Source organism: Pseudomonas sp. BIGb0176 (assembly GCF_024810175.1).
Taxonomy (GTDB): Bacteria; Pseudomonadota; Gammaproteobacteria; order Pseudomonadales; family Pseudomonadaceae; genus Aquipseudomonas; species Aquipseudomonas protegens.
Genome location: NZ_JANUEC010000002.1, coordinates 113,355 through 171,025 on the forward strand (window position 1 = coordinate 113,355; position 57,671 = coordinate 171,025).

Genomic DNA, 57,671 nt, shown 5'->3' on the forward strand with positions numbered 1-57,671 from the left:
GCGCAAAAACCCGAACTGCTGAGCCAGCCCTCGCGCTTCCAGCCTGCCGATGAAGCCATGTCCGACGTGGTTGGCCTCGGCCTGCGCCGCCTGGCGCGCCAGGATCCGGACAAGGCCATGGCCCTGCTGGATGGCTATGCCAGCAGCATGCACTTTTCCCGTGACGAAAAAGTGGCCATCGCCCGCGAGATCGGCCTGACCCTGGCACGGCGCTTCGACAGCCGCGCCCTGGACGTGATGACCAAGTACGATCCCGAGCTGCGGGACAACACCGTCTCCGAATGGCGCCTGCGCCTGCTGCTGCGCCTGGCGCGCTGGGAAGACGCCTACCAGCTGACCCGCAAGCTGCCCCAGGACCTGGCCACCACCAACCGCTGGCGCTACTGGCAGGCCCGCAGCCTGGAACTGGCCGAACCGAAGAACCCTCAGGCCCAGGTATTGTTCAAGGGCCTGGCCCGGGAGCGGGATTTCTACGGCTTCCTTGCCGCCGATCACGCCAAGGCGCCCTACCAGCTCAACAACCAGCCGCTGATGCTCAGCCAGGCCGTGATCAACAAGGTACGCAACACCCCGGGTGTACGCCGCGCCCTGGAGCTGCATGCCCGCGGGCAGATCGTCGACGGCCGCCGCGAGTGGTACCACGTCAGCCGGCATTTCAACCGCGACGAAATGGTTGCCCAGGCCAAGCTGGCCTACGACCTGAAATGGTACTTCCCGGCCATTCGCACCATCAGCCAGGCCCAGTACTGGGATGACCTGGACATCCGCTTCCCCATGGCCCACCGCGACACCCTGGTGCGCGAAGCCAAGGTTCGCGGCCTGCATTCCAGCTGGGTGTTCGCCATTACCCGCCAGGAAAGCGCCTTCATGGACGACGCCCGTTCCGGCGTCGGCGCCAGCGGCCTGATGCAACTGATGCCCGGCACCGCCAAGGAAACCGCGCGCAAGTTCAGCATTCCCCTGGCCTCGCCCCAGCAAGTGCTGGACCCGGACAAGAACATCCAGTTGGGCGCCGCCTACCTGAGCCAGGTCCACAGCCAGTTCAACGGCAACCGGGTACTGGCTTCCGCCGCCTACAACGCCGGCCCCGGGCGGGTGCGCCAGTGGCTCAAGGGGGCCGACCACCTGAGTTTCGATGTCTGGGTGGAAAGCATTCCTTTCGACGAAACCCGCCAGTACGTGCAGAACGTACTGTCCTACTCGGTGATCTACGGCCAGAAGCTCAATTCGCCGCAGCCCCTGGTGGACTGGCACGAACGCTACTTCGACGATCAGTAAGCACCGCCCCACAACAAAAAATGCCCGCAGCAATGCGGGCATTTTTGTATCTCCCCCAACACCCCCCAATACCTGTAGCCGCTGCCGAGCCTGCGACCGGGCGCGAAGTGGCCGTAAAGCGCTCGCTATGTTGGCGAGGACTACGTGCTCGTGCGCAGCCTCGCAGGCTCGGCAACGACTACAGGGCTCAGGGGTGCGTGGGCTCAGCCATCGCTGAATTGCAGGGCCGCCAGGCGCGCATACAAGGGGTTGCTGGCAATCAGTTGCTGATGGGTACCCACCGCGACCAGCCTGCCCTGGTCCATGACCGCGATCCGGTCGGCATTCTTCACCGTGGCCAGGCGATGGGCGATCACCAGGGTGGTGCGGTTCTTCATCAGGCTGGGCAAGGCCTGCTGGATCAGGTGCTCGCTTTGCGCGTCCAGGGCGCTGGTGGCTTCGTCCAGTAGCAGGATCGGCGCGTCCACCAGCAAGGCCCTAGCTATCGCCAGGCGCTGGCGCTGGCCGCCCGAAAGGCCAAGCCCGGCATCCCCCAGGTGGGTCTGGTAACCCTCGGGCATCTGTTCGATGAACTCATGGGCATAGGCGATCTTCGCCGCTTCCTGGACCTGGGCCAGGGTCGCCTCGGGATTGCCGTAGCGAATGTTCTCCTCGATGCTGCCGTAGAACAGCGCCGGGCTTTGCGAAACCAGGGCGAAGCAGCGACGCAAGTCCAGCGGGTCGAGCTGGGTCAGGGCCACGCCATCCAGCAGGATCCTTCCCTGCTGCGGGTCGTAGAAGCGCAGCAACAGATCATAAAGGGTGGATTTACCGGCCCCGGAAGGCCCCACCAACGCCAGAGTTTCTCCGGCCCGGATGCTCAGGCTCAAACCATCGATCGCGAAGCGGTCGGGCCGCGACGGATAGGAAAACCGCAGCCCGTCCAGCTCCAGATCACCCCGCACCCGCGCCGGCAGGCTTACCAGCCCGTCGGCGGGCGGCTGGATGATATTGTCCGCCCGCAACAATTCGGCAATCCGCTCCGCCGCGCCGGCCGCGCGCTGCAACTCGCCGATCACTTCGCTCAGGGTGCCGAAGGCACTGCCGACAATCAGGCTGTAGAAGACGAATGCCGCCAGCTCGCCGCCGGAGATGCGCCCGGCAATCACGTCCATGCCACCGACCCAGAGCATCACCCCCACCGCCCCCAGCACCAGGACGATCACCAGGGTGATCAGCCAGGCACGCTGGACAATCCGCTTGCGCGCCGTGTCGAACGCCTGCTCCACGGTCACGGCAAACCGCCGTTCATCCTGGGGTTGGTGGTTGTAAGCCTGGACCGTCTTGATCTGGCCGAGGGTTTCCGAGACATAGCTGCCGACATCGGCAATCCGGTCCTGGCTCAGGCGCGACAGGCTGCGCACCCGCCGACCGAAGATCAGGATTGGCGCCAGCACCAGCGGCAAGGCGATGACCACAATGCTGGTGAGCTTCGGGTTGGTGACAAACAGCAGCACGATCCCCCCCAGCACCATCAGCGCATTGCGCAAAAACAGCGACAGCGAAGACCCGATCACCGATTGCAGCAAGGTGGTGTCCGCGGTCAAGCGCGACTGGATTTCCGAGCTGCGGTTGTTTTCGTAGAACCCGGGATGCAGGTAGATCAGGTGATTGAACACCTGGCGCCGGATATCCGCCACGCAACGCTCGCCAATCCACGACACCAGGTAAAAGCGCACGAAGGTACCCACCGCCAGCGCCAGCACCAGCAGCAGGAACAGGCCGATGGACTGGTTCAACAGATGGGGCGATTGAGTCATGAAGCCCTGGTCCACCAACAGGCGAATGCCCTGCCCCATGGACAGGGTAATGCCGGCGGTAACTATCAGTGCCAGCAAGGCGCCCAGCGCCTGCCAACGGTAGGGAGCGACAAAGCGGCTGGCCAGATGCAGCGCCCGGCGGTGACGAGAAGAAAGCATGCTGTTCATCCATTGACGCACCGGCGAGCCGTTCGTTGCAGCAACGGCAACGAGATGAATTCGCAGGAACTTTGGTAAATCACAATGAGTCAGGTTGATTATGACCGCTGACACTAGAGCCTAGAGATTATCGGTCTAATCCGTGGCTGGCACTCCCCGGGCATTTCTGTTGGAGTGAAGTCGCCGGGCCAGCCCTCGCGGCGGTCTGTAACAGCTTGGTCACCCGGCCATTCTAGAGTAAGCACACAACCTGATGAGGAGACAGGCCATGTCCTTGCAACACAGCAGCAATGACAAGATTCAAGTGATCCGTACCCAGCCGAACCAGTCTCTGGGGTGTGCCATCATCGACGCCCAGGGTCGCGAAGTACCTATTACTGAAGACATGATCCAGAACGCCTGCCGCGAACTGGAAAAGCGACTGGTCAAGCCTGCTCGGCAAGATTGACACACAGCCTCACGTCCTCTTGACCCGGCCTTGCGGCCGGGTTTTTTATGCGCGGTTTCAGGCTTCCCGGGCACCCAAGGCACGGACGATCCGGCTCAAGGCCGCGGACTCGCCCTGGATGCGCACTTCCAGGCCGTCGATCTCGCGACGCTCCGGATAATGCTTGCGCAGACCATCGAAGGCGCTGCGCTGCTGAGCTACATCGTCCGACAGGCTACGGCGAAAATCCGCATCGTCGCGACGCGGGTCATACACGGCACGGCAGATCATCGCCAGGGCCCAGGCCGGGTCCGCATTGGCATTCAGGCTGACCTGAGGCACCCAGGGCGCCGGCAGCAAGGCCGACAGGCTGACCTGCTCGGCCTGCCCGAGGAAACGGCAGTAGGCCTGGTAGATCTGCGCCGTGCCCCGTTGCTTGCCGTCCAGGCTGTAACCGGCGATATGCGGCGTCGCCAGCACGCAGAGGTCCGCCAGGGAAGCATCCACCGTCGGCTCCTCCTCCCAGACATCCAGCACCGCCTGCAAGTCCTCGCGCTGGCGCAGCACCTCAGCCAGGGCCCGGTTATCCACCACCGGGCCACGGGCCGCGTTGATCAGCCAGGTGCCGTGCCTGAGCCGGTTCAGCCGCTGGCGATCCAGCAGGTGCCAGGTGGAGTCTTGCCCGCTCTTGGTCAGGGGTGTGTGCAAGCTGATGACATCGCAACGCTCGAGCAACTGCTCCAGGCTGACATAGTCGCCGCCTTCCGCCGCCTGCCGCTGCGGATCGCAGACCAGCACATTCCAGCCCAGGCCACGCAGCACCTCGATCAGGCGCCCGCCCACTTCACCGGCACCGACCACGCCATAGCAACGCTGCGCCAGGTCCACGCCTTCGATCTCGGCCAGGGTCAGCAGGCTGCCCAGCACATAGTCCACCACGCCCCGGGCGTTGCAGCCCGGGGCGCTGGACCAGGTGATCCCGGCCTGCTGGAAATACTCCAGGTCCAGGTGATCGGTGCCGATGGTGCAGGTGCCGACAAACCGCACCGGGCTGCCTTCCAGCAACTGGCGGTCGACCTGAGTCACCGAGCGCACCAGCAACACATCTGCCTGCTCCACGGTCGCCCGGTCGATGGCGCGCCCGGGGAAACGCCGGATCTCGCCGAAACCGGCAAAGAACTCTTCGATCAGGGGGATATTTTCGTCGGCAACAATCAACATGGCAGGCTCCTCTGGCGGAGCCGCAGTGTAGGCGCAGATGCCAGGCCGGGCTAGCGCGGCATGCGCGCCAACCGGCATTTTCACCACCCCCGGCGCTTACAAATCCACAACACGGGATGTTTTCCTGACTGAGATGTCAACGCGTAGACTGTCGCGTCCTGCGCAATACCACCTATGGACGCTACGCCCCGTGAATTCCGTGACTGACTCCCCTGCCGCCACCGCCACCAGCCGCCCTGCCCGGGTCGGCCGTGAACTGCATGACCTGCTGGTACTGGCCCTGCCCATCATGATTGCCCAGGTGGCCACCACCGCCATGGGCTTTGTCGATGCCGTGATGGCCGGCCGGGTCGGCCCGCGAGATCTGGCAGCCGTCGCCCTGGGCAACTCGATCTGGATTCCGGTGTTCCTGCTGATGACCGGCACCCTGCTGGCCACCACGCCCAAGGTGGCGCAGCGCTTCGGCGCCGGCAACCTGCACGAGATCGGCCCGCTGGTGCGCCAGGCACTGTGGCTCGCCGTGGTGGCCGGGATCTCGGCCCTGCTGATACTGATCAGTGCCGAGCCGGTGCTGCACCTGATGAATGTCGATCCGGAACTGATCAAGCCCTGCATGGGCTACCTGCACGGCATCGCCAGTGGCTTGCCGGCGGTAGCGCTGTACTACGTGCTGCGCTGCCTCAGCGATGGCCTGGGCCGCACGGTGCCGAGCATGGTCATCGGCCTGGGAGGCCTGGCCCTGAACATCCCCATCAACTACATCTTCATCTATGGCCATTTCGGTGTACCGGCCATGGGCGGCGTCGGTTGCGGCTGGGCCACGGCCATCGTGATGTGGGCCATGATGCTGGGCATGGCCGGCTGGATTTTCTGGGCACCGGCCTACCGCAAGATCCAGTTGTTCAGCCGCTTCGACTGGCCGCAAGGGGCGATGATCGGGCGCTTGCTGAGCATCGGCCTGCCCATCGGCATTGCAGTGTTCGCCGAATCGAGCATTTTCGCGGTGATCGCCCTGCTGATCGGCAGCCTGGGGGCCACGGTGGTGGCCGGGCACCAGATCGCCCTCAACGTCAGCGCCCTGATGTTCATGATTCCCTACTCCCTGGCCATGGCGGTGACCGTGCGGGTCGGCCAGGCCCTGGGCCGCCAGCAACCCCGCAATGCGCGCTTCAGCGCCGGCGTCGGCATGGCCACGTCACTGGCCTACGCCTGCCTTTCGGCGAGCCTGATGTTCTTCCTGCGTGAGCCCATCGCCACCATCTACACCACCGACCCGATGGTGATTCAGGTCGCTTCGATGCTGATTGTGTATGCGGCGCTGTTCCAGTTTTCCGATGGCATCCAGGTCACGGCGGCCGGCGCATTGCGCGGCTACCAGGACACTCGGGTGACCATGATCCTGACCCTGTTCGCCTACTGGGGGATTGGCTTGCCGGTGGGCTACGCCCTGGGCCTGACCGACTGGTTCGGCCCGGCGCGGGGCCCGAGCGGCCTGTGGGAAGGCCTGATCGTGGGCTTGAGCTGCGCGGCGCTGATGCTGTCGATCCGCCTGACCCGCAGCGCGCGCAAGCAGATCCGCATCAGCCGCTCGGCGGGTTAATCGAGCTTCTTGCGGATCCAGTAGAGGTAGGTACCTGCCTCTTCCTGCTGCGCTACCAGTTCATGGTCGAGAAACACGCAGAACTTGGGAATGTCGCGGCGGGTGGAGGGGTCGGTGGCAATCACCTTCAACAGCCCGCCCGGCGGCAGGTCGCGGATGTGCTGGTGCAGCATCATCACCGGCTCCGGGCAGTTGAGGCCCGTGGCGTCGAGGGTGCCGTCAACCGGCGTATCGATAATCTGACTCATGAATCACTCCTGAAACTGGCCGGCATTGTCGCGCAATACCGCCATCGGTTCATCTGTTGCTGTCGTTCCACGGCCCCGATCCTGCCGTAGGAGCTGGCTTGCCAGCGAAGGCATCCTCACGCCTTGCACCAGTGCGGGGCCTTTTTCGCCGGCAAGCCGGCTCCGACCAGGAAGCGGGCGGTGTTGCGGGTACTACGCCGATTTGGGCTTTTTCAGATCCAGGCGCCGCAGGTGGCAGGTGACTTCCTCGCGGTCGTGGTACAGCTGCTTGCAGCCAATGGCCACGCGAATGCCCCGGGCCTTGAAGCCTTCTTCGATGCGCTCCAGCAAGCGCTTCACTTCGGCATAGCGCTGCTTCATCGGCAGCTTGAGGTTGACCACCGCCTCGCGGCAGTGCCCCTCGCCGATCCAGGTCTCCAGCAGCGCGGCGTTGCGCGCCGGTTTCTCGACGATGTCGCAGACCATCCAGTCCACCGGCTGCCTGGGCTTGTAGGTAAAGCCGTCCGCCATCAGGTGCTGCACCAGGCCGGTGTCCATCAGGCTTTCAGCCATGGGGCCGTTGTCCACGGCGGTCACCAGCATGCCGCGGTTGACCAGTTGCCAGGTCCAGCCGCCCGGGGCAGCCCCCAGGTCGACGCCGGTCATGTCGCCATGCAGACGCTCGTCCCACTGGTCCCGAGGAATGAAATGGTGCCAGGCCTCTTCCAGCTTCAGGGTCGAGCGGCTCGGCGCTTCCCGGGGGAATTTCAGCCGTGGAATGCCCATGGGCCACATGGCCGAGTTGCCGGCATCAGCCAGGCCGACGAAGACTTCCCGACCGCTCTTGAAGGTCAGCAACAAGCGCGGCTTGGTCGCGTCGTCCACCAGCTTGCCGGCAGCGGTCAGGGCTTTGCGCAGGGGTGCTTCGAACTTCTTGCAGAAGTTGGACAGCTCCTTGCCATCGTTGGTGTCCACCACTTCCAGCCACAGACTGCCGCACTGCGGGAAGTTGGCCAGGTAGGCAAGGATCACGCTGATGCGGTCGGTTTCCGGCAAGTCGATGAAGCCGCCCCGGGCCCACTGCCGGGGAAAGATCAGCTCCGGGAAGCGCAGGCCCTGCATCAGACGCTGGGCCCCGTCGTCCTCGGTGCAGATGAACTCGGCGCAGGCGGTGCTGGGCTTGGCCTTGGCATAACCGGCGACATTCAGCCGGGCCGCGTGGTCGGCGATCTCGGAGCAGACTTCGCCCTCGAAGCCGGGCCGGCAATGGATAAACAGGGTGTTCATTGAATCTCCTGGGCAAATGGCGATGAATCGATGCGCAAACCTGCCCTGTAGCAAAGCCTGTCACGAAAACCGGCGCATGATAACCGAGTTCGGAACCTTGGACTGAGCCCAGCAGTCCAGTGATTAGCTATAAGCCCCAAACAGAGCTAGGTTAACTCTCTGTCCGTATCACAGGCCCGTAGCCGTGCGGGCCACAAGGAGTCATTCAATGCCATCCCTCGATAGCCTGAAAACCCTTAAGACCCTAAAAGTCGACGACAAGACTTATCACTATTTCAGCCTGCCGGACGCCGCCAGAAGCCTGGGTGATATCGACACCCTGCCCATGTCGCTGAAAGTCCTGCTGGAAAACCTGTTGCGCTGGGAAGACGACAAGACCGTCACCGGCGCCGACCTCAAGGCCATCGCGGCCTGGCTCAAGGAGCGCCGCTCCGACCGCGAGATCCAGTACCGCCCCGCACGGGTGCTGATGCAGGACTTCACCGGGGTGCCGGCGGTGGTCGACCTGGCCGCGATGCGCGCCGCCATGGCCAAGGCCGGTGGCGATCCGCAGCGGATCAACCCGCTGTCACCGGTGGACCTGGTGATCGACCACTCGGTGATGGTGGACAAGTTCGCCAGCAGCAGCGCCTTCGAGCAGAACGTCGATATCGAGATGCAACGCAACGGCGAGCGCTATGCCTTCCTGCGCTGGGGCCAGAGCGCCTTCGACAACTTCAGCGTGGTACCGCCGGGCACCGGCATCTGCCATCAGGTCAACCTGGAATACCTGGGGCGCACGGTCTGGACCAAGGACGAGGACGGCCGCACCTACGCCTTCCCCGATACCCTGGTGGGCACCGACTCCCACACCACCATGATCAATGGCCTTGGCGTACTGGGCTGGGGCGTGGGCGGGATCGAAGCCGAGGCGGCGATGCTCGGCCAGCCGGTGTCGATGCTGATTCCCGAAGTCATCGGCTTCAAGCTCACCGGCAAGCTCAAGGAAGGCATCACCGCCACCGACCTGGTGCTGACGGTGACCCAGATGCTGCGCAAGAAAGGCGTGGTCGGCAAATTCGTCGAGTTCTACGGTGACGGCCTGGCCGACCTGCCCCTGGCGGACCGTGCCACCATCGCCAACATGGCACCGGAATACGGCGCCACCTGCGGCTTCTTCCCGGTGGATGACATCACCCTGGACTACCTGCGACTGTCCGGGCGCCCCGACGAACTGGTGAAACTGGTGGAGGCCTACAGCAAGGCCCAGGGCCTGTGGCGCCTGCCGGGCAAGGAGCCGGTATTCACCGACAGCCTGGCGCTGGACATGGGCACCGTGGAGGCCAGCCTCGCCGGCCCCAAACGGCCGCAGGACCGGGTTGCACTGCCCAACGTTGCCCAGGCTTTCACTGACTTCCTCGACCTGCAGTTCAAACCCACCAGCAAGGAAGAAGGCCGCCTGGAAAGCGAAGGTGGCGGTGGTGTGGCGGTGGGCAACGCGGACCTGGTGGGCGAAGCCGACTACCAGTACGACGGCCAGACCTATCGCTTGAAAAACGGTGCCGTGGTGATCGCGGCCATCACCTCCTGCACCAACACCTCCAACCCCAGCGTCATGATGGCCGCCGGCCTGGTGGCGAAGAAGGCCGTGGAAAAAGGCCTGCAACGCAAACCCTGGGTCAAGAGCTCGCTGGCTCCAGGTTCCAAGGTGGTGACCGACTACTACAAGGCTGCCGGCCTGACGCCTTACCTGGACCAACTGGGCTTCGATCTGGTGGGCTACGGCTGCACCACCTGCATCGGCAACTCCGGCCCGCTGCAGGAGCCGATCGAGAAAGCCATCCAGCAGGCCGACCTCAGCGTGGCCTCGGTGCTGTCGGGCAACCGCAACTTCGAGGGCCGGGTGCATCCACTGGTGAAAACCAACTGGCTGGCCTCGCCGCCCCTGGTCGTGGCCTATGCCCTGGCGGGCACGGTGCGCATCGACATCAGCAGCGAGCCTCTGGGCCAGGGCAAGGACGGCCAGCCGGTGTACCTGCGGGACATCTGGCCCAGCAGCAAGGAGATCGCCGACGCCGTGGCCCAGGTCAACACTCGGATGTTCCACAAGGAGTACGCCGAAGTGTTCGCCGGGGATGCACAGTGGCAAGCCATCGAAGTGCCGCAGGCCGCCACCTATGTGTGGCAGGACGACTCCACCTATATCCAGCACCCGCCGTTCTTCGATGACATCGCCGGCCCGCTGCCGCAGATCACCGATGTCAGCGGCGCCCGGGTACTGGCCCTGCTGGGGGACTCGGTGACCACCGACCACATCTCCCCGGCCGGCAACATCAAGGCCGATAGCCCGGCTGGCCGCTACCTGCGGGACAAGGGCGTGGAACCACGGGACTTCAACTCCTACGGCTCACGGCGCGGCAACCACGAAGTGATGATGCGCGGTACCTTCGCCAACATCCGCATTCGCAACGAAATGCTCGGCGGCGAGGAAGGTGGCAACACCTTGTACATTCCCACCGGCGAGAAGTTGGCGATCTATGACGCAGCCATGCGCTACCAGGCCGACGGCACGCCGCTGGTGGTGATCGCCGGCCAGGAATACGGCACCGGTTCGAGCCGCGACTGGGCGGCCAAAGGCACCAACCTGCTGGGAGTCAAGGCAGTGATCGCCGAAAGCTTCGAACGTATCCACCGCTCCAACCTGGTGGGCATGGGCGTCCTGCCCTTGCAGTTCAAGCTGGACCAGAATCGCAAGAGCCTGAAGCTGACCGGCAAGGAAACCCTGGACATTCTCGGCCTCAGCGGTACGGAACTGACGCCGCGGATGAACCTGACCCTGGTGATCACCCGTGAGGATGGCAGCCAGGAGAAGATCGAGGTGCTGTGCCGCATCGACACCTTGAATGAAGTGGAATACTTCAAGTCCGGCGGGATCCTGCACTACGTTCTGCGGCAACTGATTGCCTCCTGACGCTGCCTGAAAAAAACACCGCCTTCGGGCGGTGTTTTGCATTGGGCTGCCGTGCCAGGACGAGGCGGTTATACTGCGCCCCCGCCAAATCTGACTCACCGGTCGCAATGGCGACTACAGATCCGGCGCAGTACTACGTCTCTGCAATACCCATTCTTACGCAACAAGGATTCCCCATGACTGCTCTGCCATGGATGTACCTGGCACTTCTTTCCATTGGCTACGCACTGGCCCTGAGCTACGGGCAACTGGGCCTGCTGGCCGCCCTGTCGATCTTGCTGCTGTTGGCTGCCGGCTTTGCCGTGCGCCAGCAACGCAGCCGCGTCGGCCAGTACCTGGGCCACGGCCTGTTCGTGGTGCTCGCCCTGGCCCTGGCCATGCACTGGCTGCCTGGGTTCTACAATGGCCGGGCCATCGACCCGCAACGCTTCACCGACGATGCCGTGCCCTTCTCCCTGTACCTGAACCAGGACAAGCCGCTGATCGGCTTCTGGCTGCTGCTGGTATGCCCGTGGATTGTTGCACGCCGCCCCCTGCGCCTGTCGATCTGTGCCATGGCGCTGGCGTTGACCCTGACGGCAATTGCCGCATTGGGCGGCGCTGCGTTGTTGGGCGTCATCAGTTGGGCGCCGAAGTGGCCGGAACAGGCTTGGCTATGGGTTTTGAATAACCTGCTTCTGGTGACGCTGGTGGAGGAAGCGCTATTTCGCGGGTACATCCAGGGCGGGTTAAGCCGTCGGTTCAAGCAGTTGCCGTATGGGGAGAATCTGGCGCTGTTTTTGGCGGCGTTGCTGTTCGGGTTGGTGCACTTAGGTGCGGGATGGCAATGGACGTTGCTGGCGACTATTGCTGGCGTCGGGTATGGACTAGCGTATCGGTTCGGGGGGTTGGGGGCCGCGGTTGTTACGCATTTCGGGCTGAATTTGCTGCATTTTGGGTTGTTTACTTATCCGATGTTGGCTTGAACCTGCAGCGTCAAAAAACGTTCAAAGCGCATGCTGCAAGGCCCAGGCACGCACCAAGATTGATATAGTGTCAGAAGGATTAACAAGCGCCATTTTATTGAATGTGCAAAACGGACTCTAAGCCATCGAAGGAGAGGCGGTGTGACGGCGAAAAACGTACTGGTTATTGGGGGCGCCGGTTATATAGGTTCTCACATGGTGAGAATGCTGACTGAAGAGGGCTTGGGAGCCGTCGTGCTCGACGACCTGAGTTCCGGGTTTGCCGACACCGTGCCTCAGAGCGTGCCTCTTATTGTCGGGGACGCTGGTAATCGCGAACTCCTCGAGCAAATTTTTCAGGAACATGAGATCGACGCAGTAATGCATTTTGCTTCCTACATTCAAGTGGGGGAATCGGTCCTGCAGCCTGCGAAGTATTACGAGAACAATCTGAGCAAGACCCTCGCCTTGCTGGCGAGCATGGCGCACCATCAGATCAAGAACTTCATATTTTCATCTACTGCGGCCATTTTTGGGAGCCCTACCAACGGCGCTATTTGCGAGGCTCACCAAACCGTTCCGATAAATCCTTATGGCCGATCCAAGCTCGCAGTCGAGCAGGTTCTACCTGATTACGAACAGGCCTACGGTATACGTCACGTGTGCCTGCGGTACTTTAACGCTGCAGGCGCTCAACCAGACGGTTCGCTAGGCGAGCGCCATGAGCCGGAAACGCACTTGATACCTTTGGCAATCAATGCCGCCCTGGGCAACGGCCCTTCGCTGAAAATTTTTGGCGATGACTATTCAACTGCCGATGGCACATGCGTGCGCGACTACATTCACGTCTGCGACATAGCCGCCGCCCACCTGTCGGCATTGAATCATTTGCGAAATCAGGGCGACTCCCTGAAGCTGAACCTGGGGAACGGCGCCGGCTATAGCGTTAAAGATGTTCTGAATAGCGTGCAACGAATCACTCGCCAGGCAGTTCCTCATGAGTTTGTAGCCAGGCGCATGGGCGACCCATCAGTGCTCGTCGCGGACTCCGCACAGGCAAGGAAGGCTTTGAACTGGACCCCACGTTACCCTGCTCTAGACGATATCATTGCCCATGCCTATGCATGGCATTCGTCCATGTAACGCAAATGACGCAATCTTTTCAGAATTAAGGATGAATCAATGGCAGGGCCAACATTATCTGTAGTCATTCCTTGTTATAACGAGGAAGACGGGATTCTCGAGTTGCACCGACGAGTTACCGCCGTCTGTACAGAGCAACTTAACGATGACTACGAACTCGTCCTGATCAATGATGGATCCAGGGATTCAACGTGGAAAATCATGCAGGATCTGTCGCAAATTGATCGCCGCGTGGTTGCCATCAATCTCTCACGCAACCATGGTCATCAACTTGCATTGTCAGCCGGCTTGCAACTCTGTCGGGGCAATCGGGTTTTCATCCTCGACGCCGACCTTCAGGATCCTCCAGAACTGCTATCAAAAATGATGGAACGAATGGACCACGGATGCGACGTTGTCTACGGCCAGCGGATTAAACGCGACGGCGAGACGATGTTCAAAAAGGCTTCGGCTCACTTCTTCTATCGCATGCTTAACCGGATGGTAGACATCGACATCCCTGCAGATACCGGGGACTTCCGCCTGATGAGTCGTCGAGCCGTCGACTTGCTGAACGGAATGCCTGAGCATCATCGCTTTATTCGCGGAATGGTCAGTTGGATCGGTCTTAAGCAAGAAGCCCTTCCCTATGAGCGCGCAGCACGATTCGCCGGGGAAACAAAGTACCCGTTGTCGAAGATGATTAAGTTTGCAATAGATGCAATCACCGGATTCTCTGTACGCCCTTTGCGCATGGCATCGTATTTAGGCATTGGCTTCGGGGCGGCCACAGTACTGCTATTGGGTTATGTGTTGCTTCACTACTTCACAGGCAACAGTGTAGAAGGATGGACATCCCTGGCAGTGATCATGCTGGCGCTGGGCAGCATGCAGTTATTTGTTGCTGGTGTCATGGGAGAGTATTTGGGAAGACTCTATATAGAAACCAAAGGCCGACCTTTGTTTATTATTCAAGAGATAGTCTCATCTCTGGACAAGGAGATCAAAACGGAGCCCAACAAGGAGACATCGAATTGAGCGATAATATCAACCCGGATAAAGATCAACGCGTACGTGCCGAATTCGATCTACTTGCTGACGAGTACCATGATCAGCATAAAGAGAACGTCGCAATTACCGGCGAAAACCCGGAGTTTTTTTCTGAATACAAAATTGCAGACTTGGCAGCGCTAGTAGCAGATCAAAAACTGCCCTCGGCCTCTGTTTTTGACTTCGGCAGCGGTATCGGAAACTCATTACCCTTCTTCAGAAAATATTTCCCTGGCAGTGCGATTACTTGCGGGGATGTCTCATCTCGCAGTATTGAAATCGCAAAAATCAGATTCCCCGGTGACGAAAGATACGTACAGATTGAAAACACTATCCCTTTGCCTACACACAGCCAGGATATCGTATTCACAGCTTGCGTCTTTCACCATATACCGCACGAAGACCATGATCACTGGTTAAAGGAGTTGCTACGCATCACCAAACCAGGAGGAATTCTAACGATATATGAGCATAACCCGCTGAATCCACTGACCGTAAAAGCGGTGAACACCTGCCCCCTTGATGTAAACGCAAAACTGATTCTGGGGCGGACTATGGCGAAACGCGCAACTGCCGGTGGCTGGGCAAAACCCAGCGTTGACTACAAACTTTTCTTTCCGGCCTTCTTGAGCTATCTGCGCCCGCTGGAGCGGAAGTTGAATTGGCTCGCACTGGGTGCTCAGTACCGTATGTCTGCGCGAGCGCCAGAATGATTGCACTGGCCATTCAGACGATGAAATTCTTACTTGTCGGCGTGTTAAACACGCTGACAGGTTTGGCCGCTATCTATGCAATCATGTACTTTACATCCCTCGGCCCACTGACGGCTAATGCTGTGGGTTATGCCGTAGGCTTGGCCATTAGCTTTACCCTGAATAGCATCTGGACATTTAAAAGCACGAACCCTGCGAGGCACTCGCTTCCTAAATATATACTGTGCGCCATTATCGCCTATTTATTGAACGCAGCCGGAGTGTTACTCGCGTTAAACGCCCTAAAAATAAATCCTTACATTGCGCAACTCTGTGGAATAGTAATTTACAGCACCGTCATGTTCATCACCTGCAAATTATTCATCTTCAAAAATAACGCAAGTTAAAAAACAACACAAGGTACATTCTAGGATGCAAGAAGCATTGCGCCAAAACAAAAAGCCATTACTAAAAAAACTGGGAATTTACATTGGCCTTCTGATAATTCTACCGATGGTGTTAGGCTACTATGTTCTAGGGCTTAACCATTGGGACATGTCGATCCCTATGATATACGGGAATGGGGATGACATATGGCAATTGACCCTGACGAAAGTATTAACCGATACGGGATGGGTACTTAGCAATCCATTCCTAGGAGCACCAGAAGTTGCAAGCTGGCATCACAATGCCGCCGCACAGACCAGCGCATTGCACTCAGTCATCATGCTGGGTTTAAATTTTTTTATCAAAGACCCAATCTTTCTTCAACAGTTTTACTACCTACTAAATTTTTCCTTAATTGCCCTCACCTCCTTTATCGCCTGTAGACTGCTTAACATATCCAGACTCTGCGGAATATGCGTGGCCTTCCTGTTTGCATTTACCACCTTTAGAATAAATTTTCTAATCTATTCATTTATACCGAATTATTTTATCGTCCCTCTTGCCATTGTTTCTGCCATATGGACCTTACAGGGGAAATTCGATCATATCCTTTTAACAAACCCGAAAAATCTTATAACCAATCGTTCTTTTTTACTCGGTGCGCTTTTCGTATTATTAATCGCATTATCTGATGGCTACTACGCTTTTTTTACACTACTGATTCTTGGTTTCGTTGCTGGCTCCCGCGCAGTGTTAGTAGGGTGGCGAAAACCCATACTAATGACTCCAGCCATTACTTACATCCTGCTACTAGTGATTGTATCAGTACTATTACAACTACCTTTGTATAATTACAAAAAAAATCATCATAGTGAGTATTTCCCCACAGGCACAACAGAAGACCCAGTACTAATAAAGCAACCTTTCGAGGCGGAGGTGTACAGTACAAGCCTCAAACAACTCCTCGCACCCAACCCCCAAAATACAATACCGATAATAGGTGATATCGGGCAAAAAATGCTAAACAGCAACAATGCGGCAAGAAAATATGCAAACGCCGTAACAGTCGCTCTTGGTCTTTTAGTTTCCTTTTTTCTTGCGATCGCACTAATATCGCTAGCTCTCCCTATATTGAGAAGAACCAGCCACCCTGTAATACCCGGCCAACAATTAAGTCTGACCGACGCACTATTGCCGTTAATTCTCTTTTCGCTCTTGTGCAATATCTTTGGAGGCATTGGCACTATTGTCGCATTAATATTTCCTACCATCCGCGCCTATGACCGTTTTGGCGTACTACTGACTTTCTTTCTCTTATTGTTTGGAGCCCAACTCATTGACAAATGGCGCGACAGCAAGGGAAAAAATCGTCAAAAACTCGCATCCGCGCTTATTATTGCGATTACGATGGCAGCACTGGTTGATCAGATCCCCACTACGTCGAATGGTAGGAGTCAGTTTGTTGCAGATCAATTTATAGCCGAGCGAGAATTTGTTAGCTCTCTGGAAAAGTCCGTCCCGAAAGGCTCTATGGTCTATCAGTATCCCTATTCTCAATATTTACGAGAGAGTCCTTATTATGGCTGGGGTTCCTTTTCCCACATTCGTCTTTATCTCAACTCACATACCCTTCACTGGAGCAACGGTGGCGCAAAGAACAGCCCGGCAGATGACTGGAATTATAGAATATCCAAACTTCCCTTTGCGCAACAACTAACCGAGATTGAAGCCTTAGGATTTAAATCCATCGTAATTGACCGAAGCGTTCTTAAAAACGAAGAATATTCAGAGATCCGCCAAACTCTTCAAACCCTCAACTACCAACTCATCGAGGGTAAAGGTAATTTTTCTTACGCGCTGCTGCACAACCCGGGATACTTGATCCACTACACCCCCGACTACAAAAATATTAACTCTATAGAGATACTTTCAAAAGAGGCATCCAATAGAAACAGCTATCCTGTACTGGTCAACGGAAACACCTTCAGCGCTTTTGTAACCACCTATTCCGGCGACGTTCCAGTTACAGTTAACAACAAAACTCACTCAGAATTATTTCTGGATGGATCCGTATTAACGAGGGGAGCGGGGGACACTGCGATAACCCCGTTCGACGTCATGAAAGGCAACCTCACCTGTACGCTAGAAGGAGGAGCATCTTCAAATAAAGACCTTTCGTTAAAACTGACTTTAACCAATAAAAGTGATTTCAACTGGAGCATGGGAGCTGGGCCGCTTCCGATAAGGATCGGATACCACATTGAAAAGACAGATGGAACAGTCACTCAATGGGACAACGGATATCGTGCGCCGAGCAATCGCATTCTTCGGCCCGGTGAAAGCGAGACGCTAACAGTGCCTCTCAGCGCTCTTAAGTTACCGAGTATTAACAAAGGCGAATCGCCGCAGTTACGATTCGCTCTGGTACAGGATGGTAGCGCCTGGTTCTCTAACGTCAGCTGCACTGTCCCGCTTTGATGGCTAGCGTTATGACCTAACGGCCATCAACCAGTGCTGCCTTTCGACCCGAGTAAAGCCCGGCCCTGCCCCCCCCCACGGGATCAGAGCCGGGTAGAGTAAGCAGCAGTGCTCACGATTACTCATGTGATAAAGTTTCGCACTCTGGGGAGAACCACCTCCTAACGGTTGCTCCTATTGCTCACGGCCTCCCGAGAATGAAATTGGACTGCCCCCGACACCGTAGACATCTCCAGCCTATGCTTTGAGCATAGGAGGAAGTTTATGAGCACCCAACGATTCACGCCGGAATTCAAGGCAGAAGCCGTGAGGCAAGTCATTGAGCGCGGATACTCCGTTGCGGAAACAGCCGAGCGCCTCGGCGTTTCGACCCACAGCCTCTACAAATGGGTCAAAGCCGTGACGCCTGACAAAACCGAGAAACAGGCCAGCGAACTGCTCGAAGCCAAAAGCGAGATTTTACGGCTGCGAGCCCAAATGCGACGCTTGGAAGAAGAGCGCGACATCTTAAAAAAGGCAGCGCGGTACTTCGCCAGGGAACCCGAGTGAAATACCGCTTTATGAACGAGCACCGACATCAATACGCGATCACTACGCTGTGTCGGGTTTTGCAAGTTGCTCGTGCCGGGTTCTATCAATGGCTACACAAGCCTGTTTCTGATCGAGAAAAAGAGAATGGTCGGCTGTTAGGGCTGATCCGCGACTCCTATGCGGCCAGTCGAGGTGTGTATGGTGCACGGAGGGTGTTTGCTGACTTGCGCGAGGCTGGAGAAAGTTGCGGCAAGCACCGTGTCGCGGCACTGATGCGCACCAATAAAATCAAGGCGCTCAGAGGCTATAAAGCCCCGCGCGCAATCAAAGGGCGGCCATCGATCATTGCCCCCAATCGACTCAACCGGGCGTTCACTGTCGATGCCCCTAATAAGGCTTGGGTGACCGATATCACTTACATCCGGACGTGGCAGGGCTGGTTATATCTGGCCGTCGTACTGGATCTGTATGCTCGCAAAGTGGTCGGCTGGTCAATGAAGCCAACGCTGGGCAAGGAGCTTGCATTGGATGCACTGCTCATGGCGGTATGGCGCCGTAAACCCAAAACCAGAGTCATCGTGCATTCGGATCAGGGTAGCCAATATGGCAGCGATGACTGGAAACGTTTTTGTTTGGCCAACCACCTAGAGCCGAGTCTGAGCCGCCGAGGAAACTGCTGGGACAATGCCGTGGCGGAGTCTTTTTTCAGCAGCCTGAAAAAAGAACGCATTCGCAAGAGGATCTACAAAACCCGTGACATGGCCCGTGCCGACGTATTCGATTACATTGAAGCGTTTTACAACCGAACGCGTCGTCACAGTTACCTGGGCGGCGTCAGTCCTGAGGCCTTCGAAAGTGCCTCACTTTGAAGCTGGAAAATGTCTATGAGGGCGGGGGCAGTCCACATCATTTTTTGTGGCGAAAACTACTCCGTGCAGAATTTGGTTAATCCATCCTAATTCCGAATCCGGAACGAAAAACAGATCAAAAAAGTCATTTTCACGGTTAGAATCCCCCCCATAAACTGAGTAACCACAAGGGTTTTTCCAAGACATGAAGTACCGTTCAGATATTGATGGACTCCGGGCGATAGCCGTCCTGAGTGTGGTGATTTTCCATTTGAATGTCGGATTACTTCCTGGCGGATTTGTCGGGGTCGACATATTTTTCGTGATTTCTGGCTACCTTATTTCGAAGATTATCTACGCAGAGACTAGCAACGACTCATTCTCCATCGCGAATTTCTACGTAAGACGAGCACGCCGGATCCTGCCTGCCTTTCTGTCGGTGATAGTCACAACATCGATTGCCGCCTATTGCCTACTGTATCCAAGTGAACTTGCAAACTACGCAAAATCCGCTATCGCCTCAGCGCTTTTCTCCGCAAACATCTACTTCTATGCCACCCTCAATTATTTTTCGCCCTCCGCGGATGAGATTCCGCTTCTGCACCTTTGGTCACTTGGTATCGAGGAGCAATTCTATATCTTCTTCCCGTTAATCATCCTGGGACTTTCGAAACTTTCAAAACGGTTGATACCCGCAACCATCGTTATCATGCTGGCTGTATCGTTGTTTTTCTCGCAGCAATTACTCTCTACAAACCCAACCGCGTCGTTTTATCTTCTGCCGTTTCGTGCATTCGAGCTTCTTATCGGGAGTTTGATTGCACTTCCCGCGCTACACCTAAAAAAACCTCCGATAATCTCGCTATGCCTGTTTGCGCTGGGCATGGCCGGATTGGCTTACCCAATATTCTTCTACAATAGTCAAACCCCGTTCCCTGGAATCGCCGCAGCCCTACCGTGCTTAGGCGCAGCGCTCATTATCATGGCTGGCGAGCAAGACGACAGGATGTCGATGCTCTTGGGCTCCCGACCGATGGTATTCGTGGGAAAAATATCGTACTCCCTGTATCTCGTTCACTGGCCTTTGATTGTATTCGCCAAACGCGCATTCCCTAATGCAGACAAAGAGATCGCCGCACTGGTGATTTTTGCAATGGCCATTCTTTTAGCTTGGTTAAATTACAAACTGATTGAGCAAACTTTCCGTTACGCAAAAAAGCAAAGGACGCCTGCACACATCTTGTCAGTCGCATCTATGTCTCTTTGCCTAGTGGTAGCCACAGGATGTGTTCGTCTCACACAAACACGGCTTCCCCTCATCTTCCCAAAGTCGAATCGATCAAGTGCTTACGACGATGTCCTACAATCCAACCAAGGATTATCAAGCGGGGGAATGTTTTCTAGACCCGGATCAAGATCCCGCTAAAACGGACCTCCTACGTTGTGTGCCCTCTGGAAAAAATAAAACGGCGCTTCTTTGGGGAGACAGTCATGCCGCACACCTCTATATGGGGCTACGTAAAACACTTGGCGAACATAACATCTCACTTGGGCAGTTAACGGCCTCAGCATGCGCTCCGATTCTAGGCATGGATATGCCGGCACGCCCTTACTGCAAGAATGCAAACGAAATATTCTTAAAAAAAATCGAGGCCGCTCGACCCGATATTCTAATCATTACTGCCGGCTGGCCGATATCGCCCGAATACATGGCGTCCTTAGATCGAACGCTGGATAAAGTAGACACCTTGAACTTGACTAAAGTGGTTGTAATAGGTGAAGCGCCACTTTTCAAACGCAGCGTTCCCTTGATCATGATTGATAGGATAAAAGGCAAGATGTTCAACTTCAACTCGTCAAATGATGTTGATTGGGAGGTCATGCAACGGTCCGAGGCTGCCGTCAGTGAGGTGGTCTCTCATCACAACCGTATTGCTTATGTATCACTGACAAAAGCGGTATGCCCTAACGGGTCCTGCCCAATGGCATCTCCCGATGAAAAACCCCTGATCTATGACATCGTGCACCTGACACCAGAAGGATCAGGTCTATACGCCAAGGAAATAACACCGTTGATCGTAAATTAACGCCCCAATACGTTATCAATACGACTTCAGTCATCGCAAAAGTATCCAGTGGCGAACAGGATGTTCGTGTGAGATATCTGACCACGTTACCGCAGGCCCAGCCCGGACTATCGAGAGCCTCCTCAGTTTCGGGCAGACCTGTGGGGGTATCTCCCAACGAACACCTGGCGCGCCCATGATCAAAGAAAATCCATCACGCGACTACGACCTGATATTTGACACTGACAATCTGAACTTGTCTGGCTCACGCTGTGTCTTTACCTGAACAAACATGGCCTTTTGCAGAGCAATGTCAGAAGGTTAACGTTTACGATGCAGCGTCCACTGGACTCACCCCAACTCGATCAGCGGTCAGTGCCGCGTCAGTGGGCAAAATGTGCCAATGCCCTTGTCGGGGAGGAAAAAAAAATACGACGTGGTAACATCGCCGATGTAACGCAGCACCTCTGCAGAAGGGCTACAGGAAGAGGCGGTTGCCAAAGCCGACCTCACTGTTACCCTTCCCCCATACAGACCCTCTAGGCAGCGCGAGATGAGCTAATGTCTTGGTTTTGATAAAAGTAGGTCGCCGGTGAACGATACAAAGTGGGCAAATAGCCATCAACCCAAGTTTACCGAATGGCACTTTGACAGGATACAAACCCACAGTCCTCCGACCAGAGTGGACAACAGAAAACGGAGCGCGCAATTACCGTGCAGGGATTAATAAAGGCGACTTTCGACCTGAGCTCCCCTTCTGAAATGAGTGTGTTGTACGTGGGGCAAAAAGGCTTGCTTGACCGCACGCTGCGCAGGGTACCGATAACTTACCTTGATGGCGGCGCAGGACGAACGGATGCAGGGTGAAGGTGAATTTGCGAAGCTTTCCAAATAATTAGGATGATCAAATGTCTGCAACAAGCGTCAAGGCATCAGTACAGGGTTCCGTACCACACTTCGCCGGAAAAAAAGTTTGGATTACAGGGCACAAAGGAATGCTTGGCTCTGCTGTAGTCCGGAACTTTAAAGACGAGGATGCCCAACTACTGCTGACGTCTAGGGCCGATTTGGATCTTACCAACCAGGCTGCTGTATACGATTGGATGGCAGAGCACCGCCCGGACTATATCTTTCATGTCGGCGCCAAGGTCGGCGGTATTCATGCCAACGCAACGCTGCCTGCATCTTTCATTTACGACAACTTGATGATTCAAACGAACGTCATCTCTGGCGCTCACAAGTTCGGGACCAAAAAATTACTCTTTGTCGCCACCAACTGCACCTATCCCAAAAATGCAGCACAACCTATTACCGAAGAGACGCTACTCACTGGACCTTTGGAAGATAGTATCCGCGCGTACGCTGTCAGCAAAATTGCTGGCATTGAAATGTGCCGGGCCTACCGCAAACAATATGGCTGTGACTTCGTCTCCGTTATCCCGCCAAATCTTTATGGCCCCGGCGACAATTACCACTCTCAACACAGCCATGTCGTTGCGGGAATTCTCCGTCGTACGCATGCGGCCAAAGTCCTGCAGCAGAAAGAGTTCGTCGTTTGGGGCGATGGCACTCCACGACGCGAACTCCTGCATGTTGACGACCTTGCCGACGCAATGAAGTGCGTAATGCTCGCGCCAACCACTGACGACCTCTACAACATCGGCTGTAATCACGATATCGCCATCGCCGACCTTGCTGCGATGATTGCGGAGGTCGTCGGCTATGAGGGAAAAATCGTTTACGACACGAACAAACCAAATGGCACTATCCGCAAGCTACTGGATAGCAGCAAGATTAGAGCGCTTGGATGGAAACCTAAAATTGATGAAAAAACAGGGCTCAAAAGCGCCTACGAGGACTTCTTGAACTTGCTTGAGTCGCCGACCCCGGACGCACGTATCGACATCTGATGCAAGCACCGCAGGCGAACCGTCATCTTTTAATTTCCTACATTTGGATCCAATGTAATGAACAATGATTTCCCTCTGCCCGAGGGTTTATTTGGTCGCTTCGGAGTTGTAAAACTTTGGCCAGGTATTAAAACCGCAGAAGATGAGTGCATCGCACGTCTGAAGCTGGCAGCCAAAGCCATTGGGGTTGAATGCGTTGAAATCCTCGCCGATGGCGGCTTCGTCTCCGCTCCGGACATAAAAGCGTCCAAGGCGAATGTCGATTTTGTGATTCACCTCCACTACGACACCCCAAAGCGCTACGACGCGTTTTCCTTTGTCGCACTCTGGAACCCGCTGAAGTTCTACCATGAGTGGGGCTATCAACGTTGCTCGCGCAACCTGACCACGCACGATGACTTCCTCAGTTGCAGCTCCATTGCCGCTGATGACCATGTGGCCCGAATGGTACGTGGCGCTACGACGCACTTACCCGCACACTTCAAGCTGTACCACTCCACCCCCCAGATCGTACATGAACCATCGCTGGGTGACGGCAAACTGTTCTACGCCGGTATTAACTGGGAAGCGATCGTCAGCAGTCGTCAATCGCGCCAGCAGGAAGTGCTCAAGCGACTCGACCCTACCGGTCTGCTGAAAATCTACGGCCCAACTATTTTTCAGGGCGTACGTGTCTGGGAAGGTTATCAGAGCTACGTTCGAGAGATTCCGTTCGACGGAAACTCCATGATCAACGAGATCGCCAAAGCGGGGGCGGCACTGGTACTGTCCTCCCAGGCCCACCGCGACTCGGAAATGATGTCGAACCGTCTGTTCGAAACCATTGCTGCTGGCACCCTTGTCATCTGCGACGAGAATCCTTTCGCGCAAAAATTCTTTGGCGATTCACTTCTTTATATCGACAGCCGGTCTCCGATGGAGCAGATCTACGGCGATATCACAGCCCACCTCAGCTGGATAAAAAGCAATCCCGAAGAGGCCATGGCCAAGATCAAAAAGGCACAGGCTATCTTCAACGGCCATTACTCGCTGATCGGCAGCTTGAAGGAACTGTACAGTGGCTTGAAGGAGCGCAAGCAACAATTAGTCACACGACATCTTGGGACCGAAGGCGAAAAAATACATATCAGCCTAAACCTCTTGATGCCCGAGTACTCTACTGCGGCTCTGAAAGCACACGTCGAAAGTGTCCGCCATCAGGATTACAGAAACTTCACCGCCACGCTGGTCATCGATAAGGTAATCGCTGGCAGCCTGAAACCGGAAATTTCAAGAATCCTCAGCGCCTCGCCTATCCCGATTCAGATAAAGGAAGTTGAAGCCTACAGGTACGGCATTCATCCTGGAATCAAGAGCAAACGTCCGCTAGGAGAAATTCTTCAGGAACTGGTAAACGACGCAGCGGAATCCGACGCGATCATATTTGTCGCACCGAATGAAAAGCTGTTCTTCAACCACCTGACCGTTCTAGCTGGCGCCTTGCAACGCGACGATCAAGTGAACTGCGCGGCAACCGCGGTGATCATGGACGATGGTCACTCGCCCGTGCATACCGTTCACGAGTTGATCGACTTTGGTCATGTGGACGCTGCCGGCCCACCCGGATATGGCCGCTTCATTTTCAGGACTGCGTCGCTCCCTGCCGACCTGGGTATCGCACTCCATTATCTTGACGGGCGGCCACTGGCGGCAATGATCAGCGGTAAAATCAAGCACCTGCTGCCTGCTACCGTCACATTGGATATCCGTCAGTCGTTCCCCGAAAGAACTTGGGATGAGGCCGCCGAAACCGAACTAATCAAGGATTTCAATCCTGGAGTACTTAAGGTTTCGGCAGGGTTCTACATGCCTGAAGTACCCGCCCCTGTCGTCGTAGAGTCGCCGCGGCAGCACATCGCCCGGCTGTTCCTTAACAAGGCATGGGTCAAGGCTCAGATCCAGGCGATCAAGACCCAAGGCTTCAGGGCTCGCTTTGAAATACTGAAGCGGAAGCTGAGATGAACCCGCACTCACCCGCCCCCGTCTCGCTGTTGTCACTGATCAAAAGCGTTTGGTCAAACTGGCACCTGATCCAGCAAATGACCAAACGGGATGTCATCGGACGATACAAAGGTTCGATGATGGGTATTCTGTGGTCATTCGCGAACCCGATACTGTTGCTGGTGATTTACACGCTGGTCTTTTCAGTCGTGTTCAAGGCTCGCTGGGGAACTGGCGAGCCTGGCAGCAAAGGTGAGTTTGCGATTCTGCTATTCACCGGAATGATCGTTCACAGCTTGTTTGCCGAGACATTGACTCGGGCCCCCACGCTAATTTTGAGCAACGTAAGTTACGTAAAGAAGGTGGTCTTCCCTCTGGAGATTCTCCCTATCATTGCCATGGGCACCTCCTTCTTCCACGCGTTGGTCAGTATTGGCGTATTGTTGGTCGCACAACTTCTGGTTCACGGCACCATCCCCTGGACAGTCGTTTTTCTGCCACTGGTGATAGCACCGCTGATCGTGCTGTCTTTAGGCCTGGCCTGGATACTTGCATCGCTTGGGGTGTATTTACGCGATGTCGCCCACCCCATTGGTCTGCTTATGACCTTGCTGCTGTTCGCCTCTCCGGTTTTTTACCCCATTTCCGCTCTACCCGTCGAAATCCAACCTTGGCTGATGCTCAATCCCCTCACCTTCATTATCGAGCAAGCCCGAGCGATACTAATCAGTGGTTCAATGCCTAACTTCGCTGGCCTGGCAGTTTATGCTGTTGTGGCCTTGAGCTTTGCTTGGGCGGGATATGGCTGGTTCCAGAAGACCAGAAAAGGATTCGCGAATGTCCTCTAATGAATTCGCAATTCGTGTGGAAGCCGTTTCCAAGCGATTCGAAATATTCGAACACCCTCGTGATCAACTCAAGCAATTCGTTTACCCGAGGTTGCGTCGCCTGCTCCGCAGGCCAAGTCGTAACTACTTCAAGGAATTCTGGGCTCTTCGCGAAATTTTCCTTGAAGTTCGCAAAGGCGAGTCCTGTGCAATCGTCGGACTGAACGGCAGCGGTAAAAGCACTCTCTTGCAAATCATCACCGGCACCCTCACCCCCACTACAGGTAAGGTGAGCATCAACGGTCGTGTAGCTGCTTTACTTGAACTGGGGTCAGGCTTCAATCCTGAGTTCAGCGGCCGCGAAAATGTTTATATGAACGGAGCACTACTGGGCTTCAGCCGTCGTGAAATCGAAGCAAAAATACCCGACATAGAGGCGTTTGCTGATATTGGCGAGCACTTCGAACAAGCCGTTTCATCGTATTCCAGTGGCATGCAAATGCGTGTCGCCTTCGCCGTTTCGACGGCGTTCGAGCCCGACATTTTGATTATTGATGAGGCGTTGGCGGTAGGCGATGCCTACTTTCAGCAAAAGTGTTTCCAACGCCTGGAAAGCTTTCGCGCACGCGGGGGGACGTTACTGTTCGTGTCCCATGATGCCAACACGGTCAAACACATTTGCAACAAGGCTTTGCTACTGAGCCATGGCCGAACACTCAGTTTTGGTGCACCTCGAGACGTGATCGATTTGTATCAAGGGTTGGTCGCCAAAAAAACCGACATGAGTAGCGGCGAGGTATCTATCGATCAGAGCATTGCTCCTGCAACTGAGAGCCTCGAAGCGATTGAGCGCCCCAAGGCGTGGACAAAAGCTACAACCATCACGACCAACGGCGACGCCGAACTTATCGACTTCGCCCTCCTGAACGCCGAAAACCAGCCTGTCACCCACATTGAAAGCGAAACTCAGTTAACCGTTCGATACGTGGTTAAACTGAACAAGGACTTCGAGCGCCCTGCCTATGGCCTTATAGTCAGGGACCGTTTGGGACGCTCGATATTTGAGACCAGCACTTTTGCCTTGCAAATGCCCGAAGCGCCATGCGAAGAAGGCGCCCAGGTCCTCGTAAGATTCAACCTCAATCTGAATCTAAAGGCGGGTCAATATTCATTTTCGGTGGGTGTTGCAAATAAAGGTTTCTCTAGAAGCGAATTTGAAGAGTACAGCTTGCTAATGCATGACGTTGAACAGCTGCAGGTTACAGAATCGCCGCTGGCAGCGTTCTATGGCGGGATTTTCAATATGCACCCGGTTGTCTCAGTGGATTTATTGGAAGAAAAACAAAATGTCTGATCTCAATACACTGTCCCAACAGCTCGCAGAAGCCCTGCAAGAATTGAAGGCTTTGAGCGAGCGTCAGATTCACTTTGAAACGATTCTTCTGAACAAAGGCCTTTCGACTGAGGACGTAGGAAGTTTTAACCCCCTACTACGTCGCAATTTCGTCAGCAATGCTGACGCAGCCCAACAAAAGCACTTGATGCATACGTGGAAACATAACTCCCCAAGAGTGCTTGAGCCTTCAGACTTGGTGGAAAGCGGGTTTCGTGCGTTTTCGCAAAATGATGAAGACGGAATCTTGTTGCGCTTATTCACACATATTGGCTGCACCAATCGCTATGTCATCGAAATTGGCAGCAACTGCAGCGATTCTGATGTGGGGATTCCGGAAAACCTGTCGACAAATTTGCTGGTCAATCATGGCTGGCATGGAACAATTTTTGAACTCGATGCAACTGAGTGCAGCAGAATGCGTTACTTTTTCGCGCGCACAGCTTCGACGCGGCATTACCATTGGACTCGAGAGGGCGAAACCGAATACTACTCGCCGAAGATCGTTCAGCAAGCCATTAGCCCGGAAAATATCAACGGCCTGCTTATGGCAAACAACCCGGAACCGGAACCCGACCTCTTCATCATCGACATCGATGGCGGTGACTTCGCAGTCATGGAAAACCTGCGTGACATCAGACCTCGCGTAATTGTCGTAGAGTTTGAAAAGCGCTTTCGCGAACGGCACAGCGTCGTCCAGCGTGACCGAGAGCAATTCAACCGTAGATGGCAGCAATCAGGGGCAGCAAGCCTGACCGCCTGGACGACCCTTCTGAAGCCAAAGGGCTACGAACTCTGCGCAGTGGGAACCTGCTGCTTCAATGCTTTCTTCGTACGCGAAGACATCGCCAAAGGCAATTTGACTGCTCTGAATCCAAAAGAAGCATTTGACTCCCATCCAGTATTTTCAGCGATTGATGATGCTTTCTGGCTTATGCCTGACGAAAGCTGGCAACCATTTTAAATTTGCACCTGCGGCAAAGGAATGGGCCTCAGTGGCGGGGCAGCATCGGAGGTGTAGCTTCTCGATCAGGGCCTGCAGAGACTAAATACAGAAATCTTGGCATACTTGCGTATATACGCCTATATTTGTTGTCGCTATATATAAACGATAGCAAGGACAGTTCACGGCAACGCTTCTGATGACTCGAATCAATGCACTTTAATATTTCAACCGCGTGAACAATCTAGCAAAACTTTTGCTTTTTTTTCGTAACCATCACAAACCTGTCTGTGATACTCGCCAGATCAGTTTACCTATACTCTTCTTTCGAAGAGAAACCTCGTGCCTAATCGATAACGAGGAATATTGCAGAGTGATACTACGCTGGTGCTTGCCAAGCGTCGCTGCGATAGCGTCACTCAACGTCACATCCCTCTCACTGCCAGCTTCAAGACATGCTCCCTAGGCAAAAGAGGCAAAGTGCCACTCTTCGATTAGGACTATCAAGCCAGGCAAACTCGATCGAGAGGATTAAGTGATTCGTTCTGGATCAAAAAATTTGTACTTTGGCAATAACGAGCTCTCAAAAAACCAATGCATTTCCAGTGGCGGTATGAGGGAGATGTCTGATTTTCTGGCGATAAATGTCCAACTTCGCCGTGATTTTCAGCCACAAGCAATTAAAGCCGCCTGCCCATACACCGTAGAAGTCACAAGCTACCAGGATACATTGAGAATTCAGCCCCATTGAGGCAGTATAGACGATCGTGATTTGGGCCCGGATCGAGCAAATTGATCATGCGGAACTATCTACCCGCTTACGTACCTAAAGAAGATTTTTTGAATCAAATACGTTAAGAGAAGCATATGAAAAAAGTTGCGCTTATTACTGGAGTAACAGGTCAAGACGGATCCTACCTGGCCGAGTTGCTTCTCGAAAAAGGTTACGAAGTGCACGGTATAAAGCGCCGGGCATCCTCCTTCAATACCGACCGTATCGATCACCTTTACCAAGACCCCCATGAGTCAGATCGTCGCTTGGTCCTGCACTATGGCGACATGACCGATTCGACCGGCCTGATCCGCATCATCAAACAAATACAACCCGACGAAATCTATAACCTGGCTGCGCAGTCCCACGTTGCGGTCTCGTTCGAAGAGCCAGAGTACACTGCCAACTCAGACGCGTTGGGTGCCTTGCGTATCCTTGAGGCGATCAGGATCCTGGGGCTCGAGAAGAAGACCCGCTTCTATCAGGCTTCAACCTCCGAACTGTACGGCTTGGTGCAGGAAACTCCACAGAAGGAGACCACACCTTTCTACCCACGCTCCCCTTACGCAGTAGCAAAGCTGTACGCATACTGGATTACCGTCAACTACCGGGAAGCGTACGGTATCTATGCCTGTAACGGCATTCTCTTCAACCACGAAAGCCCGGTGCGCGGCGAGACCTTCGTCACTCGCAAGATTACCCGTGCACTCGCACGCATCAAGCTGGGCCTGCAAGACTGTCTGTATCTGGGCAACCTTGATGCACTGCGCGACTGGGGCCATGCGAAAGACTACGTCGAGATGCAATGGCTGATGCTGCAGCAAGAAACTCCGGAAGACTTCGTTATTGCAACCGGCAAGCAATACAGCGTTCGCGACTTCGTCAACGCGGCAGCGAAACACGCCGAAATCGACATTACCTGGAAAGGTCAGGGCGTCGATGAGAAAGGCTACGACGCAACCGGTAAATGCATAGTTTCCGTGGATCCGCGGTACTTCCGTCCAACCGAGGTGGAAACATTGCTGGGCGACCCAACCAAAGCGAAGCAGAAACTGGGATGGACGCCTAAAATCACCTTTGAGGATCTGGTCAATGAAATGATGACCGAGGACCTCAAGTCAGCGACCCGTGATGAGTTGGTAAAAAAGCACGGCTACTCCGTTTACGATTACCACGAGTAATAGTTAGGTGGATAAACGCGCCAAAATATACATCGCAGGCCATGCCGGTATGGCTGGCTCTGCGATCCAGCGGCGGCTATCCGCCGCTGGATTCAGGAATTTCGTCACCCGTTCGCATGCTGAACTTGATTTGACTCAACAGGCTGCTGTCGATGCTTTTTTCGCAACAGAAAAACCTGAGATTGTGTACTTAGCAGCCGGCAAGGTAGGCGGAATCAAAGCCAACAACAACTTTAGAGCTGAATTTATATATCAAAACCTGATGATAGAGGCGAACGTAATTCACAGCGCTTGGAAACATGGCGTCGAACGACTTCTTTTTTTGGGCTCCAGTTGCATATACCCGCGGGACTGCCCCCAGCCGATCCACGAAGACCACCTGTTAACCGGACCGCTGGAACAAACCAATGAACCTTACGCCCTCGCCAAGATCATGGGTGTAAAGATGTGCGAGAACTACCACCGCGAATACGGTGCAAAGTTCATAGCCGTTATGCCGTCAAATCTTTATGGCCCCAATGACAGCTACAACCTGGAAAACTGTCATGTGCTGCCGGCACTGATTAGCAAAGCCCATGAAGCAAAAATTAGCGGCGCATCAGAGTTAATAGTTTGGGGTTCGGGAAAGCCAAAGCGCGAGTTCCTTTTCGTCGAAGACATGGCCGATGCTTGTCTACACTTGATGGAATCCAACGTTGACAGCGGACTATTCAATGTTGGAATGGGCAGTGATCTATCCATCCGCGAACTAGCAGAGTTAATTATGGAGGTGGTCGGGTATAACGGGCAGATCGTATACGACCAGAGCCAGCCTGACGGTACACCCCGTAAACTACTCGACATCAATCGCCTAAAGAACTTGGGATGGGCTGCCAAAACGCAACTGCGTGAAGGTATAGCATTGACCTACCAAGATTTTCTCAGCCGTCTGGATCGCCACTGAATGCATCAACCCTTGGTTACGATTACAGTCCCCTCCTTCAATCAAGGGCGTTATCTCGACGACGCCTTAAGGTCCATATTTGAACAAAATATCCCTGTGGAGGTGTTTGTTCTGGATGGTGGTTCCACCGATAACTCGGTGGAAATCATCCGTAAATGGGAACACAAGCTAGCTGGTTGGCGCAGCTATCCAGATAAAGGCCAAGCAGCTGCTATCAACGAAGGTATCCTTCAAGGTAAAGCACCGTATGTCTGCTGGCTGAATAGCGATGACTGGCTCGAGCCGGACGGACTAAAACGACTGATCAGTGCCATTGAAACAGCACCTGAGGCCTCAGCCGTTTATGGGAAATGCTGGAACGTTATTCAAAATACCGGAAAACGCAAACCGGTTTGGGTTGAGCCGTTCAGCGAGCGCAGGCTAGCGCTTCGCTGCATTATTTCCCAACCAGCGACGCTGATTCGACGATCCGCATGGCTGAATATTGGCGGCGTGAACCCCACCTTGCATATGGCTATGGACTACGATCTTTGGTGGCGACTCTTCAAAATAGTTGGCCCTCTCAAATATATCGACGCGTTTGTAGCGGTCAATCGAGAACATGAAGCGACCAAAACAAAAACTTTGCGCCGCCGCCATTATCAGGAAGCTATGGCGGTGGTGCGTAAGTATCACGGTAGCGTTCCCTTAAAGTGGTGGCTTTTTCAGCCCTACGCCGTCTGGCTCAAATCCATCTTTCCATAGCCGGAAGTTACCATGCGCATTCTGCATTTTTTTAAAACCGCCCTTCCTGACACCATGGGCGGCATAGAGCAAGTGATTGATCAAATTTGTCAGCAGTCTCATCGTATGGGGGCGACCTGCGAAGTCCTTACGCTGTCCCCCAACCCAATTCCAGCCACAATAGAAATGAACGGTTATCGGGTTCATCGCGTTAAAGAAAACCTTAATATTGCCTCAACAGGCTTTTCGTTAGAGGTTTATTCGAAGTTTAAAGAACTTGCGCGGAATGCGGATATCATTCATTACCATTTTCCATGGCCATTCATGGACTTGATCCACTTTGCCAGTTGTACCGGAAAACCCAGCGTTGTTTCATACCACTCTGACATCATCAACCAGAAATTTCTCTTAAAGCTCTACCGCCCACTCCAAAATATATTTCTGCGTAGCGTCAACCGGATCATTGTCTCATCCCCCAACTACCTGGAATCAAGTGCTGAGCTTTCTGCATTTCATGACAAAACCACAATTATTCCTATAGGTCTCAACAAGGAAAGCTACCCAATCCCCTCCACTGCTCTAACGACACGCTGGGCGGAAGAAATGAGCGAGCGGTTCTTCCTGTTTGTTGGCGTATTGCGCTACTACAAAGGGCTTCACACATTGATGGAAGCTCTCCAAGGCACTGGATACCCTATGGTCATCGTAGGAGATGGACCAAAGAAACAAGAACTCATGGCGCAAGCAAAAACTATGGGGCTTCAAAACGTCCACTTTTTGGGCCGTCTTCCAGAAGCAGATAAAGTCGCGCTAATTCAACTTTCAACAGCCATCGTATTCCCCTCGCACCTTCGTTCCGAAGCGTTCGGAGTGTCACTACTGGAGGGGGCAATGTATGGAAAGCCGATGATCTCGTGCGAGATTGGTACAGGCACTACGTACATCAACATTGCCGGCGAAACCGGGCTGGTAGTCCCACCAGAGCACCCGACAGCGCTTCGCCAAGCAATGCAACACCTTTGGGACAACCCGCAAGAAGCATTGGTAATGGGCGAAAAGGCGCAGAGTCGTTACAACCTGCTATTCACGGGGGAGCAAATGACACGAGCCCACATCGAGGCCTATCAGGACCTGCTGAACACGCAATGAAACACCAGCCCGATTTGACTCGGGCTAATGATTAGCGGATTACCTACTGCCTTCAGCTCGACCGTAGCTATCCTCGAACCTGACAATATCATCTTCCCCTAAGTAATCGCCGCACTGCACCTCAATTAATACCAAGTCAATCATCCCCGGGTTTTGCAGACGATGCGTGTGCCCAGCACGTATATACGTGGACTCATTGGTATTGAGCAAGAACCGTTGTTGGTCGTTAACGACCAATGCCATACCACTGACCACAATCCAGTGCTCACTGCGATGGTGATGCATTTGGAGCGACAACGAGCCTTGAGGTTTTACGACAATGCGCTTGATCTTGAAGCGAGTGCCCTCTTCCAAGGTAGTGTAAGCCCCCCAGGGACGCTGCACCGTAGTGTGGTCCAAGTGCGAGCAATGACCGTTTTTCTTCAACTGCGCAGTGATTACCTTGATGTCTTGGGCATGGTCTTTGTGCGCGACCAACAAAGCATCCGGCGTATCGACAATGATCAGGTTTTCAACCCCAACTAACGCGGCCAGTCGACGCTGGCTGCGCACGTAGTTGTTGGTGGAGGCATGAAGGATGGCTTCGCCTTCAATACGGTTGCCTTGCTCGTCCGCTGGCGAGAGTTCACTCATGGCCTTCCAAGAGCCAATGTCACTCCAGCCAATATCACAAGGTATGGTCGCCACTTTGTTTGAGCGTTCCATCAGTGCGAAATCGAGGGAAATGTCCCGTACTTTGGCAAAGCTTTCCGGCTCCAGATGCAGGCTGCGATGGCTGCTGCCTTGCATCACACCGGAACCAGCAAGGCACAGATCTACGGCGCTGGCGACATCCGGCGCACAGAGCGCCATTTCTTCAATAAGTGTGCCCGCACGGAAACAGAACATCCCGGAGTTCCAGTAATACTCACCGGACGCCAGGTAGTCTTTCGCAGTATCCAAATCTGGTTTTTCGACGAAACGCTTGACCTTGAAGCCGTTGACTAATGACGCGTCGGTATCTTTTTGAATGTACCCGTAGCCAGTTTCCGGATATTCGGGCTTCACCCCAAAAGTCACCAGCCAGCCGTCCCGGGCCTGCTGCGATGCAGACTCGACTGCGGCAGCGAACGCCGCCTGATTGTCGATCAGGTGGTCCGCCGGCAACACCAGCATAATCGCGTCAGGGCCGTGAGTTCGGGCCACTTCCTGCGCCGCTAATGCGACCGCAGCAGCGGTGTTGCGGCCAAAAGGCTCGAGTACGAAACCCAAGTTGGTGTAGTTCGGCGCAGTGGCAACATATTCATCAAGGGTTTTGAAGTAGAGATCACGGTTTGTGATCGTCAATACTTCTGTTACGTCATTTAACGCCAAGGCGCGACTGTATGTTTTTCGAATCAAATTGCCACCATCGGGCAATTCGATAAACGGCTTGGGATGAGCAGTACGTGAAACAGGCCATAGACGGCTGCCTGAACCGCCACAAATAATGACTGGAACGAGTGTCACGCTGTACTCCTTTACTAAATATCACATCATTTATCAGGCCAAAAACTCACCAACATAAATACTACGGGCTCGAAGGAGGCGACTTAGAGCCTAGCTGACCCTAGACAAACCTAACCGAGAAAATGCTGGACATGAAGAAAAGCAAATCACTTTTCTTACAAAAATAGGGGCATATTCTTCACTGGATGGTAATTTTTGTCTAGGAAAAGCCGGATCTATACCCGCGCAGCTACCCGTATTCAGATGGATAAAAACTGACCTACCATTCACAACGGCTCACTTCATTGAAGATTAAGACACACCGCCTTACAAATCGTGTCATTGATCTTTATTACTTTTCTCTCGGATTTCGCACGCATCGGGATATTACGACGTACAAAAAGCTCGCAAACCGTCACCGGACATTTAGAGAAATTTCCTTCAACTATTCCGGAAACCTGCCGATAACCGATGAAAGCCTTGCGGATTGAAAACTCATGCGTAATAACCAACCCGTTACCCAGCGCGAACGTACCTTCCCCGCTCAGCAACGATTGATCTCCACCACCGACGCCAAAGGAGTGATCACCTACTGCAACGACGCCTTTGTCGAGATCAGTGGGTTCTCCCGTGAAGAACTGGTTCGCGCACCGCACAACCTGGTACGTCACCCTGATGTGCCGGCGGCGGTGTTCGCGCACATGTGGGGCACCTTGAAACAAGGCTTGCCATGGATGGGCATCGTCAAGAACCGCTGCAAGACCGGCGACCACTACTGGGTCAACGCCTATGTGACACCGATCTTCGAAGGCAGCCAGGTGGTGGGTTACGAGTCGGTCCGAGTCAAGCCCACCGCCGAACAGGTGCGCCGCGCCGAAGCCCTCTACCAGCGCATCAACACTGGCAAGTCGGCCATTCCCAAGCGTGACAAGTGGCTGCCTGTGCTGCAGGACTGGCTGCCGTTCATCCTGGTCAGCCAACTGAGCTTCATGATCGGTGCCTGGCTCAATTCCCACTGGGGCTTCGCCCTGGCCGCCGCGCTCTCGGTGCCCCTGGGCCTGCTGGGCCTGAGCTGGCAGCAGCGCGGCCTCAAGCGCCTGCTGCGCCTGGCCGAGCAGACCACCTCCGACCCGCTGATCGCTCAGATGTATACCGACAGCCGCGGCGCCCAGGCCCGCCTGGAGATGTCGATCCTGAGCCAGGAAGCGCGCCTGAAGACCTGCCTAACCCGCCTGCAGGACACGGCCGAGCACCTCAACGAGCAGGCCCGCCAGTCCGACACCCTGGCCCACAACAGCTCCAGCGGCCTGGAGCGCCAACGGGTCGAAACCGAGCAGGTGGCCACCGCGGTCAACCAGATGGCCGCCACCACCCAGGAAGTGGCCAGCCACGTGCAACGCACCGCCGACGCAACCCAGGAAGCCAATCGCCTGACCGGCCGTGGCCGCGATATCGCCGGGGAAACCCGCGAAGCCATCCAGCGCCTGTCGGTGGTGGTGGGCGAAACCGGGCTGACAGTAACCCAACTGGCCAAGGACAGTGACGAGATCGGCGGCGTTGTTGACGTGATCAAGGGCATTGCCGACCAGACCAACCTGTTGGCCCTGAACGCAGCCATCGAAGCCGCCCGCGCCGGTGAAATGGGCCGCGGCTTTGCCGTGGTGGCCGACGAGGTGCGTCAGTTGGCACAGCGCACCAGTGAGTCCACCGGGCAGATCCATACCCTGATCGCCAAGCTGCAGCAGACCGCCGCCACCGCCGTTCAGACCATGGACGCCGGTCATCGTCAGGCCGAAGAAGGCGTGGCCCGGGTTCTGGAAGCCGACCAGGCACTGGTGGGCATCAGCGAAGCGGTGGCCAACATCACCGACATGACCACCCAGATCGCTGCCGCCACCGAAGAGCAAAGCTCGGTGGCCGAAGAGATCAGTCGCAACATCAGCACCATCGCGCAACTGGCGGACCAGACTTCGGAGCAGGCCCAGCATTCGGCCGAGCTCAGCGAAGCGCTGACCCGCACCGCACACACCCAGTACTCGCTGGTGGAGCGCTTCAACCGCTAAGCTCCCCTAGGGCCGGCAACAAAAAACCGGAAGCCAAGGCTTCCGGTTTTTTTATGCCCGCAAATCCACCCGACAACCGTAGGAGCGAGCTTGCTAGCGATAAATCTTCACCGCGCTCCAAATTCGAAGGCCGGGCGAACGCTTCGCGAGCAAGCTCGCTCCGGCAGGATCAGCTCAGCGCTTTCAGGAAGGCAGCAACCTTGAGCGCCGCAGATTCCAGATGCTGCTCATGGCTGAAACCCGAGGCCTTCAGGGGCTTGAGATCGTGATCAGCGGCCGCCAGCCAGTACAACTGGATACTGGGTGCCAATGTGTAGGCCTCGACCGCCTGGCGATTGCCCAGGGCGTCACGCTCGCCCTGCACGATCAGGCTCGGCACTGACAGATCGGCCAGATGCGCCACCCGCGGTTTTTCCGGTTTGCCGGCGGCATAGAACGGATAGCCCAGGCACACCAATGCATCGGCCTGCAGTTCATCGGCCAGCAAACTGGCCATGCGCCCGCCCATGGACTTGCCGCCCACCGCCAACACCCCAGTGACATAAGGTCGCACCAGGGCATGCACCTCGCGCCAGCATTCCAGCAGCCTGGGCGCCGGGTTGGGCGGACGTTTGCCGCCATCCAGGCGCCGCTGGGCCATGTAGGGAAACTCGAAGCGCAAGACGTTCACCCCATGCCCCGCAAGGCGTACAGCAATATCATTCATGAACCCACTGTCCATGGGCGCGCCGGCGCCATGGGCGAGGATCAGGGTCGGCGCCGACTGCACCTCGACGCCCTGCGCGACATCCCACAACCAGCCCCGCTCCCGCACACACTGCGCCCATTGACCCCCGTCAATACTGGCCTTGTGCTCATTGCTCATGCTTGCCTCGCTTTTAGTCTGCCTATAACTCCAGACGAAGTGAGCGCGCCTTGCCGTGCGCAGTCGCTTTCACTTCAACTGAACCGTGGATGGGGAACCATGAACACTTCTATCAGTACCGCCTACAACTACAAGGTGGTCCGCCAATTCGCCATTATGACGGTGGTGTGGGGCATCGTCGGCATGGGGCTCGGGGTTTTTCTCGCTGCCCAGTTGGTCTGGCCCGAACTCAACTTCGACTTACCGTGGACCAGCTTCGGCCGTCTGCGGCCATTGCACACCAACGCGGTGATCTTCGCCTTCGGCGGCTGTGCGCTGTTTGCCAGCTCGTTCTACTCGGTGCAACGCACCTGCCAGACCACGCTGTTCGCGCCGAAAATCGCCGCGTTCTGCTTCTGGGGCTGGCAACTGGTGATCCTCCTGGCGGCCATCAGCCTGCCACTGGGCTACACCAGCTCCAAGGAATACGCCGAACTGGAATGGCCGATCGATATCCTGATCACCATTGTCTGGGTGGCCTACGCCATCGTGTTCTTCGGCACCCTGATGCAGCGCAAGACCAAGCACATCTATGTGGGTAACTGGTTCTTCGGCGCGTTCATCATCACCGTGGCCATCCTGCACATCGTCAACAACCTGGAACTGCCGGTCAGCTTCACCAAGTCCTACTCGGTGTATGCCGGTGCGACCGATGCGATGGTGCAATGGTGGTACGGCCACAACGCCGTGGGCTTCTTCCTGACCGCGGGCTTCCTGGGGATGATGTACTACTTCGTACCCAAGCAGGCCGAGCGTCCGGTGTACTCCTATCGCCTGTCGATTGTGCACTTCTGGGCACTGATCACCCTGTACATCTGGGCCGGTCCGCACCACCTGCACTACACCGCGCTGCCGGACTGGGCTCAATCCTTAGGGATGGTGATGTCGCTGGTTCTGCTGGCGCCAAGCTGGGGCGGCATGATCAACGGCATGATGACCCTCTCGGGCGCCTGGCATAAGCTGCGCAGCGACCCGATCCTGCGGTTCCTGGTGGTATCCCTGGCGTTCTACGGCATGTCGACCTTCGAAGGTCCGATGATGGCGATCAAGACCGTCAACGCCCTCTCCCACTACACCGACTGGACCATCGGCCACGTACACGCCGGCGCCCTGGGCTGGGTAGCGATGATCTCCATCGGCGCGCTGTACCACCTGATCCCGAAAGTCTTCGGCCGCGAGCAGATGTACAGCACCGGCCTGATCAACACCCACTTCTGGCTGGCTACCATCGGCACCGTGCTCTACATCGCTTCGATGTGGGTCAACGGTATCGCCCAGGGCCTGATGTGGCGTGCGGTCAACGAGGACGGCACCCTCACCTACTCCTTCGTCGAAACCCTGGTGGCCAGCCACCCAGGCTTCATCGTGCGACTGGTGGGTGGTGCGATCTTCCTCAGCGGCATGTTCCTGATGGCTTACAACACCTGGCGCACCGTGCGTGCCGCAGTGCCAGCCGAAGTCAACGCCGCTGCGCAGATGGCCTGAGGAGTCCGCCATGAAACACGAAACGATTGAGAAAAACGTCGGCCTGCTGATGCTGCTGATGGTCTTCGCGGTGAGCATCGGCGGTCTGACCCAGATCGTCCCGCTGTTCTTCCAGGACGTCACCAACAAGCCGGTGGAAGGCATGAAGCCCTACACCGCCCTGCAGCTGGAAGGCCGCGACATCTACATCCGCGAAGGCTGCGTACAGTGCCACTCGCAGATGATCCGTCCGTTCCGCGCCGAGACCGAGCGTTATGGTCACTACTCGGTGGCCGGTGAAAGCGTCTGGGACCACCCGTTCCTGTGGGGTTCCAAGCGTACCGGTCCGGACCTGGCCCGGGTGGGCGGTCGCTACTCCGATGACTGGCACCGTGCGCACTTGTACAACCCGCGCAACGTGGTGCCCGAGTCGAAGATGCCGGCCTACCCATGGCTGGTGACCGCACCGGTGGACAGCAGCCACACCGAAACCAAGCTCAAGGTCATGCGCACCCTGGGCGTGCCGTACACCGACGAAGACATCGCCGGCGCCACCGCCACGCTCAAGGGCAAGACCGAAATGGACGCCCTGGTCTCCTACCTGCAAGTGCTTGGCACTGCGATCAAGAGCAAGAGGTGAGCCATGGGTTTTGAACTCGATAGCGGCATGATCCGCGGCCTCGGGACCCTGGTGGTGATGATCGCCTTCATCGGCCTGTCGATCTGGGTGTTCAACTCAAAGCGCAATCCCGAGTTTGCCCAGGCCCGCCTGCTGCCCTTCGCCGATGACCCGATGCCGGGCACGGCACCGGCCGGTAACACAACTGATGACGCTCAACCTCAAGAGCCTGCAACAAGGAGCATTCGGCCATGACCACCTTCTGGAGTACGTGGATCTGCGTACTGACCATTGGCAGCCTGATCGGCCTGACCTGGCTGCTGGTCGGCACCCGCAAGGGCGAGACCAAGGGCAGTGTCGACCAGACCATGGGCCACGCCTTCGATGGCATCGAGGAGTACGACAACCCCCTGCCGCAATGGTGGTTCCTGCTGTTCGCCGGGACCCTGGTGTTTTCCGTTGGCTACCTGATCCTCTACCCGGGTCTGGGCAACTGGAAAGGCATCCTGCCGGGCTATGAAGACGGCTGGACCCAGACCAAGGAATGGGAAAAGGAGATGGCCAAGGCGGACGTGAAGTTTGGTCCGATCTTCGCCAAATTCGCGGCCATGCCGGTGGAAGAAGTGGCCAAGGACCCGCAAGCGCTGAAAATGGGTGGACGCCTGTTCGCCTCCAACTGCTCGGTCTGCCACGGTTCCGACGCCAAGGGTGCCTTCGGCTTCCCGAACCTGGCGGACGACAACTGGCGGTGGGGCGGCAGCGCCGACACCATCAAGGCCACCATCATGGGCGGCCGCATGGCGGCCATGCCAGCCTGGGGCGAAGTGCTCAAGGAAGCAGGCGTGAAGAACGTGGCAGCTTACGTTCGCCACGACCTGGCCGGCCTGCCCCTGCCAGCCGACAGCGATGCCGACCTGGTAGCCGGACAGCAAGCGTTCAGCACCACCTGCGTAGCCTGCCACGGCGCTGACGGCAAAGGCACCCAGATCATGGGCGCGCCCGACCTGACCCAGCCCGCCGGCTTCATCTACGGCACCAGCCTGGCCCAACTGCAACAGACCATCCGTCATGGTCGCCAGGGCCACATGCCAGCGCAGAGCGAACTGCTCGGCAATGACAAGGTGCAACTGCTGGCCGCCTACGTTTACAGCCTCTCCCACGGCAACAAGCCACAGGCTGAAAACACCCAGTAAGACGAGTCACGGCAAGCTGCGGGTTCCCGACTTGCAGCTTGCCGCTCGTGGTTCAACTTCCCGCTCCTTTGCGACCAAGTGTCGCACCCTCTCCCGAAGCGCGTTTGCACTCATCTGATTCAGGTCTAAGCTTGCCCCGATGGGGACTGGCACGGGCTGGTCACAGGCCAACGGTATCCGTGACGTTCGAAGCTTCTGCTCGATGACAGGCCGCAAAGGCTGGTTTATACCGGCTGTCGACTCACTTACCGCCTGTCAGCTGATCCATCAGCTTCCACACACCCGGTTACAACCGACCTGACACCCCCCGTTTCCTGTCCATGGCGACAGCTTGTCCGAGGGCAATTTTTTGTCCCTACTCGGCATAGGGAAAGGCCGCAGAATCAGGCATGGAACGCATTGACCCAGGTCATAGCGCGTTGCAATGACCCCCTGCTTTCTCCATACTTGCGACCGATTTTTATCCCTAATAAAACACCCAAACCGTGGAACCTTAGAATGAGCACAGCAATCAGTCCGACTGCTTATAACTATAAGGTAGTCCGCCAGTTCGCCATCATGACGGTGGTCTGGGGGATCCTTGGCATGGGGCTCGGTGTCTTCATCGCCTCACAACTGGTATGGCCGGAGTTGAACTTCGGTCTGCCGTGGACGACGTTTGGACGCCTGCGCCCGCTGCACACCAACCTGGTGATCTTCGCCTTCGGTGGATGTGCATTGTTTGCCACCTCTTACTATGTCGTGCAGCGAACCTGCCAGACGCGACTGATTTCCGACAGCCTCGCGGCCTTCACCTTCTGGGGTTGGCAAGCGGTGATCGTCGGCGCGATCGTGACCCTGCCACTGGGTTACACCACCACCAAGGAATACGCCGAACTGGAATGGCCCCTGGCTATCCTGCTGGCGATCGTCTGGGTCACCTACGGCCTGGTATTCTTCGGCACCATCACCAAGCGCAAGACCAAGCACATCTATGTGGGCAACTGGTTCTACGGTGCCTTCATCGTGGTGACCGCGATGCTGCACATCGTCAACCACGCTTCCCTGCCGGTCAGCTTCTTCAAGTCCTACTCGGCCTACGCCGGTGCGACTGATGCGATGATCCAGTGGTGGTACGGCCACAACGCCGTGGGCTTCTTCCTGACCACCGGCTTCCTGGGGATGATGTACTACTTCGTACCCAAGCAGGCCGAGCGTCCGATCTATTCCTATCGCCTGTCCATCGTGCACTTCTGGGCGCTGATCACCCTGTACATCTGGGCCGGTCCGCACCACCTGCACTACACCGCGCTGCCGGACTGGGCCCAGTCCCTGGGCATGGCCATGTCGATCATCCTGCTGGCGCCAAGCTGGGGCGGCATGATCAACGGCATGATGACCCTCTCGGGCGCCTGGCATAAGCTGCGCACCGACCCGATCCTGCGCTTCCTGGTGGTATCCCTGGCGTTCTACGGCATGTCGACCTTCGAAGGTCCGATGATGGCGATCAAGACCGTCAACTCGCTCTCGCACTACACCGACTGGACCATCGGCCACGTACACGCCGGCGCTCTGGGCTGGGTAGCGATGATCTCCATCGGCGCGCTGTACCACCTGATCCCGAAAGTCTTCGGTCGTCAGCAGATGCACAGCATCGGCCTGATCAACACCCACTTCTGGCTGGCTACCATCGGTACCGTGCTCTACATCGCCTCGATGTGGGTCAACGGCATCACCCAGGGCCTGATGTGGCGTGCAATCAACGATGACGGCACCCTCACCTACTCCTTCGTCGAAGCGCTGCAAGCCAGCCACCCGGGCTTTATCGTCCGTGCTCTGGGCGGTGCGTTCTTCGCCACCGGCATGCTGATCATGGCGTACAACGTGTTCCGTACCGTTCGCGCCTCGAACCCGGCTGAAGCTGAAGCCGCTGCTCAGATCGCTGTAGTTGGAGCTCACTGATGAAGCACGAAGTAGTCGAGAAGAATATTGGCCTGCTGGCCTTCTTCATGGTCATCGCCGTCAGCATCGGCGGCCTGACCCAGATCGTCCCGCTGTTCTTCCAGGACGTCACCAACAAGCCGGTGGAAGGCATGAAGCCGCGTACCGCACTGGAACTGGAAGGCCGCGACGTCTACATCGCCAACGGCTGTGTCGGCTGCCACTCGCAGATGATCCGTCCGTTCCGCGCTGAAACCGAACGCTATGGTCACTACTCGGTGGCTGGTGAGAGCGTCTGGGACCACCCGTTCCTGTGGGGTTCCAAGCGTACCGGCCCGGACCTGGCCCGAGTGGGCGGTCGTTACTCCGATGACTGGCAGCGTGCGCACTTGTACAACCCGCGCAACGTGGTGCCCGAGTCGAAGATGCCGGCTTATCCGTTCCTCGTAGAAAACAAGCTCGACGGCAAAGACACCGCGAAGAAAATGGAAGTCTTGCGCACGCTCGGCGTCCCTTACACCGACGAAGACATCGCCGGTGCCAAGGATGCCGTGAAGGGCAAAACCGAAATGGACGCGCTGGTGGCCTATCTGCAAGGCCTGGGCACCATCATCAAAAGCAAACGGTGATCTAGATGGATATCGGGATGATTCGTGGCCTGGGCACCCTTGTTGTGATGGTGGCCTTCATCGGTTTGGCGCTCTGGGTGTTCAGCCCCAAGCGCAAGTCCGAGTTTGAAGACGCAACCTTGCTGCCGTTCGCGGATGATCCCGACGCCATCAAGCACGTCGAGCAAGCTTCTAGGAGTAACAAAGAATGACTACGTTCTGGAGTCTGTACGTCACAGTCCTCAGTCTGGGTACCATCTTCGCCCTGACCTGGCTGCTGCTGTCGACCCGCAAGGGCCAGCGCGCCGAGCAGACCGACGAGACGGTCGGCCACTCCTTCGACGGGATCGAGGAGTACGACAACCCCCTGCCGAAATGGTGGTTCATGCTGTTCGTCGGCACCATCGTCTTCGCCCTGGGCTACCTGGTGCTGTACCCGGGCCTGGGCAACTGGAAAGGCGTTCTGCCGGGCTACAACTACCTCGATAACGAGAAGCAGACCCCGTTCGCCAACGGCCAGTCCGGCTGGACCGGCGTCCACGAGTGGGAAAAGGAAATGGCCAAGTCGGACGCCAAGTTCGGTCCGATCTTCGCCAAGTACGCGGCCATGCCTATCGAAGAAGTGGCCAAGGACCCGCAAGCCCTGAAAATGGGTGGCCGTCTGTTCGCATCCAACTGCTCGGTCTGCCACGGTTCCGACGCCAAGGGCGCCTATGGCTTTCCCAACCTGACCGACGCCGACTGGCGCTGGGGCGGCGAGCCGGAAACCATCAAGACCACCATCATGGGCGGCCGTCACGCAGTGATGCCGGCCTGGCTGGACGTGATCAAGGAACAAGGCGTCAGTGACGTTGCCGCCTATGTCCTGACCAACCTCGACGGCCGCAAGTTGCCGGAAGGCCTGAAGGCCGACCCGGTCAACGGCCAGAAGCTGTTCGCCGCCAACTGCGCGGTATGCCACGGCCCGGAAGGCAAAGGCACCCCAGCCATGGGCGCGCCTAACCTGACTCACCCGGCAGCCTTCATCTACGGTTCGAGCTTCGCCCAACTGCAGCAGACCATTCGTTACGGCCGTCAAGGCGTGATGCCAGCGCAGGAACAACTGCAAGGCAACGACAAGGTTCACCTGCTGGCGGCTTATGTCTACAGCCTGTCCCACGGTGACAAGCAGGCCGATGCCGAGTAAGACCGACGCCTGAAAGCAACACCCGACGGCCCCGCCAATCAACATTGGCGGGGCCGTTTTGTTTGCGCCTGGCATCGGCTGACGCTCGACGGCGGATCACCCTTTCCGGCGACCCGGTAGCCAGGATTCGACGATATGGCGGACTTCGAGACCTGCGGCGTACGCCTGCTCACTCCCTGGAAGAATTGAACGGCGCGACGTGCAAAAGGGTCCATAATCCACAAGTCAATTGATTCAAGTCATTACACCATCAGTTGATTTCCCCCAACGCGACCAAAGGTCGCACCCTTGCGCTAGAGCTACAGGCGTATCATTGCGCCACTGCAACACCCCTTTTGACCGCGGTCGGCACGCATCGACCGAGGCATTTTTCCACTGCCGTGGGATGCAATGATGAGCAACCAGATTCCCGTACACGACGTTACCCCGCCTGCCAAAAACGCGACCAACAGCGTCGACCTCTACGCCTCCAGGGAAAAAATCTACACCCGTGCCTTCACCGGCCTGTTCCGCAATCTGCGCATGCTTGGCGGCGCCGGATTGTTCCTTCTGTACTTCGGTACCGTGTGGCTCAACTGGGGCGGCCACCAGGCTGTCTGGTGGAACCTGCCGGAACGCAAATTCTTCATCTTTGGCGCCACGTTCTGGCCCCAGGACTTCATCCTGCTCTCGGGCCTGTTGATCATCGCCGCCTTCGGCCTGTTCTTCATCACCGTCTATGCCGGCCGCATCTGGTGCGGCTACACCTGCCCGCAGAGTGTCTGGACCTGGATCTTCATGTGGTGCGAAAAGGTCACCGAAGGCGATCGCAACCAGCGCATCAAGCTGGACAAGGCGCCCATGAGCGCCAACAAGTTCCTGCGCAAATTCAGCAAGCACAGCCTCTGGCTGCTGATCGGCTTCGTCACCGGCATGACCTTCGTCGGCTACTTCTCGCCGATCCGCGAACTGGTCATCGACTTCTTCACCGGCCAGGCCGATGGCTGGTCCTACTTCTGGGTCGGCTTCTTCACCCTGGCCACCTACGGCAACGCCGGCTGGCTGCGGGAACAGGTGTGCATCTACATGTGCCCCTATGCACGCTTCCAGAGCGTGATGTTCGACAAGGACACCCTGATCGTTTCCTACGACCCACGCCGTGGCGAAGCCCGTGGCCCGCGCAAGAAAGGCGCCGACTACAAGGCCCAGGGCCTGGGCGACTGCATCGACTGCACCATGTGTGTCCAGGTCTGCCCCACCGGCATCGACATCCGTGACGGCCTGCAGATCGAATGCATCGGCTGCGCAGCCTGCATCGACGCCTGCGACAGCATCATGGACAAGATGGAGTACCCCCGCGGGCTCATCAGCTACACCACCGAACACAACCTCTCGGGGCAGAAAACCCATAAACTGCGCCCGCGCCTGATCGGCTATGCCCTGGTGCTGCTGGCCATGATCAGCCTGCTGGTTGCGGCATTTTTCATGCGTTCGCTGGTGGGCTTCGATGTCAGCAAGGACCGGGTGCTGTACCGCGAAAACGCCGAAGGCCGGATCGAAAACGTCTACAGCCTGAAGATCATGAACAAGGACCAGCGCGATCACACCTATGTGCTGGACGCCTCCGGCCTGCCGGACCTGAAGCTGCAGGGCAAGCGCGAAATCCACGTGGTGGCCGGCGATATCGTCAGCATGCCGGTGGAGCTGTCGATTGCTCCCGAACAGCTGCCATCGACCACCAACGAGGTGAAATTCATCCTCAAGGATGCCGACGATGACAGCGTCCATGTTGAAGCCAAGAGCCGGTTCATCGGCCCACAAATTCGTTAAGAGAAGTGATCATGCCCGCAGCCACCGCCGCAAGCCCCTGGTACAAGCACCTCTGGCCCTGGATCATCATCGGCATCCTCGCCTGTTCCGTGACCCTGACCCTGTCCATGGTGACCATTGCCGTGAACAACCCGGACAACCTGGTCAACGACAACTACTACGAGGCCGGCAAGGGCATCAACCGCTCCCTGGACCGCGAGCTGCTGGCCCAGACCCTGAAGATGCGCGCCAACGTGCACCTCGATGAGCTGACCGGCGAAGTCGAACTGCGCCTGAGCGGTGACAGCCAGCCCAAGACCCTGGAGCTGAACCTGATCTCGCCGACCCAGCCGGAAAAGGACCGCAAGATCACCCTGGCCCGCAGCGAAACCGAACACGGGCGCTACATCGGCCAGTTGACCGACCAGGTCGAAGGGCGGCGCTTCGTCGAACTGCTGGGGGTCGAGGGCGACAAGACCTGGCGCATGTTCGAAGAAGAACAGGTCAGCCATGACAAGGACCTGCTGCTGGGCGACGAGCCCCTGCAAGGTGCCGAAGACCTGAACTGAGCAGTACCTGCCGTACATCGCCGGCCCGTCGCCTCCCCTGCCCTTGCAGCGGGACCGGTGCGCCGGTGATGAGTTTTTCCCACATTACAAAGACCGCCGATGACCACGCCACTGCCTTGCTACCACTGTGCCCTGCCGGTTCCTGCCGGTAGCCGGTTCACCGCCGTCGTGCTTGGCCAACCCCGGGAGTTCTGCTGCCCGGGCTGCCAGGCAGTGGCCGAAGCCATAGTCGCTGGCGGTCTGGAGCACTACTACAGCCATCGCAGCGAGGCCTCGGCCAACCCTGAAGCCCTGCCCGTGCAACTGATGGACGAACTGGCGCTGTACGACCGCGCCGACGTGCAGCAGCCCTTTGTCCGGCACGAAGGCGAGCTGGCGGAAACCACGCTGCTCATGGAGGGCATCAGTTGTGCCGCCTGCGGCTGGCTGATCGAAAAACACCTGCGCAGCCTGCCAGCGGTGGCCGAAGCCCGGCTCAACCTGTCCAACCACCGCCTGCACGTGCGCTGGGCCGACAGCCAACTGCCCCTGAGCCAGGTGCTCAGCGAGCTGCGCCACATCGGCTACGCCGCCCACCCGTATCAGCCGGATCGCGCCTCCGAGCAACTGGCCAGCGAAAACCGCCTGGCCTTGCGCCAGCTGGGCGTCGCCGGCCTGCTGTGGTTCCAGGCCATGATGGCGACCATGGCCACCTGGCCGGAATTCAACATCGACCTGAGCCCCGAGCTGCATACGATCCTGCGCTGGGTCGCGCTGTTTCTCACCACGCCCATCGTCTTCTACAGCTGCGCACCGTTCTTCAAGGGCGCCATGCGCGATTTGCGTACCCGCCACCTGACCATGGACGTCTCGGTGTCCCTGGCCATCGGCGGGGCCTACCTGGCCGGCATCTGGACCTCCATCAGCGGCATTGGCGAGTTGTATTTCGATGCCGTCGGCATGTTCGCCCTGTTCCTGCTCGCCGGCCGCTACCTGGAACGCCGGGCCCGGGAGCGCACCGCGGCGGCTACCGCGCAACTGGTCAATCTGCTGCCAGCTTCCTGCCTGCGCCTGGATGAAGACGGCCAGAGTGAACGCATCCTGCTCAGCGAATTGCGCCTGGGCGACCGGGTGCTGGTGCATCCCGGCGCAGTACTGCCGGCAGACGGCAAGATCCTCGACGGCCAATCGAGCATCGACGAATCCCTGCTCACCGGTGAATACCTGCCGCAGCCCCGTGGCCTGGGCGATAGGGTGACCGCCGGTACCTTGAACGTCGAAGGTGCGTTGACAGTGCAGGTCCAGGCCCTGGGCCAGGACACCCGGCTATCGGCCATCGTGCGCCTGCTGGACCGGGCCCAGGCAGAGAAACCGCGGCTGGCGGAGGTTGCCGATCGTGCAGCCCAGTGGTTCCTGCTGTTCTCGCTGATCGCCGCGGCCGCCATCGGGCTGCTGTGGTGGCAATTAGACGCCTCACGGGCGTTCTGGATCGTCCTGGCCATGTTGGTGGCGACCTGCCCTTGTGCGCTGTCCCTGGCCACGCCCACAGCCCTCACCGCCGCCACCGGCACCTTGCACAAGCTCGGCCTGTTGCTGACTCGCGGCCACGTACTGGAAGGCCTGAACCAGATCGACACAGTGATTTTCGACAAGACCGGCACCCTCACCGAAGGGCGGCTGGCGCTGCGTTCCATCCGGCCATTGGGGGCCCTGTCCAGCGATGACTGCCTGAGCCTGGCCGCAGCCCTGGAAAACCGTTCCGAGCACCCGATCGCCCGGGCTTTCGGCCGTGCCCCAGTGGCCGCCGAGGAAGTTACCAGCAGCCCCGGCCTGGGCCTGGAAGGCCTGGTGGGCGATCAGCGTCTGCGCATCGGGCAACCAGCCTACGTTTGCCAGCTCAGTGGCTGTACCGTTCCGCCCATGCCCGATGAAGCCGGCCAATGGCTATTGCTCGGTGACAGCCAGGGGGCTCTCGCCTGGCTGGTGCTGGACGACCGCCTGCGCAGTGATGCTCCGGCCCTGCTGGCGGCCTGCAAGGCTCGTGGCTGGCACACCCTGCTGCTGTCCGGGGACAGCTCGCCGATGGTCGCCAGTGTCGCTGCCGAACTGCAGATCGACGAAGCCCGGGGTGGCCTGCGCCCCGATGACAAGCTGCAGGTGCTGCAACAGCTGCACCAGCAGGGCCGCAAGGTGCTGATGCTCGGCGATGGGGTCAACGATGTACCGGTGCTGGCCGCCGCCGACATCAGCGTCGCCATGGGCTCGGCCACTGACCTGGCCAAGACCAGCGCCGATGCGGTACTTCTGTCCAATCGCCTGGATGCCCTGGTGCAGGCCTTCAGCCTGGCCCGCCGCACGCGCCGGGTGATCATCGAGAACCTGCTCTGGGCCGGGCTGTACAATGGCCTGATGCTGCCGTTCGCCGCCCTCGGCTGGATCACTCCGGTGTGGGCGGCGGTCGGCATGTCCATCAGTTCCCTGACCGTGGTGCTCAACGCCCTGCGCCTGACCCGCATGCCGCGGCCGGCCGACAGCGCCGACGCCCCCGAAACCCGCCCGTTGCCGGCCTGAGCCGCCGGGCCTGGAGTCCAGATGCCAGCTCTTTACGTGATGATCCCGGCCGCCCTGCTGATCGTGGCCATCGCCATCTACATCTTCTTCTGGGCGGTGGACAGCGGCCAGTACGACGATCTCGACGGCCCGGCCCACAGCATCCTGTTCGACGACCAGGACCCAAGCCACACCGCCGCGGTGGATGAGGCCAAGGGCCAACCGAGCAGCGAAGCCGACCCCGCCAGAAAATCGGAACCGCCCCATGCTTGAACTGGCCCCTCTGCTGGTCTCTGCGCTGATCCTCGGCCTGCTGGGTGGCGGCCACTGCCTGGGCATGTGCGGCGGCCTGATGGGCGCCCTGACGCTGGCCATCCCCCCGGAACAGCGCAGCCGACGCCTGCGCCTGCTGCTGGCCTACAACCTGGGCCGCATCCTCAGCTACGCCCTGGCCGGCCTGCTGCTGGGCCTGGCAGGCTGGGCTGTAGCCAACAGTCCACTGGCGCTGTTCATGCGAGTGCTGGCCGGGTTGCTGTTGATTGCCATGGGCCTGTACCTGGCCGGCTGGTGGAGTGGCCTGACCCGCATCGAAGGCCTTGGCAAGGGCTTGTGGCGGCATATCCAGCCGCTGGCCAGCCGCCTGTTGCCGGTTTCCAGCCTGCCCCGTGCATTGCTCCTGGGGGCGCTGTGGGGCTGGCTGCCGTGCGGTCTGGTGTACAGCACCCTGCTGTGGTCGGCGAGCCAGGGCAGCGCCCTGGACAGCGCGCTGTTGATGCTGGCCTTCGGCCTGGGCACCTGGCCCGTGCTGCTGGCCACCGGGCTGGCAGCCGAACGGATCACCGCTTTGCTGCGTCGGCGCAGCGTACGCATGGCTGGCGGCGTGCTGGTCATTCTCTTCGGCATCTGGACCCTGCCCGGTCCTCACCAGCACTGGCTGATGGGCCACTGACCCCGGGGAGGCGCCCGGCAACCGGGCCTGCACGCCTCGTCGGCACTGCTCCGGCGGCTCCCGAACACCCTTGATACAAGTCAAGATGGCCCTGGCCTGAACCTCCTAGACTCGCGAACACTGCCAGCCTATCCGGGGGAATTCCCGCATGCTCGACGCCATTCGTTGGGACACAGATCTGATCCGCCGCTACGACCTGGCGGGACCGCGCTACACCTCATACCCGACCGCAGTGCAGTTCAACAGCCAGGTCGGCGCCTTCGACCTGCTGCACGCCCTGCGCGACAGCCGCAAGGCGCAGCGCCCGCTGTCGCTGTACGTGCACATCCCGTTCTGCGCCAACATCTGCTACTACTGCGCCTGCAACAAGGTCATCACCAAGGATCGCAGCCGCGCCCTGCCCTACCTGCAGCGCCTGGAACAGGAGATGCAACTGATCGCCTGCCACCTGGCCCCCGACCAGCGGGTGGAACAACTGCATTTCGGCGGCGGCACCCCGACCTTTCTCAACCACGATGAACTACGCCAACTGATGGCCCTGCTGCGCAAGCACTTCAACCTGCTGGACGACGACTCCGGCGACTACGGCATCGAGATCGATCCCCGGGAAGCCGACTGGTCGACCATGGGCCTGTTGCGGGAGCTGGGTTTCAATCGGGTCAGCATCGGCCTGCAGGACCTGGACCCGGCAGTGCAACGCGCGGTCAATCGCCTGCAAAGCCTGGACGAAACCCGGGCGGTGATCGAAGCGGCCCGCACCCTGCAGTTCCGTTCCATCAACATCGACCTGATCTACGGCCTGCCCAAGCAGACCCCGGAAAACTTCGCCCGCACCGTGGAAGAAGTCATCAGCCTGCAACCGGACCGGCTCTCGGTGTTCAACTACGCCCACCTGCCGGAGCGTTTCATGCCCCAGCGGCGGATCAACGGCAGCGAACTGCCTGCCCCGGCGGAAAAGCTGCAGATGCTGCAACGCACCATCGAACAGCTGACGGCTGCCGGCTATCGCTACATCGGCATGGATCATTTCGCCCTGCCCGATGATGAACTGGCCATTGCCCAGGAAGAGTCCACCCTGCAACGCAACTTCCAGGGCTACACCACTCATGGTCATTGCGACCTTATTGGGCTCGGTGTTTCAGCCATCAGCCAGATCGGCGATCTCTACTGCCAGAACAGCAGCGACCTGACGCACTATCAAAATGCCTTGGCTGGCGCACAACTGGCCACCAGTCGCGGCTTGGTATGCAACGCCGATGACCGTCTGCGCCGGGAAGTTATTCAGCAACTGATCTGCAACTTTAGTCTTAAGTTCGAAGAGATCGAACAGGCTTTCAATATCGACTTTCGCGGCTACTTCAATGAACTCTGGCCGGAACTGGAAGAGATGGCCGACGACGGCCTGATTGAACTTGGCAGCGAAGCAATCATCGTGCTGCCAGCCGGTCGCCTACTGGTGCGCTCGGTGTGCATGGTGTTCGATGCATACCTGGGCCAGCAGAACCGCCAGCGGTTTTCCCGGGTGATCTAGGATTTCATGATCAAGGATGCAGCCTTCATCACCTGCTCAGGGCTCAAGCCCGCTTCTTTCATTGCCTTGGCCAGGGAGGCATTGGCGGTCAGCAAACCGCCGTTGAGTATTGCCAGGGCAGATTGCAGGCTGCCGACCCGGACCTTGGTTTCTTCTGGGCTCAGGTGCTTGTCGGCCATGACCGCCTGGAGCTGGGCGAGGGTCTCGGCAATCTGTTGTTGCAATTTTCTGATCATCTTGAGGATCTGCTGAATGTTTTCCGGCAGGCCGCTTTCCTCGATATCACTGTCACGCCCTTTGGCGGCGGCGGATTTGTTCAGGCCGGCGCCAGACAGCGACACTTTGACGCCCTCCCCGATCACTGGCTCTGCAACTAATGGAGAAACTCTTAGTTGCTCGTCAACCTGACTTGTCGAGGGCTCTTGAAGTGACTGCAAGTTATTGCTGCCATTAGTAATAGCGCCAACGGACGACATAATTTCAGCCTTCCAAGTTACTTTCGTTAACAGGTTATCGACCCATAAAAGGATAGCTTTACGACTAACAGTCAATACGGCACGGACTGGCCGGAACCTCCTCCCGTGAGTTACCCTTACGGCTTATGTGTGTTTTCCCACAAGGATTCTAGAATGTCCGAGCCAGTTAAACTGCGCGCTCACAACCAGGCCCATTGCAAGGATTGCAGCCTGGCACCCCTCTGCCTGCCACTTTCGCTGAATTTGGAAGACATGGACGCGCTGGACGAAATCGTCAAACGTGGCCGCCCATTGAAAAAAGGCGAATTCCTGTTCCGTCAGGGTGACGGCTTCGACTCGGTGTACGCCGTGCGTTCGGGCGCCCTGAAAACCTTCAGCCTGAGCGACAGCGGCGAAGAACAGATCACCGGCTTCCATCTCCCCAGCGAGCTGGTAGGCCTGTCAGGCATGGACACCGAAAGCCATCCCGTCTCGGCCCAGGCGCTGGAAACCACCTCGGTGTGTGAAATCCCCTTCGAACGCCTCGATGAGCTGGCACTGCAACTGCCACAGCTGCGTCGCCAGCTGATGCGGGTCATGAGCCGGGAAATCCGCGATGACCAGCAAATGATGCTGCTGCTGTCGAAAAAGACCGCTGACGAGCGTATCGCCACGTTCCTGGTCAACCTGTCCGCGCGCTTCCGCGCCCGGGGCTTCTCGGCCAACCAGTTCCGCCTGAGCATGTCGCGCAACGAAATCGGCAACTACCTGGGCCTGGCCGTGGAAACCGTGTCCCGGGTGTTCACCCGTTTCCAGCAGAACGAACTGATTGCCGCCGAAGGCAAGGAAGTGCACATCCTCGATCCGATCCAGCTCTGCGCCCTCGCCGGCGGCTCGGTGGAGGGCTGATCCACAGCCTGTGCGGCTGAGCCAGGCGGCTCGGTCGCGGGTATACTGGCGCGGCCTATTTGCCCGCCAGGACACCTGAAGATGGCCTTCGATTCCTTCGACATCAAATCCCTGATCCGCCCCGTCATCGACTTCCCGAAACCGGGCGTGATCTTCCGCGACATCACCCCCCTGTTCCAGTCTCCCCGGGCCCTGCGCCTGGTGGCGGACAGCTTCGCCCAGCGTTATGTCGAAGAAGACTTCAGCCACATCGGCGCCATGGACGCACGGGGTTTTCTGATCGGCTCGATCATCGCCTACCAGTTGAACAAGCCGCTGATCCTGTTCCGCAAACAGGGCAAGCTGCCGGCCGACATCCTGGCCGAGGGCTACCGGACCGAGTACGGCGAAGCCTTCATTGAAGTCCACGCCGACAGCCTGTGTGAAGGCGACTCGGTGCTGTTGATCGATGACCTGATCGCCACCGGTGGCACCCTGATCGCCGCCGCCAATCTGGTACGGCGCATGGGGGCGAAGGTCTATGAAGCCGCGGCGATCATCGACCTGCCGGAACTGGGCGGCTCGCAGAAGCTGCAGGACATGGGGATCCCGACCTTCTGCCTGACCCAGTTTTCCCTGACCGAACGCTAGCCTGCACCTACAGCCCCATCTGCTTGCTGATGATTTCGTTCATCACCTCGCGAGTGCCGCCGCCGATCGACAGAATGCGGTTGTCGCGATACAGGCGCTCCACCAGGCTTTCGCGCATGTAGCCCATGCCACCGAGGATCTGCACCGCATCGTGGGTAATACGGTCGGCGGTATCGGTGGCGAAGTTCTTGGCCATGGAAATTTCCTTGATCACGCTCTTGCCGGCGGCCATCTTCGCCGCCTGGCGATAGGTGAACTCCCGGGAAACCTCCAGGGCCGTGGCCATCTCTGCCAGACGGTGCTTGAGCACCTGGAACTTGGCGATGGGCTTGCCGAACGCCTCCCGCTCGCGCGCCCACTTCAGGCTTTCCTCCAGGGCCATCTGTGAGGTCATGTTGGCCATCAGGGCCAGGGCCAGGCGTTCGCTCTGGAAGTTGCCCATGATGCAGGCAAAGCCCATGTTCTCGGCGCCGATCAGGTTGCCCACCGGCACCCGGCAATCGTCGAAGAACAGCTCGGCGGTATCCGAGGCCCACCAGCCCATCTTTTTCAACTGCCGACCCACAGTGAAGCCCGGCGTACCCTTTTCGACCAGCAACAGGCTGATACCGCCGTAGCCAGGTTCGCCGGTGCGCACCGCAACGGTGTAGAAGTCGGCGCGCACGCCACTGGTGATGAAGGTCTTGCTGCCACTGAGCCGGTAATGATCGCCATCGCGCACGGCGCGGGTCTGCAGGTTGGCCACGTCCGAGCCGCCGCCGGGCTCGGTGACCGCCAGGGCGCTGATCTTCTCCCCGGACAACACCAGCGGTGCGACTCGCTCGCGCAATTCGGGGCGGGCCCATTTGACGATGGGCGGCAGGCCGATATCCAGGGAGCCGAGGCCCGCCACCAGGCCGCCGGAGCCACTGCGCATCAACTCCTCGCTAGCGGCGATCTTGGCGAACAGATCACCCTCATGGCTGCCGCCCAGGGCCTCGGGGTAACCGATGCCCAGAAGCCCGGCGGCCCCGGCCTTGAGGTACAGCTCACGGGGGAAACTGCCGGCCTCCTCCCACTCGTCGATCTGGGGAAGGATTTCACGCTCGACGAAACGTCGCACGCTGTCGCGGACCAACTGGTGGCTGGGGTCGAAGTATTCCTGGCAGGCAGACATCGGCAAGCTCCTCTGAAGGGTCGAAGGAACTTACCAAGCGCTTGCTTGGTTTTCAAGAAAATGCGTGACGCATCCTTCGCCAGTCAGCCGGCTCCCGCAGCCTTACAACGCTATGGGTTTGCGCCCGGCAAAGGAGTGAGCCAGGGTGCCGCCATCCACCAGTTCCAGCTCGCCGCCCAGAGGCACGCCGTGGGCGATGCGCGAGGTGATCAGGCCCTTGTTGGTCAGCAGTTGGGCGATGTAGTGCGCAGTGGCTTCGCCTTCCACCGTCGGATTGGTGGCCAGGATCACTTCGCTGAAGCTGCCCTGCTCCTCGATACGCGCCAGCAACTGCGGAATGCCGATGGCCTCCGGGCCCAGGCCATCCAGAGGCGACAGGTGGCCTTTGAGCACGAAGTAGCGCCCGCGATAGCCGGTCTGCTCCACCGCGTACACATCCATCGGCCCTTCCACCACGCACAGCAGGGTGTCGTCGCGACGCGGGTCGGCACACTGCGGGCACAGCTCGTCTTCGGTCAGGGTCCGGCACTGGCGGCAATGCCCCACGCCTTCCATGGCCTGGCTCAGGGCCTGCGCCAGGCGCAAGCCGCCACTGCGATCACGCTCGAGCAGTTGCAGGGCCATGCGCTGGGCGGTTTTCTGACCCACGCCCGGCAAGGTGCGCAGGGCATCGATCAGTTGGCGAATCAGGGGGCTGAAGCTCATGGGCAAAGGTCCGACAAAAACAACGAGACGCGGTTTATACCCGCGCCTCGGGGTAGCGTCAAATGCTCGCGTCCGGGGCGACCTTGACCACCAGCTTGCCGAAGTTGCGCCCCTCCAGCAGGCCAATGAAGGCTTCTGGTGCCTGCTCCAGTCCCTCGACCACGTCCTCCTTGAACTTGACCTTGCCTTCGCGCACCCAGGGCGCCATGGCCTTGATGAACTCCGGATGGCGGTCGCCATAGTCGTCGAAGACAATAAAGCCCTGGATGCGTACCCGCTTGGTGAGCAAGGTGCGCTGCAGCAGTGGCAGGCGATCCGGCCCCGGCGGCAGCGCCTGGGCGTTGTACTGGGCGATCAGCCCGCACAGGGGAATACGCGCCCTGGGGTTGAGCAGGGGCAGTACCCCGTCGAAGACCTTGCCACCGACGTTCTCAAAATAGATGTCCACGCCCTTGAAGCAGGCCTGGGCCAGTTCGTCGGCAAAGTCGGGGCTCTTGTGATCGATGCAGGCATCAAAACCCAGCTCCTCGACCACATAGCGGCATTTGTCGGCGCCACCGGCCACGCCCACCACCCGCAGCCCCTTGAGCTTCGCCACCTGCCCCACCACCGACCCCACGGCGCCGGAGGCCGCACCCACCACCAGGGTTTCCCCGGCCTTGGGCTGGCCGATGTCCATCAGCCCCATGTAGGCGGTCATTCCGGGCATGCCGAGCACACCCAGGGCCATGGAAGGGCTGGGCAGGCCAGAGGGCACCGGGATCAGGTTGCGGCCATCGCAAATGCAGTGGCTCTGCCAACCAGTGGCGCCCACCACCAGGTCGCCCTCCTGGAACTTGGGGTTGAGCGAACGCTCGACCCGGCTCACTGCACCGCCGGTCATGACCTCGTCTATTTCCACTGGCGCCGCATAGGACGGGGCATCACTCATGCGCCCGCGCATGTAGGGGTCCAGGGACAGGTAGAGGGTCTTTAACAGCACCTGGCCATCAGCCAGTTCCGGCAAGGCCACCCGCTCCAGGCGGAAATTCTCCGGGACCGGCGCGCCTTCGGGCCGAGAGACCAGCACCACGCGCTGATTGAGGGTCAATGTTTGCGGCATCATGGACACTCCTTTAGGGAAGGTTGAATGAAAGGGTATAGGTTGCAGACCCTGTGAATAGCATCACGTTCGATGTTTCTGCAGATGGATCTGCTGTGGCCTTCGCCGGCTAGCCGGCTGCTACCCACCGCGCAGTGCTGATCGCCAGGGCAAAAAAAAGCCAGGCTCAAGGCCTGGCTTTATGTAGTCCATCCGATGCGCTTGCGCGAATCAGAACGGCAATTTCATGCCTGGAGGCAGTTGCATGCCGGCGGTCATGCCGGACATCTTTTCCTGGCTGTTGGACTCGATCTTGCGCACGGCGTCGTTCACCGCAGCGGCAAACAGGTCTTCGAGCACTTCACGATCATCTTCGCTGACGCCTTCCAGCAGGCTCGGGTCGATGCTCACGCGCTTGATGTCATGACGGCCGGTCATGACTACGGTGACCATGTCGCCGCCTGCCTTGCCGGTGACTTCGGCGTTGGCCAGTTCTTCCTGCATCTTGGCCATTTTTTCCTGCATCTGCTGTGCCTGCTTCATCAGGCCGGCCATGCCACCTTTCATCATGGGAATTACCTCAAAGTACGGGGATGGAAACGGCGCCCGGCCCCTGGCCCGGCGCCCTTTGAATGATCAACCCTGAGCCGCCAGGGCCTCGACAGGTTCAATAGTATCGTGGCGCACCACTGCACCGAACTCCTGGACCATCCGCTGGATGAACGGATCACCATGGATCGACTCCTCGGCCTCGCGCTGACGATCGGCACGGCGCCGTGATGCAGCCTGGGCCGGGGTTTCCTGCTCGGGCTTGATCAGCTCGATCGCCAGGGTCAGGGTACGCCCGTGGTACTGGTTCAGGGCGTCGTTGAGGCGACGCTGCTGGGTGGCGTTGAACAGTGCGCTGTGGGCCGGGTCCAGGTGCAGCAGCCAATGGTCGCCGTCCACGGCCATCAGGGTGCAGTTGGCGGCGATGCTGCCGGTCATGCCCGAGATCGGCAGTTTCGGGAACAGCTGCAACCATTCCAGGGCCAGGCCAGTGGCCGGCTTGGCAGCAG

At 57.9% G+C, this 57,671-nt stretch carries 51 protein-coding genes (2 of these 51 cut by a window edge); 39 read left to right on the forward strand and 12 right to left on the reverse strand.

Going from position 1 to position 57,671, the window contains the following annotated elements; genetic code table 11:
• Positions 1 to 1,278, forward strand: partial view of a transglycosylase SLT domain-containing protein gene (locus M2395_RS11360; protein WP_011060256.1) — the 3' portion only. It extends 651 nt beyond the left edge of the window; the window shows 1,278 of its 1,929 coding nt (coding positions 652-1,929); its start codon lies beyond the left edge, outside the window; its stop codon occupies positions 1,276 to 1,278.
• Between the two features lie 203 nt (positions 1,279 to 1,481).
• Here M2395_RS11360 and M2395_RS11365 read toward each other — a convergent pair whose 3' ends face one another.
• Positions 1,482 to 3,245 (reverse strand): ABC transporter transmembrane domain-containing protein, encoded by a 1,764-nt coding sequence (locus M2395_RS11365; protein WP_162470467.1) that lies wholly within the window; start codon positions 3,243 to 3,245, stop codon positions 1,482 to 1,484.
• 259 nt (positions 3,246 to 3,504) lie between these two features.
• Between M2395_RS11365 and M2395_RS11370 the strand changes: the two genes are divergently transcribed.
• Positions 3,505 to 3,684 carry a PA1571 family protein gene (locus M2395_RS11370; RefSeq protein ID WP_011060254.1) on the forward strand — a complete coding sequence of 60 codons (180 nt, stop codon included), beginning with the start codon at positions 3,505 to 3,507 and terminating at the stop codon, positions 3,682 to 3,684.
• Between the two features lie 57 nt (positions 3,685 to 3,741).
• On the opposite strand, the gene pdxB is transcribed toward M2395_RS11370, so the two are convergent.
• On the reverse strand, positions 3,742 to 4,884 hold the full coding sequence (pdxB, locus tag M2395_RS11375; protein WP_053157146.1) for a 4-phosphoerythronate dehydrogenase PdxB: 1,143 nt from the start codon (positions 4,882 to 4,884) through the stop codon (positions 3,742 to 3,744).
• Between the two features lie 190 nt (positions 4,885 to 5,074).
• Between pdxB and M2395_RS11380 the strand changes: the two genes are divergently transcribed.
• On the forward strand, positions 5,075 to 6,484 hold the full coding sequence (locus tag M2395_RS11380; RefSeq protein ID WP_019093726.1) for an MATE family efflux transporter: 1,410 nt from the start codon (positions 5,075 to 5,077) through the stop codon (positions 6,482 to 6,484).
• On the opposite strand, the gene tusA is transcribed toward M2395_RS11380, so the two are convergent.
• Entirely contained in the window at positions 6,481 to 6,732 is a 252-nt protein-coding gene (gene tusA / locus M2395_RS11385) for a sulfurtransferase TusA (protein WP_011060251.1), read from the reverse strand. The two genes, M2395_RS11380 and tusA, sit on opposite strands and share 4 nt — an antisense overlap.
• Before the next feature lie 192 nt (positions 6,733 to 6,924).
• A complete protein-coding gene (gene rlmM / locus M2395_RS11390; RefSeq protein WP_015634804.1) occupies positions 6,925 to 7,998 on the reverse strand; it encodes a 23S rRNA (cytidine(2498)-2'-O)-methyltransferase RlmM in 1,074 nt (357 codons plus the stop codon).
• Between the two features lie 208 nt (positions 7,999 to 8,206).
• Here rlmM and acnA point away from each other — a divergent pair, with 208 nt between their 5' ends.
• From acnA to M2395_RS11485, 19 genes are all read left to right on the forward strand, one after another.
• On the forward strand, positions 8,207 to 10,948 hold the full coding sequence (acnA, locus tag M2395_RS11395) for an aconitate hydratase AcnA (protein WP_011060249.1): 2,742 nt from the start codon (positions 8,207 to 8,209) through the stop codon (positions 10,946 to 10,948).
• A gap of 176 nt (positions 10,949 to 11,124) precedes the next feature.
• On the forward strand, positions 11,125 to 11,913 hold the full coding sequence (locus tag M2395_RS11400) for a CPBP family intramembrane glutamic endopeptidase (RefSeq protein ID WP_015634802.1): 789 nt from the start codon (positions 11,125 to 11,127) through the stop codon (positions 11,911 to 11,913).
• Positions 11,914 to 12,054: 141 nt separating this feature from the next.
• Positions 12,055 to 13,035 carry a UDP-glucose 4-epimerase GalE gene (galE, locus tag M2395_RS11405; RefSeq protein ID WP_041752059.1) on the forward strand — a complete coding sequence of 327 codons (981 nt, stop codon included), beginning with the start codon at positions 12,055 to 12,057 and terminating at the stop codon, positions 13,033 to 13,035.
• A gap of 39 nt (positions 13,036 to 13,074) precedes the next feature.
• Positions 13,075 to 14,052 carry a glycosyltransferase family 2 protein gene (locus M2395_RS11410; RefSeq protein WP_015634800.1) on the forward strand — a complete coding sequence of 326 codons (978 nt, stop codon included), beginning with the start codon at positions 13,075 to 13,077 and terminating at the stop codon, positions 14,050 to 14,052.
• On the forward strand, positions 14,049 to 14,777 hold the full coding sequence (locus M2395_RS11415; RefSeq protein ID WP_015634799.1) for a class I SAM-dependent methyltransferase: 729 nt from the start codon (positions 14,049 to 14,051) through the stop codon (positions 14,775 to 14,777). The genes M2395_RS11410 and M2395_RS11415 overlap by 4 nt, the downstream gene beginning before the upstream one ends.
• Entirely contained in the window at positions 14,774 to 15,163 is a 390-nt protein-coding gene (locus M2395_RS11420) for a GtrA family protein (RefSeq protein WP_123430283.1), read from the forward strand. Before M2395_RS11415 ends, M2395_RS11420 begins: the two co-directional genes overlap by 4 nt.
• A gap of 25 nt (positions 15,164 to 15,188) precedes the next feature.
• Positions 15,189 to 17,621, forward strand: coding sequence for a hypothetical protein (locus M2395_RS11425; protein ID WP_123430282.1), 2,433 nt, complete (start codon positions 15,189 to 15,191; stop codon positions 17,619 to 17,621).
• 264 nt (positions 17,622 to 17,885) lie between these two features.
• A protein-coding gene (locus tag M2395_RS11430; RefSeq protein WP_217438339.1) for an IS3 family transposase occupies positions 17,886 to 19,021 on the forward strand; the annotation gives its coding sequence in 2 pieces (ribosomal slippage) (positions 17,886 to 18,126 and positions 18,126 to 19,021; 1,137 coding nt in all).
• 184 nt (positions 19,022 to 19,205) lie between these two features.
• The gene (locus M2395_RS11435; protein ID WP_227454142.1) at positions 19,206 to 20,426 is read left to right on the forward strand and encodes an acyltransferase; all 1,221 of its coding nucleotides are present in this window, start codon (positions 19,206 to 19,208) and stop codon (positions 20,424 to 20,426) included.
• Positions 20,356 to 21,087: an SGNH hydrolase domain-containing protein gene (locus M2395_RS11440; protein ID WP_227454143.1), complete on the forward strand. Its 732-nt coding sequence runs from the start codon at positions 20,356 to 20,358 to the stop codon at positions 21,085 to 21,087. Before M2395_RS11435 ends, M2395_RS11440 begins: the two co-directional genes overlap by 71 nt.
• A gap of 887 nt (positions 21,088 to 21,974) precedes the next feature.
• Positions 21,975 to 22,976, forward strand: coding sequence for a GDP-L-fucose synthase (locus M2395_RS11445; protein WP_041116927.1), 1,002 nt, complete (start codon positions 21,975 to 21,977; stop codon positions 22,974 to 22,976).
• A 57-nt stretch (positions 22,977 to 23,033) separates the two neighbouring features.
• Positions 23,034 to 24,977: a glycosyltransferase gene (locus M2395_RS11450; RefSeq protein ID WP_077933654.1), complete on the forward strand. Its 1,944-nt coding sequence runs from the start codon at positions 23,034 to 23,036 to the stop codon at positions 24,975 to 24,977.
• Positions 24,974 to 25,804: an ABC transporter permease gene (locus M2395_RS11455; RefSeq protein WP_041752056.1), complete on the forward strand. Its 831-nt coding sequence runs from the start codon at positions 24,974 to 24,976 to the stop codon at positions 25,802 to 25,804. Before M2395_RS11450 ends, M2395_RS11455 begins: the two co-directional genes overlap by 4 nt.
• Positions 25,794 to 27,137, forward strand: coding sequence for an ABC transporter ATP-binding protein (locus M2395_RS11460; protein ID WP_015634794.1), 1,344 nt, complete (start codon positions 25,794 to 25,796; stop codon positions 27,135 to 27,137). The genes M2395_RS11455 and M2395_RS11460 overlap by 11 nt, the downstream gene beginning before the upstream one ends.
• Positions 27,130 to 28,140, forward strand: coding sequence for an FkbM family methyltransferase (locus M2395_RS11465; protein WP_015634793.1), 1,011 nt, complete (start codon positions 27,130 to 27,132; stop codon positions 28,138 to 28,140). The genes M2395_RS11460 and M2395_RS11465 overlap by 8 nt, the downstream gene beginning before the upstream one ends.
• 846 nt (positions 28,141 to 28,986) lie before the next feature.
• Positions 28,987 to 30,072 carry a GDP-mannose 4,6-dehydratase gene (gene gmd, locus M2395_RS11470; protein WP_015634792.1) on the forward strand — a complete coding sequence of 362 codons (1,086 nt, stop codon included), beginning with the start codon at positions 28,987 to 28,989 and terminating at the stop codon, positions 30,070 to 30,072.
• 7 nt (positions 30,073 to 30,079) lie between these two features.
• Complete coding sequence (locus M2395_RS11475) at positions 30,080 to 31,015, forward strand: GDP-L-fucose synthase (protein WP_123430281.1); 936 nt, start codon at positions 30,080 to 30,082, stop codon at positions 31,013 to 31,015.
• Positions 31,016 to 31,759 carry a glycosyltransferase family 2 protein gene (locus M2395_RS11480; protein ID WP_123430280.1) on the forward strand — a complete coding sequence of 248 codons (744 nt, stop codon included), beginning with the start codon at positions 31,016 to 31,018 and terminating at the stop codon, positions 31,757 to 31,759.
• A 12-nt stretch (positions 31,760 to 31,771) separates the two neighbouring features.
• The gene (locus M2395_RS11485; RefSeq protein ID WP_123430279.1) at positions 31,772 to 32,887 is read left to right on the forward strand and encodes a glycosyltransferase family 4 protein; all 1,116 of its coding nucleotides are present in this window, start codon (positions 31,772 to 31,774) and stop codon (positions 32,885 to 32,887) included.
• A gap of 39 nt (positions 32,888 to 32,926) precedes the next feature.
• On the opposite strand, the gene M2395_RS11490 is transcribed toward M2395_RS11485, so the two are convergent.
• Positions 32,927 to 34,375, reverse strand: a complete 1,449-nt coding sequence (locus tag M2395_RS11490) for a mannose-1-phosphate guanylyltransferase/mannose-6-phosphate isomerase (RefSeq protein WP_123430278.1) — start codon at positions 34,373 to 34,375, stop codon at positions 32,927 to 32,929.
• Between the two features lie 476 nt (positions 34,376 to 34,851).
• On the opposite strand from M2395_RS11490, the gene M2395_RS11495 reads away from it, so the two are divergent.
• A complete protein-coding gene (locus M2395_RS11495) occupies positions 34,852 to 36,417 on the forward strand; it encodes a PAS domain-containing methyl-accepting chemotaxis protein (RefSeq protein ID WP_047284945.1) in 1,566 nt (521 codons plus the stop codon).
• Positions 36,418 to 36,586: 169 nt separating this feature from the next.
• On the opposite strand, the gene M2395_RS11500 is transcribed toward M2395_RS11495, so the two are convergent.
• The gene (locus tag M2395_RS11500) at positions 36,587 to 37,282 is read right to left on the reverse strand and encodes an alpha/beta family hydrolase (RefSeq protein ID WP_015634786.1); all 696 of its coding nucleotides are present in this window, start codon (positions 37,280 to 37,282) and stop codon (positions 36,587 to 36,589) included.
• Between the two features lie 99 nt (positions 37,283 to 37,381).
• Here M2395_RS11500 and ccoN (M2395_RS11505) point away from each other — a divergent pair, with 99 nt between their 5' ends.
• The 14 genes from ccoN (M2395_RS11505) to hemN all read left to right on the forward strand — a co-directional run bounded on the left by ccoN (M2395_RS11505) (position 37,382) and on the right by hemN (position 51,677).
• Positions 37,382 to 38,806 (forward strand): cytochrome-c oxidase, cbb3-type subunit I, encoded by a 1,425-nt coding sequence (gene ccoN / locus M2395_RS11505; protein ID WP_011060245.1) that lies wholly within the window; start codon positions 37,382 to 37,384, stop codon positions 38,804 to 38,806.
• Positions 38,807 to 38,816: 10 nt separating this feature from the next.
• Entirely contained in the window at positions 38,817 to 39,425 is a 609-nt protein-coding gene (ccoO, locus tag M2395_RS11510) for a cytochrome-c oxidase, cbb3-type subunit II (RefSeq protein WP_015634784.1), read from the forward strand.
• Positions 39,426 to 39,428: 3 nt separating this feature from the next.
• Positions 39,429 to 39,659 carry a cbb3-type cytochrome c oxidase subunit 3 gene (locus tag M2395_RS11515; RefSeq protein WP_011060243.1) on the forward strand — a complete coding sequence of 77 codons (231 nt, stop codon included), beginning with the start codon at positions 39,429 to 39,431 and terminating at the stop codon, positions 39,657 to 39,659.
• Positions 39,656 to 40,597 carry a cytochrome-c oxidase, cbb3-type subunit III gene (gene ccoP, locus M2395_RS11520; RefSeq protein ID WP_011060242.1) on the forward strand — a complete coding sequence of 314 codons (942 nt, stop codon included), beginning with the start codon at positions 39,656 to 39,658 and terminating at the stop codon, positions 40,595 to 40,597. The genes M2395_RS11515 and ccoP (M2395_RS11520) overlap by 4 nt, the downstream gene beginning before the upstream one ends.
• A gap of 498 nt (positions 40,598 to 41,095) precedes the next feature.
• Positions 41,096 to 42,538, forward strand: coding sequence for a cytochrome-c oxidase, cbb3-type subunit I (gene ccoN / locus M2395_RS11525; RefSeq protein ID WP_011060241.1), 1,443 nt, complete (start codon positions 41,096 to 41,098; stop codon positions 42,536 to 42,538).
• Complete coding sequence (gene ccoO, locus M2395_RS11530; protein WP_011060240.1) at positions 42,538 to 43,146, forward strand: cytochrome-c oxidase, cbb3-type subunit II; 609 nt, start codon at positions 42,538 to 42,540, stop codon at positions 43,144 to 43,146. The genes ccoN (M2395_RS11525) and ccoO (M2395_RS11530) overlap by 1 nt, the downstream gene beginning before the upstream one ends.
• 5 nt (positions 43,147 to 43,151) lie before the next feature.
• Positions 43,152 to 43,337 carry a CcoQ/FixQ family Cbb3-type cytochrome c oxidase assembly chaperone gene (locus M2395_RS11535; protein ID WP_011060239.1) on the forward strand — a complete coding sequence of 62 codons (186 nt, stop codon included), beginning with the start codon at positions 43,152 to 43,154 and terminating at the stop codon, positions 43,335 to 43,337.
• The gene (ccoP, locus tag M2395_RS11540; RefSeq protein WP_011060238.1) at positions 43,334 to 44,311 is read left to right on the forward strand and encodes a cytochrome-c oxidase, cbb3-type subunit III; all 978 of its coding nucleotides are present in this window, start codon (positions 43,334 to 43,336) and stop codon (positions 44,309 to 44,311) included. The genes M2395_RS11535 and ccoP (M2395_RS11540) overlap by 4 nt, the downstream gene beginning before the upstream one ends.
• Positions 44,312 to 44,704: 393 nt before the next feature.
• Positions 44,705 to 46,120 carry a cytochrome c oxidase accessory protein CcoG gene (gene ccoG / locus M2395_RS11545; protein ID WP_065363454.1) on the forward strand — a complete coding sequence of 472 codons (1,416 nt, stop codon included), beginning with the start codon at positions 44,705 to 44,707 and terminating at the stop codon, positions 46,118 to 46,120.
• 11 nt (positions 46,121 to 46,131) lie between these two features.
• A complete protein-coding gene (locus M2395_RS11550) occupies positions 46,132 to 46,668 on the forward strand; it encodes a FixH family protein (protein ID WP_011060236.1) in 537 nt (178 codons plus the stop codon).
• Between the two features lie 99 nt (positions 46,669 to 46,767).
• Positions 46,768 to 49,218: a heavy metal translocating P-type ATPase gene (locus M2395_RS11555; RefSeq protein WP_077933652.1), complete on the forward strand. Its 2,451-nt coding sequence runs from the start codon at positions 46,768 to 46,770 to the stop codon at positions 49,216 to 49,218.
• Between the two features lie 21 nt (positions 49,219 to 49,239).
• Positions 49,240 to 49,470 carry a cbb3-type cytochrome oxidase assembly protein CcoS gene (ccoS, locus tag M2395_RS11560; RefSeq protein WP_011060234.1) on the forward strand — a complete coding sequence of 77 codons (231 nt, stop codon included), beginning with the start codon at positions 49,240 to 49,242 and terminating at the stop codon, positions 49,468 to 49,470.
• Positions 49,463 to 50,146: a sulfite exporter TauE/SafE family protein gene (locus M2395_RS11565; RefSeq protein WP_011060233.1), complete on the forward strand. Its 684-nt coding sequence runs from the start codon at positions 49,463 to 49,465 to the stop codon at positions 50,144 to 50,146. The genes ccoS and M2395_RS11565 overlap by 8 nt, the downstream gene beginning before the upstream one ends.
• A 148-nt stretch (positions 50,147 to 50,294) precedes the next feature.
• On the forward strand, positions 50,295 to 51,677 hold the full coding sequence (hemN, locus tag M2395_RS11570; protein ID WP_123430277.1) for an oxygen-independent coproporphyrinogen III oxidase: 1,383 nt from the start codon (positions 50,295 to 50,297) through the stop codon (positions 51,675 to 51,677).
• Here the strand turns inward: hemN and M2395_RS11575 are convergent.
• Positions 51,674 to 52,153, reverse strand: coding sequence for a hypothetical protein (locus tag M2395_RS11575; protein ID WP_053157104.1), 480 nt, complete (start codon positions 52,151 to 52,153; stop codon positions 51,674 to 51,676). The two genes, hemN and M2395_RS11575, sit on opposite strands and share 4 nt — an antisense overlap.
• Before the next feature lie 153 nt (positions 52,154 to 52,306).
• Between M2395_RS11575 and fnrA the strand changes: the two genes are divergently transcribed.
• A complete protein-coding gene (fnrA, locus tag M2395_RS11580) occupies positions 52,307 to 53,041 on the forward strand; it encodes a Crp/Fnr family transcriptional regulator FnrA (protein ID WP_011060230.1) in 735 nt (244 codons plus the stop codon).
• An 81-nt stretch (positions 53,042 to 53,122) separates the two neighbouring features.
• Positions 53,123 to 53,671: an adenine phosphoribosyltransferase gene (locus tag M2395_RS11585; RefSeq protein ID WP_011060229.1), complete on the forward strand. Its 549-nt coding sequence runs from the start codon at positions 53,123 to 53,125 to the stop codon at positions 53,669 to 53,671.
• A 7-nt stretch (positions 53,672 to 53,678) separates the two neighbouring features.
• Here M2395_RS11585 and M2395_RS11590 read toward each other — a convergent pair whose 3' ends face one another.
• The 5 genes from M2395_RS11590 to dnaX all read right to left on the reverse strand — a co-directional run.
• Positions 53,679 to 54,827: an acyl-CoA dehydrogenase family protein gene (locus M2395_RS11590; RefSeq protein WP_011060228.1), complete on the reverse strand. Its 1,149-nt coding sequence runs from the start codon at positions 54,825 to 54,827 to the stop codon at positions 53,679 to 53,681.
• 102 nt (positions 54,828 to 54,929) lie between these two features.
• Entirely contained in the window at positions 54,930 to 55,532 is a 603-nt protein-coding gene (gene recR / locus M2395_RS11595) for a recombination mediator RecR (RefSeq protein ID WP_011060227.1), read from the reverse strand.
• Positions 55,533 to 55,590: 58 nt separating this feature from the next.
• On the reverse strand, positions 55,591 to 56,634 hold the full coding sequence (locus tag M2395_RS11600; protein ID WP_011060226.1) for an NADP-dependent oxidoreductase: 1,044 nt from the start codon (positions 56,632 to 56,634) through the stop codon (positions 55,591 to 55,593).
• A gap of 210 nt (positions 56,635 to 56,844) precedes the next feature.
• Positions 56,845 to 57,183: a YbaB/EbfC family nucleoid-associated protein gene (locus M2395_RS11605; RefSeq protein WP_015634779.1), complete on the reverse strand. Its 339-nt coding sequence runs from the start codon at positions 57,181 to 57,183 to the stop codon at positions 56,845 to 56,847.
• A gap of 66 nt (positions 57,184 to 57,249) precedes the next feature.
• A protein-coding gene (gene dnaX / locus M2395_RS11610) for a DNA polymerase III subunit gamma/tau (RefSeq protein ID WP_011060224.1) crosses the window boundary here: on the reverse strand, positions 57,250 to 57,671 show its final stretch. The gene runs 1,657 nt beyond the window's last position; 422 of the gene's 2,079 nt are visible here — the last part of the coding sequence; its start codon lies off the right edge, out of view; the stop codon is at positions 57,250 to 57,252.

Coding starts and splice junctions, on each gene's coding strand:
- M2395_RS11365 (WP_162470467.1), bottom strand. CDS start 3,245: ATGAACAGCATGCTTTCTTCTCGTCACCGCCGGGCGCTGCATCTGGCC.
- M2395_RS11370 (WP_011060254.1), top strand. CDS start 3,505: ATGTCCTTGCAACACAGCAGCAATGACAAGATTCAAGTGATCCGTACC.
- pdxB (WP_053157146.1), bottom strand. CDS start 4,884: ATGTTGATTGTTGCCGACGAAAATATCCCCCTGATCGAAGAGTTCTTT.
- tusA (WP_011060251.1), bottom strand. CDS start 6,732: ATGAGTCAGATTATCGATACGCCGGTTGACGGCACCCTCGACGCCACG.
- rlmM (WP_015634804.1), bottom strand. CDS start 7,998: ATGAACACCCTGTTTATCCATTGCCGGCCCGGCTTCGAGGGCGAAGTC.
- acnA (WP_011060249.1), top strand. CDS start 8,207: ATGCCATCCCTCGATAGCCTGAAAACCCTTAAGACCCTAAAAGTCGAC.
- M2395_RS11400 (WP_015634802.1), top strand. CDS start 11,125: ATGACTGCTCTGCCATGGATGTACCTGGCACTTCTTTCCATTGGCTAC.
- M2395_RS11410 (WP_015634800.1), top strand. CDS start 13,075: ATGGCAGGGCCAACATTATCTGTAGTCATTCCTTGTTATAACGAGGAA.
- M2395_RS11420 (WP_123430283.1), top strand. CDS start 14,774: ATGATTGCACTGGCCATTCAGACGATGAAATTCTTACTTGTCGGCGTG.
- M2395_RS11425 (WP_123430282.1), top strand. CDS start 15,189: ATGCAAGAAGCATTGCGCCAAAACAAAAAGCCATTACTAAAAAAACTG.
- M2395_RS11435 (WP_227454142.1), top strand. CDS start 19,206: ATGAAGTACCGTTCAGATATTGATGGACTCCGGGCGATAGCCGTCCTG.
- M2395_RS11440 (WP_227454143.1), top strand. CDS start 20,356: ATGTCCTACAATCCAACCAAGGATTATCAAGCGGGGGAATGTTTTCTA.
- M2395_RS11445 (WP_041116927.1), top strand. CDS start 21,975: ATGTCTGCAACAAGCGTCAAGGCATCAGTACAGGGTTCCGTACCACAC.
- M2395_RS11450 (WP_077933654.1), top strand. CDS start 23,034: ATGAACAATGATTTCCCTCTGCCCGAGGGTTTATTTGGTCGCTTCGGA.
- M2395_RS11455 (WP_041752056.1), top strand. CDS start 24,974: ATGAACCCGCACTCACCCGCCCCCGTCTCGCTGTTGTCACTGATCAAA.
- M2395_RS11460 (WP_015634794.1), top strand. CDS start 25,794: ATGTCCTCTAATGAATTCGCAATTCGTGTGGAAGCCGTTTCCAAGCGA.
- M2395_RS11465 (WP_015634793.1), top strand. CDS start 27,130: ATGTCTGATCTCAATACACTGTCCCAACAGCTCGCAGAAGCCCTGCAA.
- gmd (WP_015634792.1), top strand. CDS start 28,987: ATGAAAAAAGTTGCGCTTATTACTGGAGTAACAGGTCAAGACGGATCC.
- M2395_RS11480 (WP_123430280.1), top strand. CDS start 31,016: ATGCATCAACCCTTGGTTACGATTACAGTCCCCTCCTTCAATCAAGGG.
- M2395_RS11485 (WP_123430279.1), top strand. CDS start 31,772: ATGCGCATTCTGCATTTTTTTAAAACCGCCCTTCCTGACACCATGGGC.
- M2395_RS11495 (WP_047284945.1), top strand. CDS start 34,852: ATGCGTAATAACCAACCCGTTACCCAGCGCGAACGTACCTTCCCCGCT.
- M2395_RS11500 (WP_015634786.1), bottom strand. CDS start 37,282: ATGAGCAATGAGCACAAGGCCAGTATTGACGGGGGTCAATGGGCGCAG.
- ccoN (WP_011060245.1), top strand. CDS start 37,382: ATGAACACTTCTATCAGTACCGCCTACAACTACAAGGTGGTCCGCCAA.
- ccoO (WP_015634784.1), top strand. CDS start 38,817: ATGAAACACGAAACGATTGAGAAAAACGTCGGCCTGCTGATGCTGCTG.
- M2395_RS11515 (WP_011060243.1), top strand. CDS start 39,429: ATGGGTTTTGAACTCGATAGCGGCATGATCCGCGGCCTCGGGACCCTG.
- ccoP (WP_011060242.1), top strand. CDS start 39,656: ATGACCACCTTCTGGAGTACGTGGATCTGCGTACTGACCATTGGCAGC.
- ccoN (WP_011060241.1), top strand. CDS start 41,096: ATGAGCACAGCAATCAGTCCGACTGCTTATAACTATAAGGTAGTCCGC.
- ccoO (WP_011060240.1), top strand. CDS start 42,538: ATGAAGCACGAAGTAGTCGAGAAGAATATTGGCCTGCTGGCCTTCTTC.
- M2395_RS11535 (WP_011060239.1), top strand. CDS start 43,152: ATGGATATCGGGATGATTCGTGGCCTGGGCACCCTTGTTGTGATGGTG.
- ccoP (WP_011060238.1), top strand. CDS start 43,334: ATGACTACGTTCTGGAGTCTGTACGTCACAGTCCTCAGTCTGGGTACC.
- ccoG (WP_065363454.1), top strand. CDS start 44,705: ATGAGCAACCAGATTCCCGTACACGACGTTACCCCGCCTGCCAAAAAC.
- M2395_RS11550 (WP_011060236.1), top strand. CDS start 46,132: ATGCCCGCAGCCACCGCCGCAAGCCCCTGGTACAAGCACCTCTGGCCC.
- M2395_RS11555 (WP_077933652.1), top strand. CDS start 46,768: ATGACCACGCCACTGCCTTGCTACCACTGTGCCCTGCCGGTTCCTGCC.
- ccoS (WP_011060234.1), top strand. CDS start 49,240: ATGCCAGCTCTTTACGTGATGATCCCGGCCGCCCTGCTGATCGTGGCC.
- M2395_RS11565 (WP_011060233.1), top strand. CDS start 49,463: ATGCTTGAACTGGCCCCTCTGCTGGTCTCTGCGCTGATCCTCGGCCTG.
- hemN (WP_123430277.1), top strand. CDS start 50,295: ATGCTCGACGCCATTCGTTGGGACACAGATCTGATCCGCCGCTACGAC.
- M2395_RS11575 (WP_053157104.1), bottom strand. CDS start 52,153: ATGTCGTCCGTTGGCGCTATTACTAATGGCAGCAATAACTTGCAGTCA.
- fnrA (WP_011060230.1), top strand. CDS start 52,307: ATGTCCGAGCCAGTTAAACTGCGCGCTCACAACCAGGCCCATTGCAAG.
- M2395_RS11585 (WP_011060229.1), top strand. CDS start 53,123: ATGGCCTTCGATTCCTTCGACATCAAATCCCTGATCCGCCCCGTCATC.
- M2395_RS11590 (WP_011060228.1), bottom strand. CDS start 54,827: ATGTCTGCCTGCCAGGAATACTTCGACCCCAGCCACCAGTTGGTCCGC.
- recR (WP_011060227.1), bottom strand. CDS start 55,532: ATGAGCTTCAGCCCCCTGATTCGCCAACTGATCGATGCCCTGCGCACC.
- M2395_RS11600 (WP_011060226.1), bottom strand. CDS start 56,634: ATGCCGCAAACATTGACCCTCAATCAGCGCGTGGTGCTGGTCTCTCGG.
- M2395_RS11605 (WP_015634779.1), bottom strand. CDS start 57,183: ATGATGAAAGGTGGCATGGCCGGCCTGATGAAGCAGGCACAGCAGATG.